The following is a 56,288-nucleotide window of genomic DNA, read 5'->3' on the forward strand; positions in this document are numbered from 1 at the left end:
CGCCTTTACACGTCGCAGAACCGCGCAAGGACGAACAAAAAGAGAGGGATCTCTCAACGATAACCGAGACAATGTAGTGCCGTTATTTGGAAGTGGAAAACCGTCCGATCCCAAAAAAATACATTGACTGCAATTTAACAGCTACGGTGAGAACAAATGAGACAAAATATTCAGCTTCAACCCGAATATCACTCTGCTTTTTTAGACAGTGCGCTGGCGGAGTATTTCCGCCATGCAGGCGATCGTTTTGCTGAAGAGTCCGCTATTTTTTCTACTGCAGTACGCTGTGTTCTGGCCTCCGAAGGTCATCTTTCCAATAAAGCGATCATCCTCTGGCTCATTCAGACGCTGGAATCCACCAACGACGTGGTTCAGGCGGATGTGATTCGTAAGACGCTGGAAATCGTGGTGGGTTACACCATGGACGATCTCTGAGTTCCTGCCCGCCGCGCCCCCTAACGTGTCATCGTCAAAACTGACGATCGGCCTGACGATGACACGCGCCCTCCCCCATAACACCCTGTAATTCACGCAAAGCCAACCTGGCACGCTTTCTGCTTATCTCCGCATACGGGACTGGTTTTTCCAGTCAACTTTGCTTCATTTCTTAACAGGTCTGTTATTGATGAAAAAGATCGCCAGCGTCTGCCCGTACTGCGGTGCAGGCTGTAAATTGAACCTTGTCGTTGAAAATAACCGTATCATCCGTGCCGAAGCGGCAGAGGGGGTCACAAACCAGGGCACCTTATGTCTGAAAGGGTTTTACGGCTGGGACTTCCTCAACGACACCCGTCTTCTCACCCCCCGCCTTACCCAGCCCATGATCCGCTACCGCAAAGGCGAAGCCTTCACCCCCGTTACCTGGGAAGAGGCGATCCGCTACACCGCCCACAGGCTCAGCAGCATTAAAGCGCAGCACGGGCCGCGGTCGATCATGACCACCGGCTCCTCTCGCGGCACCGGCAATGAAACCAACTATGTGATGCAAAAGTTTGCCCGCGCGGTGCTGAACACCAACAACGTGGACTGCTGCGCGCGCGTCTGTCATGGCCCGTCCGTGGCGGGTTTACAGGAAACGCTCGGCAACGGCGCGATGAGCAACTCCATTAACGATATTGAAAACTCAAAATGCCTGCTGGTCTTTGGCTATAACTGCGCGGACTCCCACCCTATCGTTGCCCGCCGCGTGCTGAAAGCGCGTGAAAACGGCGCAAAAATTATCGTCTGCGATCCGCGCCGTATTGAAACGGCGCGTATTGCCGACCAACATCTTCAGCTGAAAAACGGCAGCAACATGGCGCTGGTGAACGCCTTTGGCTATGTGCTGCTGGAAGAGGAGCTGTACGACAAAAGCTACGTGGCGCGCTTTACGGAAGGGCTTGAGGCCTACCGGCAAACGGTAAAAGACTATGCGCCTGAGAAGGTCGAACATCTTACCGGCATCCCCGCCCGTGATGTCCGCCAGGCGATGCGCACGTTCGCGGCGGCTCCTTCCGCTACCGTGATGTGGGGAATGGGCGTGACCCAGTTTGGTCAGGCCGTTGATGTGGTCAAAGGGCTTTCCAGCCTGGCGCTGCTGACCGGGAATCTCGGTCGCCCCGCCGTCGGCGTCGGGCCGGTGCGCGGTCAGAACAACGTCCAGGGTGCCTGCGATATGGGCGTCCTGCCGAATATGTTCCCCGGCTATCAGGATGTGACCGACCCGGCGGTCCGGCAGAAGTTCGCCGATGCCTGGGGAATTGATGTCAATAAAATGGACGATCGCGTCGGGACGCGCATTACCGAAGTGCCGCATCTTGCGCTGGAAGGCAAGGTCAAAGCCTATTACATCATGGGAGAAGATCCGCTCCAGACGGAAGCCGATCTCGGCCTGGTGCGCAGCGGTTTTGAAGCGCTCGATTTTGTTGTGGTTCAGGACATCTTTATGACCAAAACGGCAGAGGTGGCGGACGTTCTGCTTCCGGCTACCTCATGGGGTGAACACGGCGGCGTCTTTACCTGTGCCGATCGCGGCTTCCAGCGTTTTGGCAAAGCCATTGAAGCCAGCGGCAACGTGAAGCGCGACTGGGAGATCATCAGCCTGCTCGCCACCGAGATGGGCTACCCGATGCATTATGACTCCAACCAGCAGATCTGGGACGAGATGCGCGAGCTGTGCCCGCTCTTCTACGGCGTGACGTATGAAAAAATGGGCGAGATGGGTCACGTTCAATGGCCGTGCCCGACGCTGGATCATCCCGGTACGCCGTACCTGTACAAAGATAATCAGTTCGATACCCCGAGCGGTAAAGGGCAGCTCTTTGCCGCACCGTGGCGCGCGCCGGCGGAAACTCCGGATGCGGATTTCCCGCTGGTGCTCTGTACGGTCCGCGAGGTGGGCCACTACTCCTGCCGCTCCATGACCGGGAACTGTGCCGCGCTGCAAAGCCTGGCCGACGAGCCGGGCCGGGTGCAAATGAACCCTGCCGATGCGGACAAGCTGGGCATTACCGACGGACAGCTGGTCTGGGTGCGCTCCCGCCGAGGGAAAGTAATTTCCCGCGCCAGCATCAGCGAGCGCATCAACGCCGGAGCCGTTTATATGACCTATCAGTGGTGGATTGGCGCCTGCAACGAGCTAACCCAGGATAACCTCGATCCCATCTCCAAAACCCCGGAAACGAAGTACTGCGCGGTGCAGCTGGAGGCCATTGAGGACCAGCGCTGGGCGGAGGACTATGCCGCGTCGGCGTATCAGTCCATGAAGTCGCGGCTGATAAGTGCGGCGAACGTCTGAGGAAAATGCCGGGTGCCGTAATCGCCACCCGGCAATCGCGTACGGTATCATGCAATAACAAGCAACTCGCTTACCCGTCCCAAAGAGAAGCGCTATAATTAGCCAGGTTTTTTTTAAGGCTGTCGGCAACCATGTCCCTTCCAGAAAAGTCTCAGCGGGGTTCTCCCCACGCGCAAGCGCTTATTTCACACCTGTTACCTGATTGCACAACGCGACATACCGCCCGCGGCGAGCGGCTGGACCTGCAGGTCAATGGTCAGGGCATGTGCTATTTAATTCTTGAAGGAACCATCGCCGTCTACAGAAGAAGCGATAACATGATGCTGTCTACGGCCCGTAGCCCTGCTGTTTTCGGCCTCGCTAACCTCACTGATATCTATTTTAGTGATTATCTTAAGACCGTCAGCCCGTGCCTGATCGGGACGATCACCACAGAAAGGGTGAATGCCATTATTAAAGAGAAGGCGCTTTGGGGACTGCTCTCTCAACAGCTCATGTATGTGTATAGCCGTCTCTATAACAACGTGATGCCGCAGGGCGCGCCGACGGCGTATGAGATGATTCGCCAGCAGTTAATGAAGCTGACGGAGGAAGAGGAGGGTTATCGGCTCAGCGTGACGGCGGAAAAGTATATCAGGGAGAAAACCCACCTCTCCCGCAGCGGCGTGATGCGCATTCTGGCGGATTTGAAAACCGGCGGATTTATCGAAATGGAAGAAGGCAGGCTTATCAAAATCAACAAGCTCCCCGCTAAATACTGAATCTCAGGCACAAAAAAGGCCGCAGTTGCGGCCTTTTCAACATTACTCTCTCAATGGACGTGAACGCCCAACCGCCAGGCAAAATAGATCTCTTCTTTCAGCTCATTCGAAGAGAGCGCCAGCAAATCTGTAAATTCCAGCTCAAGCTGTTTCAGCTTTTTCAGGTACTGCGCCGGGGACAGATTGCTCTTATCGCGACGTAAATATTCAATTGCCAGCTGTGTTGGGGTTATTTCAGTATCCATGATGTCCTCGCTTATGTACAAAACCTGACCAGTATATCACAACCCGCTGGCTAGTTTTTGACCAAAGGCAAAACATCTGAAAACTTTACACAACCGCTGTCGTCAACCTTGAAGAGCAGCACAGGCGATCCTGCTCGTCGAGAATGTCAATCTGCCACACCTGGTGGCGACTACCGGCGTGCAGCGCGCGGCACACGCCGCGCACGCGCCCGCTGCGTACCGAGCGGATATGATTAGCATTCACCTCGAGTCCGACCACCTTCTGCTCCCCTTCGGTACAGAGATACCCCGCCACCGAGCCCAGGGTTTCGGCCAGCACGACGGACGCCCCGCCGTGCAATAAACCAAACGGCTGGTGGGTGCGACGATCGACAGGCATGGTGGCCTCAATGTCATCGTCGCCAATGCGGGTGAACTGGATATCCAGCAGCCCCACCATATTCCCCTCGCCCATAGCGTTCAGCGCCTGCAGGGTCACGGCACGTTTCCAGATCATCCAATTATCTCCAGTAAAGCCTGCAATGGGTGGCGTACGCCGTTACCCTCTACCCGTTTCACCTGGCTGCGGCAGGAGTATCCCGTCGCCAGACAGCGGTTTCGCGGCAAGCGCTGCATCGCCTGATGCCAGGACAGCTCATAAATGCCAAGCGAGTTGGCGTGGTTTTTCACTTCGTGTCCGTACGTGCCGGCCATACCGCAGCAGCCCACGCTAACGCTCTCCAGCTTCGCGCCGAAGCGGGCAAAGACGGACGCCCACTGCGCGGGGGCGCCAGGCAGCGCGGTGACTTCCGTGCAGTGTCCGAACAGATACCACGGCTCACCGCTGACGTCCTGAACCGCTTTGTCTTCCAGGGCCGTCGGCAGCCACTCGTGCACCAGCATGACGTGGAAATCACCGCGCTTATCGCCCAGCGTCTGCCTGTATTCATCGCGGTAGCACAGCACCAGCGCCGGGTCGACGCCGACCATCGGTATCCCGAGTTGCGCCACGCGGTTTAAGAAGTCAGATGTTTTCTGCGCGGTCTTCGCAAAGCGCGTCAGGAAGCCTTTAATGTGCTGCGCCTTGCCGTTGGGCGAGAACGGCAGCACAACCGGCTGATAGCCCAGCTTTTCCGACAGGCGGATGAAGTCCGCAACCACCTGGGCATCGTAGTAGCTGGTAAACGGATCCTGCACCACCAGCACCACCTTCGCTTTTTGCTCAGGCGTGAGCGCCTCCAGCTGCTCCAGGGTCATGTTCGCCGAACGATGCCCGACGAGCTGGCGCTGCAGAGACGGCACCGACAGCAGCGGCAGATCGACCATGCCGATATGCTTTTCGGAAAGCTTGCGCACCAGCGGCTGGTTGATAAAGAAGTTGAAGGTCTTCGGCGCGCGCGCCATCAGCGGCGCATAGCTCTCTACCGTCGCCACCAGATGGTCGCGCACCGGACGCAGATAGCGCGTGTGGTAAAGCTGCAGGAAGCGCGAGCGGAATTCAGGGACGTCGATTTTAATCGGGCACTGGGTAGAGCAGGCTTTACAGGCCAGACAGCCGGACATCGCCTCTTTCACCTCATGGGAGAAATCATACTCGCCCTTGTTGGCATGCCAGCTGTTGCGGGTGCGCTCAATCAGCGAGCGCAGGCTGGCCCGTTTTTCCGGCAGCTCCTGCTCCAGCTTGAGGGGATCGACGCCACGGTCGGCCAGCAGACGCAGCCACTCGCGCACCAGCGTCGCCCTCCCTTTCGGCGAATGAATGCGGTTGCTGGTGATTTTCATCGACGGGCACATCGGGCTTTTCACGTCAAAGTTAAAGCACAGGCCGTTGCCGTTGCACTCCATCGCGCCGCGCCAGGAGGAGCGCACCGAAATCGGGATCTGTCTGTCGTAGGTGCCGCGCTTGACGGCATCCACCTGCAGCATGGGGGCGTCCACGCCTTCTGGCGGGCAGATTTTACCCGGGTTGAGGCGGTTATGCGGGTCGAAAGCGGCTTTCACCTTGCGCAGCTCCGCATAGAGCTGTTCGCCGAAGAACGCCGGGCTGTATTCTGCGCGGAACCCTTTCCCGTGCTCGCCCCAAAGCAGACCGCCGTATTTAGCGGTTAAGGCCACCACGTCGTCGGAGATCTGCTTCATCAGGATCTCCTGCTGCGGGTCGCACATATCCAGCGCCGGACGCACGTGCAGCACCCCGGCATCGACGTGGCCAAACATGCCGTAGCTCAGGCCGTGGCTGTCCAGCAGGGCGCGAAACTCGACGATATAATCCGCCAGATGCTCAGGCGGCACGCAGGTATCTTCGGCAAAAGGAATGGGCTTAGCGGCCCCTTTCGCATTGCCGAGCAGACCCACGGCTTTTTTACGCATCGCATAGATACGCTCAATCCCGGCCAGATCGTTACAGAGCTGCCAGCCGATCACGCCGCCTTCGCCCTGCGAAATCAGCTCATCCAGTCGCTGGCAGAGCGTGGTGACCTGGCTCTCAATCAGCTCCGCGTCGTCGCCAGCAAATTCCACGATGTTAAGACCGAGCATCTCTTTGTCCGGCACGTCGGTAATGAGATCGCTGACGGAGTGCCAGACAATATCTTCCCGGGCCAGGTTGAGCACTTTGGAGTCGACCGTCTCAACCGACAGCGCTTTCGCCTCCACCATAAACGGCGCATTGCGCAACGCGGAGTCGAAAGAATCATATTTGACGTTCACCAGACGACGCACCTTCGGCAGGCGGGTGATATCCAGCCGCGCCTCGGTGATAAACGCCAGCGTCCCTTCGGAACCGGTGAGCACGCGGGTTAAATCGAACTGGGTCAGGTCGTCGTTGAAGACGTGGCGCAGGTCGTAGCCCGTTAAGAAGCGGTTCAGTTTGGGGAATTTGTCGAGAATAAGCTGGCGGTTGTCGCGGCAGCGCTCCAGCACGGTACGGTAGATGCGTCCGCTGGCGGTGTTATCTTTACCCAGCGTTTCCGCCAGTTCGACCGGCATCGGCTGCGTATCGAGAATATCGCCGCCCAGCAGAACGGCCCGCACGCCCAGCACATGATCGGAGGTTTTGCCGTAGACCAGCGAGCCCTGACCGGAGGCATCCGTGTTGATCATCCCGCCGAGGGTCGCGCGGTTACTGGTGGAAAGTTCCGGGGCAAAAAAGTAGCCGTAAGGCTTGAGGTACTGGTTAAGCTGATCTTTGATAACGCCCGCTTCGACCCGCACCCACCCCTCTTCCGGGTTGATCTCAATGATGCGGTTCATATAGCGCGACATATCAACAATAATGCCCTGGTTCAGCGCCTGACCGTTGGTCCCGGTGCCGCCGCCGCGCGGCGTAAAGACCAGCGAGGCAAAGCGCTCCTGCGTGGCGAGCCGGGCAATCAGCGCCACGTCGGCCGTAGAACGAGGGAAAACGACGGCATCGGGAAGAAGCTGGTAAATACTGTTATCGGTTGCCATCGTCAGCCTGTCGGCATAGTTCGTGGCGGTATCACCTGTAAAACCCTGTTGCTCCAGTGCCTGCAAAAAATTAAGCACCAGCTGAACGACGCCGGGTGCCTGGGAAATCTGTGGGATCATGACTGTCGACCCTAATTAGAGTAATGTGAAATCGTTTGCGTTGTGTCCGGAAAGTTTTATCACATTTTTTTCTTATGTGCTTCGTAGAATTACGGGCAAAATCCGCCTGTCAAAAACCGCTGAGATCATTAATGATTAAAGAGATGCGGTTTTCCGTTCCCGCCAGCCGCGCTGGCGTTCTTTTAAGGAAAGTTTCATTTATGGTCAATCTTCGCCAGCCCAGGGATGTTGCGCAAATTTTGCTGTCGGTGCTGTTCCTGGCCCTCATGATCATTGCGTGTCTGTGGATTGTTCAACCCTTTATTCTTGGCTTCGCCTGGGCCGCGACCGTTGTCGTTGCCACATGGCCTCTGCTGCTGCGCTTGCAGAAGCTGCTGTTCGGCCGCCGCGGGTTAGCGGTGCTGGTCATGACGCTGCTGCTGTTCCTGCTGTTTATTATTCCCATTGCGCTGCTGGTAAACAGTCTCGTCGACTCCAGCGGCCCGGTGATCCGCGCCGTGACCAGCGGCGATCTCACGCTGCCTGATCTCGCCTGGCTGAACAGCATTCCGGTCGTGGGCGCCAAGCTCTACAGCGGCTGGCACAGCCTGCTGGAGATGGGCGGCAGCGCGCTGATGGCAAAAGTGCGCCCATATATTGGCACCACCACCACCTGGTTTGTGGGTCAGGCGGCGCATATTGGCCGCTTTATGATGCACTGTACCCTGATGCTGCTCTTCAGCGCCCTGCTTTACTGGCGCGGTGAGCAGGTGGCTTTGGGCGTTCGTCACTTTGCCACCCGCCTGGCGGGCAAACGCGGTGACGCGGCGGTACTGCTGGCAGCGCAGGCCGTACGCGCGGTGGCGCTGGGCGTGGTGGTCACCGCGCTGGTGCAGGCGGTGCTGGGCGGTATTGGTCTGGCGATTTCCGGCGTACCGTATGCCACGATATTCACCGTTGTCATGCTGATGACCTGTCTTGCACAACTGGGGCCGCTGCTGGTGCTGGTGCCCTGCATTATCTGGCTCTACTGGACGGGAGATACCACGTGGGGAACGGTGCTGCTGGTCTGGAGCTGCGTGGTCGGCACCATGGATAACGTCATTCGCCCGATTCTCATCCGCATGGGCGCAGACCTGCCGCTGATCCTGATCCTCTCCGGGGTGATTGGCGGCTTGATTGCCTTCGGCATGATTGGCCTGTTTATCGGCCCGGTGCTGCTCGCCGTTACCTGGCGTCTGTTCTCCGCCTGGGTGCATGAAATTCCGCCGCCGGGAACCGACCCGGACGTGATTTTGAGCGAACTGGAAGAGCTGGAAGAGAAGAACACGCATTAAGTTTTTGCCGGGTGGCGCTAACGCTTACCCGGCCTACATTCCCCCACCCAATACTTTAACGCTGCTAAAGTATTTATTCGTTGCACACTGGTCAGACCCGCAATTTCTGCACTCAATCTGCTCATAACCTCAAGAAATCTTTATATCTCTTTAACTATTGAGACGAATCCGATCGACGCTAAAAGCGGACATGCCTACTATTAGCACACGGTTATAAATCAACACCTTGATTTATAAGCATGGAAATCCCCTGAGTGAAACAACGAATTGCTGTGTGTAGTCTTTGCCCATCTCCCACGATGGGCTTTTTTTTATCCTGACTACGCGCGCGTAACCTCACAGGCACTGAGCATCCGCCACTCGGCAGGCAGCACCCGCGTTTCCCCGGTCACATTGACCGTCACCACCTGGCGGATATCCGCCGACGATGCGCCAACCTGCAGTTCAAACTCGCCCGGCTCAACGATGCGTTTCCCGTCGCGACGGGTGAAGTTGAACATCTCCACCGGCAGCGTAAAGCTGAGCGTGGCGGTTTCGCCCGGCGAGAGCGTGACGCGCTGGAAGGCCTTCAGCTCCTGAAGCGGCCGCACCTGGGTGGCGACCTTATCCCTGACGTAAACCTGCACCACCTCGCTGCCGCTGCGCTCTCCGGTATTGGTAATATCCACGCTCAGCGTCACCTCGCCGTCGACCGGCACGCTGTTTTCAGCGACGCGGGCAGCATTCCAGCGAAACGTCGTCCAGCCAAGGCCGAAGCCAAACGGATAACGTGAACCGAAGTGGAACGCAAACGGCGTGCCCCCGCTTTTGAGCTTGTGATTGTAGTAATACGGCATGGCCCCGGCGCTTTTCGGCACGCTCACCACCAGACGCCCCTGCGGCTCTGCCCGTCCCGTTAGCACGTCCGCGATCGCCCAGCCCCCTTCCTGCCCCGGTGCCCACGCCACGATCAGCGCGGCCACCTTGTCCTCCAGGCCCTGAAGATTGTAAGGACGCCCGCCGGTCATCACGACAATCACCGGTTTGCCCGTCGCCACCAGCGCCTCCAGCAGCTGTTGCTGCACGCCCGGCAGATTCAGTGAGTCGGTGTCGGAACCTTCCCCCACGGTACCGCTCTGGAACAGCCCGGCGAGATCGCCCATGCAGGCCACCACCACGTCACTCTCCAGCGCGGCATTGACCGCCTCGGGGATAAGGGCGGTGCTTTGCGATACCGGCGACTGCTGCATCGGCTTGCCGCCGCTGTCGCCCGGGAAGACCGGCGCACCCGCCATCCGTTTCTCGATGATGTGACACCCTTTGGCGTAACGGACCTGAGACGCGCCGAGGTAGTGTTCCAGCGCCGCGCGCGGGGTCGTCACCTGCGAGGTCTCCTCAACCATATCGCTGATGATCAGATGCACCGGGAAGCTGTAGCCGCTGAGCAACGCCAGCGGATCGTCTGCCGTCGGTCCCACAAGCGCCACGCGGGGCTTACCATTTAGCGGCAGAATGCCGTTGTTTTCCAGCAGCGTGACCGATTTGGTCGCCACCTCCCGCGCCACCTGGCGGGTCGTCTCATTTTGCAGATCGATGCCGTTTTCATCGGCATACGGGTTCTCAAACAGGCCGAGACGGAATTTTTCGGTCAGCACACGGCCCACAATCTCATCCACTTTCGCCATAGAGATCAGCCCGCGCTCAACGGCGTCTGCCAGATGCCGCGCGCAGTCATCTTTCGGCAGCTCGACGTCCAGCCCGGCGTTGAAGGCCAGCGCGGCGGATTCGGCCGCATCGTGGGAAATGCCGTGATGCTGGTGCAGCAGGCTGACGCCGCCATAGTCCGCCACAATAATGCCGTCGAAGCCCCACTGTTCGCGCAGGACGGTGGTCAGCAGGAAGCTGTCGCTGTGCCCCGGCTGGTTATCGATGTCGTGGTAGGCGGGCATGACCGAACCGGCGTTTGCCAGCTTGACCGCCATTTCAAACGGCAGCAGGAAGGTGTCGTTCAGCTCGCTAAAGCCCAGATGTACCGGCGCATGGTTGCGCGCTCCTTCGCTGAACGAGTGACCGACGTAGTGCTTGAGCGTCGCCAGCAGGTCGCGCTTATCGCCCTGCAAGCCCTTCACGTAGGCGGTTGCCATCACCCCCACCAGCCACGGATCTTCCCCGAAGGTCTCTTCGGTTCGCCCCCAGCGCACGTCGCGGGAAACGTCCAGCACCGGCGCCAGCCCCTGCTGGCAGCCGACGGATCGCGCCTCTTTGCCAATCTGCTGTGCCGCGCGCTGCACCAGCTCCGGATCCCAGGTCGAACCGTAGTTCAGCGACGACGGGAACAGCGTGGCGTCTTTGCACAGCAGCCCCACCAGGCACTCTTCATGGAACAGGGCCGGAATGCCGAGGCGCGTCTCCTCCATCATCATGCGCTGCAGGCGGTTAGCGGCGCGCACGCCGGTTTTCGCGTCAACGATATGGGTACCCAGCGGACGGGTGATCTGCCCGACGCCCAGCTTCAGCCGTTCGCTCAGTGCAGCCTGCTCGCTCACGCCAGCGAATTCGTCGCTCAGATCGCTGCGCTCGCGGTGGTTGCCGTTTTCATCGAGGATCAGCCAGTACGCATGCATCTGGGCGAACTTCTCTTCCGGGGTCATACGCGCCAGTAAATCGGCGACGCGCTCGTGCACGGGACGTCCCGCGTCCTTATAGATAGCTGTCATGTTTTACTCCTGTAGTGCGGAAGGGGTTGCCGGGCTGAGCGGCCCTGCTTCGGGTCTCACCTCACGCTTGCTGGCCAGCTCCCGGGCGATGGAATCCACCAGCCGGCTGTTAAGCTTGTAGATTGAAAGCAGCGCGACCATGCAGAGGAACAGCGCGCAAGGGATAAGGGTGAACAGGGCGTTGATCGTAGAGAGCACGTGCGGCGCCTGGGCTGCCTGTCCCGGGGCGTAATCCACCATGCCAAGCACCCAGCCGACGACCGCCCCACCCAGCGCCAGCCCAAATTTGATGGCAAACAGCGCGGTAGAGAAAACCAGCCCGTCCAGGCGGCGGCCGCTGCGATGCTCTTCGTAGTCGACCACATCGGAGAACATGGTCCACTGCAGCGGCGTGGTGAGGTTTTGCACAAAGCTAAAGACAATGTTGAGGCCAAAAATTAGCCACAACTGCGAAGGCGGCAGGAAGAAAATCAGCGCCCCGAAAATGACGAAGGAAATAATGGTCCACTGATAGGCGCGGACGCGGTCAAATTTCCCCAGCAGCCGTTCAGATAATAGTGCGCCGCTTAAGGAGGCGACCATTCCGGAAACAATAAAGGCAAATACCAGCTCCGGGCGCAACAGCACGTAGTTCACGTAATACATCGTGGCGGAACCGCGCGTTACCACCGCCGTTAACAGCAAAATATTAAACAGGAAAACAATGCGCCACTGGCTGTTTCCGGCCAGCAGTTTTAAATCGGTGAGCATCGAGCCGGAAGTATCACTGCGCGGAGAATAACGCTCGCGGGTCATCAGGAAGCAGCAGAAAAACAGCACAATGCCCAGCAGCCCCATCAGGCTCATGGCGTAGAAATAGCCTTTCTGCACGTTGCCCTGGCCTAACAGTGAGACCAGCGGCAGGGCAATCACCGTCACAATCAACCCGCCGATAAACGACAGGCCAAAGCGCCACGACTGCAGGGAGTGACGCTCGCGCGGATCCAGCGTCAGCGAGCCGGGCATGGCGCAGTAAGGCACGTTAATCGCGGAGTAAATCAGGCTTAAGATCGCGTAGGTCAGGCAGGCATAAACGATTTTCGCCGTCGGCCCCACGTCCGGTACATAGAAAGTAATGAGGCAGCTCACGCCAAACGGAATGGCAAACCACAGCAGCCAGGGACGGAAACGGCCGTGGCGCGTTTGAGTGCGATCCACCAGCGCGCCAATGCACGGGTCGACAAACGCATCGACCACGCGCACCACTAAAAACATGGTGCCCATGATTGCGGCGGGCAGCCCAAAAACGTCCGTATAGAAATAGGCGAGAAATAACGTTGCCGTTTGCCAGACCAGCGCGCTGGCCATATCACCTAAGCCATAACCTATTTTATCTTTGGTACGCAATACAGAGGAGAGTGTCATTGTTATTTGCCTTTTTATCAGGTTAAAACGTATTTCAACCAGTTGCGCATCATCTGAAGGGAAATGCGCATGTAAGGCTCAAGTATTAGCAACGGTTTGCGCGCTAACAATTGTCTAAATTGACAGGCAAATTATGATATTTAGTTTTTTACTTTATTTGTGATGGGGAGCATATTCGGGCGGAAATAAAAAAGGCGAGGAATAATATCCTCGCCTTTTCGGGTCAGCGTGGCGTTACTTGTTCAGTTCCGCCAGGCTCAGCCAGGTTTGCACCACGGTGTCCGGGTTCAGGGACAGGCTATCGATCCCCTCCTCCATGAGCCAGGCGGCAAAGTCTTCATGGTCGGATGGCCCCTGACCACAAATCCCGACGTATTTGCCCTGCTTCTTCGCCGCGCGGATGGACAGGGAGAGCAATGCTTTCACCGCCTCGTTGCGCTCGTCGAACAGCTCGGAAACCACGCCGGAGTCACGGTCCAGACCCAGCGTCAGCTGCGTCATGTCGTTCGAGCCGATAGAGAAGCCGTCGAAGTGCTCCAGGAACTGCTCGGCCAGCAGGGCGTTGGACGGGATTTCGCACATCATGATGATCTTCAGCCCGTTCTCGCCGCGCTTCAGACCCTGACGCGCCAGCTCGTCAACAACCGCTTTCGCCTGATCGACGGTACGCACGAACGGGATCATGATTTCGACGTTGGTCAGCCCCATGTCGTTGCGCACGCGCTTCACCGCCTCACACTCCAGCGCGAAGCAGTCGCGGAAGCTGTCGGACACGTAGCGTCCGGCCCCGCGGAAGCCCAGCATTGGGTTCTCTTCTTCCGGCTCGTAGCGCTCGCCGCCCACCAGGTTGGCGTATTCGTTAGACTTAAAGTCAGACAGGCGCACAATCACGCGTTTCGGATAGAAAGCGGCACCCAGCGTGGCGATCCCTTCGGTCAGACGGCCGACGTAGAACTCTTTCGGCGAGTCGTAGCCTTTCATCATCTCGCGGATTTCGTTCTGCAGCTTCGGCTCCTGGTCGTCAAACTCCAGCAGCGCACGCGGGTGAACGCCGATCATACGGTTGATGATAAATTCCAGACGCGCCAGGCCTACGCCTTCGTTCGGCAGGCAGGCGAAGTCAAACGCGCGGTCCGGGTTACCGACGTTCATCATGATCTTCAGCGGCAGGTCCGGCATGGTATCCACGCTGGAGCTCTTCACGCTGAAGTCGAGAATATCGGCATACACGTAGCCGGTATCACCTTCGGCACAGGAGACGGTCACGTTCTGTCCGTCCTTCATGCGCTCGGTAGCATCACCGCAGCCGACAACCGCAGGAATCCCCAGCTCGCGGGCGATGATCGCCGCGTGACAGGTACGGCCGCCGCGGTTGGTGACGATAGCCGCCGCTTTCTTCATGATCGGTTCCCAGTCCGGGTCGGTCATGTCGGTCACCAGCACGTCGCCGGGCTCAATGCGGTTCATCTCGCTGATGTCGTGGATCACCTTCACCGGACCGGCACCGATGCGGTGACCGATAGCACGGCCTTCCGCCACGATTTTGCCCTGGGCGTGCAGCGTGTAACGCTCCATCACCTGACCGCGTGAGCGAACGGTTTCCGGACGCGCCTGCACGATAAACAGCTTGCCGGTGTTCCCGTCTTTCGCCCATTCGATATCCATCGGACGGCCGTAGTGTTTTTCAATCTGCACCGCCTGCTTCGCCAGCTCCTGCACTTCGGCGTCGGTCAGGGAGAAGCGGTCGCGCTGCTCCTGCGGTACATCTTCAATTTTGACCTGCTTGCCATGCTCCTGGGTCGGGGCATAGATCATGCGGATTTTTTTCGAGCCCATGGTGCGGCGCACCACCGCCGGACGGCCAGCGGCCAGCGTAGGCTTGTGGACGTAGAATTCGTCAGGGTTTACCGCACCCTGCACGACCATCTCACCCAGCCCCCACGCGGAGGTGATGAACACCACCTGGTCGAAGCCGGATTCGGTATCAATGGAGAACATCACGCCGGATGAGCCCACGTCCGAACGCACCATGCGCTGCACGCCAGCAGAGAGCGCCACGCCGCGATGGTCGTAGCCCTGGTGCACGCGATAGGAGATGGCGCGGTCGTTGAACAGGGAAGCAAACACGTGCTTCACCGCCACCAGCACCGCATCGTATCCCTGGACGTTCAGGAAGGTTTCCTGCTGCCCGGCAAACGAGGCATCCGGCATGTCTTCTGCGGTGGCAGAGGAGCGTACGGCAAAGGAGGCCTGCGCATCGTCAGCGGAGAGCTGGTTGTACGCGTCGTGAATGGCTTTTTCCAGTTCCGGCTGGAAAGGTGTGTCGATGATCCACTGGCGGATCTGCGCCCCGGCTTTGGCAAGCTCGGTCACGTCATCAATATCCGTTTTATCCAGCAGGTCGTAAATGCGCTGGTTAACACCGCTCTGGTCTAAAAACAGGTTAAAGGCATCGGCGGTGGTGGCAAACCCGTTCGGTACGGAGACACCCATACCCGACAGGTTTGTAATCATTTCACCCAGGGAGGCATTTTTGCCCCCAACTCTGTCTACATCATTCATGCCGAGTTGGTTATACCAAAGCACCAGCGGTGACGAGCCATTGTTGGACATCGAAACAATCCTTTTGTGATATTTGATCGGAGTAAGAAACACCTGACTACGTATTTATACTGGCATAATTATTTCCGCTAAAAAAACGGTGAATCGTGTAAGCAATTTAAATTTTCAACTTTTCGGATACTTTCCCATCAACGATTAACCCGATGATTCCTCTATATTCAGCCAGAAACCCCAAAAATAAAGTCGCTATTTGAAAAATGAAATCCACTTTTCAGGAAAATCAAAAACAGCGTTTCATTCATAATTAGGATAAGTTCTTTGCTGTGTAAATTACTTTTTTAATTTATGCTTTCAGACAATTACGTCTGATATTCAGGGTGGGTAAAATGGATAGTGCTGTCGATCGTCACGTTTTTTATATTTCTGATGGTACGGCGATCACCGCCGAGGTGCTGGGCCACGCGGTGATGTCGCAGTTTCCCGTATCGATCAACAGCATCACGCTGCCGTTTGTCGAAAATGAGAGCCGCGCCAAAGCGGTGAAGGACCAGATCGACGCCATTTACCAGCAGACCGGCGTCCGCCCGCTGGTGTTCTACTCCATCGTGATCCCCGAGATCCGCGCCATCATTCTGCAGAGTGAAGGCTTCTGCCAGGATATCGTGCAGGCGCTGGTGGCTCCGCTGCAAAGCGAGCTGAAGCTCGACCCAACGCCTATCGCCCACCGTACCCACGGGCTGAACCCCGGCAACCTGACCAAGTACGACGCGCGTATCGCCGCCATTGACTATACCCTCGCGCACGACGACGGCATCTCGCTGCGTAATCTCGACCAGGCGCAGGTGATCCTGCTTGGCGTGTCGCGCTGCGGCAAAACGCCGACCAGCCTCTACCTGGCGATGCAGTTCGGCATTCGCGCCGCCAACTACCCGTTCATCGCTGACGATATGGATAACCTGGTGCTGCCCGCCGCCCTGAAGCCGCTGCAGCACAAGCTGTTCGGGCTGACCATTAATCCGGAGCGCCTTGCCGCCATCCGCGAAGAGCGCCGCGAGAACAGCCGCTACGCCTCCATGCGCCAGTGCCGGATGGAGGTCTCCGAAGTGGAAGCCCTGTACCGCAAAAATCAGATCCCGTGGCTGAACAGCACCAACTACTCTGTGGAAGAAATTGCCACCAAAATTCTCGACATCATGGGGCTTAATCGCCGCATGTACTAATATGCTAGTACATTAGCTCAGATTCAGGTATCATCATCGGCAACCACGGGGCGGTATCGCCCCGAACTTGAAATCAGCAGGGATTGGTTTAAGGTGATGCCCATCACTTCCCGGTAGTCTGCCGATGAAGCAAAAATTTTCTGAGACATTCCATGAATAAAACCGATGAACTGCGCACTGCGCGCATTGACAGCCTGGTCACGCCGGCTGAACTGGCCCAGCGGCATCCTGTTTCCGCGGCCGTTGCGGAACACGTGACGGCCTCCCGCCGCCGCATTGAAAAAATACTTAATGGTGAAGACAAGCGTCTTCTGGTGGTGATTGGTCCCTGCTCCATCCACGATCTGGATGCCGCGATGGATTATGCAAAACGGCTTCAGGGCTTGCGGGATAAGTACCAGCATCGCCTTGAGATTGTGATGCGAACCTACTTTGAAAAACCGCGGACCGTGGTGGGCTGGAAAGGACTGATTTCCGACCCTGACCTCAACGGCAGCTATCGCGTGAACCACGGCATCGAGCTGGCGCGGAAGCTGCTTTTGCAGGTCAACGAGCTGGGCGTGCCGACCGCCACCGAGTTTCTCGATATGGTGACCGGGCAGTTTATCGCCGATCTGATCAGCTGGGGCGCGATTGGCGCACGCACCACCGAGAGCCAAATCCACCGCGAGATGGCCTCCGCCCTCTCCTGTCCGGTCGGCTTTAAAAACGGGACCGATGGCAATACGCGTATTGCGGTTGATGCCATCCGCGCGGCCCGTGCCAGCCACATGTTCCTGTCGCCGGACAAGAGCGGTCACATGACCATCTACCAGACCAGCGGTAACCCGTACGGGCATATCATTATGCGCGGCGGGAAGAAGCCCAATTATCATGCACAAGATATTGCTGCGGCCTGTGAAACGCTGGCGGAATTCGACCTGCCGGAACATCTGGTGGTGGACTTCAGCCACGGCAACTGCCAGAAGCAGCATCGCCGCCAGCTGGACGTCTGCGATGAGATCTGCCAGCAGATCCGCAGCGGTTCAACCGCCGTTGCAGGGATTATGGCGGAGAGCTTTATCAAAGAAGGCATGCAGAAAATCGTTGCTGGCCAGCAGATGGTATACGGCCAGTCGATCACCGACCCGTGCCTGAGCTGGGAAGACAGCGAGCTGCTGCTGGAGAAGCTGGCTGCAGCCGTGGACACGCGCTTTTAACATCCTGCCGGGGGGGCGGCTTCGCCTTACCCGGCCTACGATTCGTGCCGTTGTAGGCCCGGTAAGGCGAAGCCGCCACCGGGCTTTTAATTGCACAATATTGATCCTCTCACCCTTTTTTCACAAAAACGCTTGCCGTAAATTTGCAGTTTATTGATAATGATTATCATTGTTACATTGATTGTTATTTATAAACATTATGTCACGTACGGATAACAGCGCGGCAACGCCAGCAAAAACAGACACAGCACCAGCCCCTACCGAGCGTCGGATTGACAGCAAAACCCTGCTCGGCGATGCGGGGCGGGTCATTATCGAGCATGACGGCCAGCGCTATCTGCTGCGCCAGACCCATGCCGGAAAACTGATCCTCACAAAATAAACCAAAAACTTCGCCAGCCACCCAGGTGATCCCCAGGCAGCCAGCGCTTTCGATTCTTTATGGAGAGTTGCTATGCCACACCTGCCTTCCGCGTCTTTACGCCCGTCACTTCTGGCGCTGGCGATTGTCAGCACCCTGCCGGGCGTCGCGTTTGCTGCCGCAGATGAAATGACCGTCACCGCCACGGGCAACGCCCGCAGCGCCTTTGAAGCCCCCATGATGGTGAGCGTGATTGACGCCAGCGCGCCGGAGAAACAAACCGCCAGCTCGGCGGCCGGCCTGCTGCGTAACGTTCCCGGCCTGACGCTGGACGGCACCGGGCGCACCAACGGGCAGGACGTGAACCTGCGCGGCTACGATCGTCGCGGCGTGCTGGTGCTGGTTGACGGCGTGCGTCAGGGCACCGACACCGGCCACCTGAACAGCACGTTCCTCGATCCGGCGCTGATTAAACGTATCGAAGTGGTTCGCGGCCCGTCGGCCCTGCTGTACGGCAGCGGCGCGCTGGGCGGCGTGATTTCCTATGACACCGTAGATGCAAAAGACCTGCTGGAAACGGGTAAAAACAGCGGTTATCGTGTGTTTGGTACGGGGGCGACAGGCGATCACAGTCTTGGGATGGGGGCCAGCGCCTATGGCCGCACCGACACGCTGGACGGTCTGGTGGCCTGGTCCAGCCGGGATCGCGGTGATATCCGCCAGAGCGACGGAGCAACCGCCCCTAACGACGAGTCCATCAATAACATGCTGGCGAAAGGTAGCTGGAAAATCGACCCGGCCCAGACCCTGAGCGGCGCCCTGCGCTACTACAACAATGATGCTCAGGAACCAAAAAACCCGCAAACCACTGGGGCGGACAGCAGTAACCCGATGACCGATCGCTCCACCATCCAGCGTGACGCGCAGGTGGGCTACCGCATCGCCCCGGAAGGTAACGACTGGCTGAACGCCGACGCGAAGGTCTACTGGTCCGAAGCGCGCATTAATGCCCAGAATATCGACAACAGCGGTGAGTTCCGCAAGCAGACCACCAAAGGCGGCAAGGTGGAAAACCGCACCCGCCTGTTCAGCGACACGTTTGCAGCACATCTGCTGACCTACGGTGGGGAATACTACCGTCAGGAGCAGCATCCGGGCGGCGCGACCACCGGCTTCCCGGAGGCGAAAATCGACTTCAGCTCCGGCTGGCTGCAGGATGAGATCACCCTGCGCGATCTGCCGGTCACCCTGCTGGGCGGTACGCGCTATGACAACTACCGCGGCAGCAGCAATGGCTACGACGACGTGGATGCCGATAAATGGTCCTCCCGCGCCGGGTTGACCGTCAGCCCGACCGACTGGCTGATGCTGTTTGGCTCATACGCGCAGGCGTTCCGCGCGCCCACCATGGGCGAGATGTACAACGACGCCAAACACTTCTCTATTGGCCGCTTCTATACCAACTACTGGGTGCCAAACCCGAACCTGCGCCCGGAAACCAACGAAACGCAGGAGTTTGGGTTCGGTCTGCGCTTTGACGATCTGCTGCTTGCCAACGATGCGCTGGAGTTTAAAGCCAGCTATTTCGATACCAAAGCTAAAGACTATATCTCCACCACCGTCAATTTTGCCGCCGCGACCACCATGTCTTATAACGTTCCGAACGCCAAAATCTGGGGCTGGGACATGATGGCAAAATACTCTGCCGACCTCTTCAACCTCGACCTGGCCTATAACCGCACGCGCGGGAAAGACACCGATACGGGCGAGTACATCTCCAGCATCAACCCGGATACCGTCACCAGCAAGCTGGACATTCCGGTGGCGCAGAGCGGTTTTTCCGTCGGCTGGATTGGCACCTTTGTCGATCGCTCAACGCATATCAGCAGCAGCTACAGCAAGCAGCCGGGCTACGCGGTCAATGACTTCTACGTCAGCTATAAGGGTCAGGAGCAGCTCAAAGGCGTGACCACGACGCTGGTGCTCGGCAACGCCTTTGACAAAGAATACTGGTCACCTCAGGGCATTCCGCAGGACGGCCGTAACGGCAAGATTTTCGTAAGCTATCAGTGGTAATTCCCGTCGGGGCAACTCTTCAGAAGGATAAGAAAATGAATCACTACACGCGCTGGCTTGAGCTGAAAGAAGACAATCCGGGTAAGTACGCGCGCGACATCGCAGGGTTAATGAATATCAGCGAAGCAGAGCTGACCTATGCCCGCGTGGGTCACGACGCCTGGCGACTGCACGGTGAAATCCGCGAGATCCTGGGCGCGCTGGAAGCGGTGGGCGAAACCAAATGTATCTGCCGCAACGACTACGCCGTTCACGACCAGGTCGGAAGCTTCACCAACCAGCACCTGAACGGCCATGCCGGGCTGGTGCTGAACCCGCGCGCGCTGGATCTGCGCCTGTTCCTCAACCAGTGGGCAAGCACGTTTCACATCAGTGAAGCCACCGCCCGTGGCGAGCGGCAGAGCATTCAGTTCTTCGACCACCAGGGCGATGCCCTGCTGAAGGTCTACGCCACGGATAACACCGACGTTTCCGCCTGGGGCGACGTGCTGACTCGCTTTATCATTGCCGATAATCCATCGCTGGCGTTGAAGAAGCCCGATGTGCCTGCTCACGCGGAAAATGCGCAAGCCGACCTCGTGGACAACGAGTGGCGCGCCATGACCGACGTGCACCAGTTCTTCAGCCTGCTGAAACGCCATAACCTCAGCCGCCAGCAGGCGTTTCGCCTGGTGGGGGACGATCTGGCCTGTCGGGTAGAGAACAGCGCGCTGGCGCAACTGCTGGAGACGGCGCGCCGGGACGGCAATGAAATCATGGTCTTCGTCGGCAACCGCGGCTGCGTACAGATTTTCACCGGCGTGGTGGAAAAGCTGGCGCCGATGAAAGGCTGGCTGAACATCTTCAACTCAACCTTTACCCTGCACCTGCTTGAAGACGCCATTGCGGAGACGTGGGTCACGCGCAAACCAACCGCTGACGGGCATGTCACCAGCCTGGAGCTGTTTGCCGCCGACGGGACGCAAATCGCCCAGCTGTACGGCCAGCGCACCGAAGGCGAGCCGGAGCAAAGCCAGTGGCGCAGCCAGATAGACGCCCTGACGGCGAAAGGGCTGGCCGCATGAAACGGTGGCTTGTCCTGGTCAGCGCCCTGCCCCTGCTGGCGTTTGCTGCGCCGCAGGAGAAAATCGTCACGCTCGGCGGCGACGTCACCGAGATTGTCTACGCCCTCGGCGCGTCGTCTTCCCTGGTGGCCCGCGACAGCGCCAGCCAGTGGCCGCAGGCGGCGAACGTGCTGCCGGACGTGGGCTATCTGCGCCAGCTCAACGCGGAAGGGATCTTGTCCATGCGCCCCACGCTGGTGCTGGCCAGCGCTCAGGCGCAGCCGTCTCTGGCGCTAAAGCAGGTTGAGCAAAGCCACGTCCGGGTTATCGCGGTTCCAGCCGCTAACGATTTGAGCGTCATCGACGAAAAAGTGCGGATCGTGGCGGAAGCGACGCATCGCGAGGCCGAGGGGGAAGCCCTGCGCGGCAAGCTGCGTCAGGCGCTGTCAACCCTGCCCACATCGCCACTCAACAAACGGGTGCTGTTTATTCTCAACCACGGCGGGATGACCGCGATGGCTGCCGGACAACAGACCGGCGCGGACGCGGCCATTCGCGCGGCGGGGCTGCAGAATGCGATGCAGGGGTTCACCCGCTATCAGCCGCTGTCTCAGGAAGGAACGATTGCCAGCCGGCCCGATCTGGTGGTGATTTCGCAGGACGGCATCAACGCCCTGGGCGGGGAAGCGAATCTGTGGACGCTGCCCGGGCTGGCGCAAACCCCGGCAGGACGTAATAAGCAGGTGCTGGCGATTGATGATATGGCGCTGCTGGGCTTTAGCGTGCGAACGCCGGAAGCCATCCGGCAGCTGCGTACCAAAGCGGAGCAACTGCCCTGATGTCCCGGCGAGTCGCCCTGTCATTGTGGATGCTGGCCGCGCTGCTGGTCGTCACGACGCTGACGGCCAGCGGTATTGGCGCGCTGCGCCTGCCGGTCAGCCTGCTGTGGAATGGCACCGACGAGGCCCTGCGTCAGATCTGGCTGACGATCCGCCTGCCACGCGTGCTGCTGGCGCTGGCGATCGGCGGTTCGCTGGCGCTCGCGGGCTGCGTGATGCAGGGGCTGTTCCGCAACCCGCTGGCGGACCCGGGCCTGCTCGGCATCAGCAGCGGCGCGGCACTTGCCGTCGCGCTGTGGGTGGTGCTTCCGCTCTCGCTGCCTGCACTGGTGATGCTGTATGCCCCGATGCTGGCGGCGTTTCTCGGCGCGCTGGCCGCCACCTTCGTGATTTTCCTGCTCAGCCGTCAGCGTGACGCTTCCCTGTCGCGCCTGCTGCTGGTGGGCATTGCCATCAACGCCCTGTGCGGTGCGGCCGTCGGCGTGCTGTCATGGCTCAGCAATGATGCCCAGCTTCGCCAGCTTTCACTCTGGGGAATGGGCAGCCTCGGCCAGGCCCAGTGGTCGACGCTGCTGGTCGTCGCGTCGCTGATGATCCCCACCGTGCTGGTTATCTGGCGCCTGGCAGGGCCCCTCAACCTGCTGCAGCTGGGCGATGAAGAGGCGCACTATCTCGGCGTGGAGGTGGCCGCCGTGCAGCGGATCCTGCTGCTGTGCAGCGCCCTGCTGGTGGCTGCCGCCGTTGCGATCAGCGGCGTGATCGGTTTTGTTGGCCTGGTGGTGCCGCACCTGGTGCGCATGTGGCTGGGAGCCGACCATCGGGCCACGCTCCCCGGCTCGGTGCTGGCCGGTGCGCTGCTCCTGCTGATGGCCGACACGCTGGCGCGCAGCGTGGTCGCTCCGGCGGAAATGCCGGTTGGCTTATTGACCAGCCTTCTCGGCGCGCCGTGGTTCCTGTGGCTGATCTTTCGTCGTGGAGGTGCGCATGGCTGAACGCTATTGTGCTGAAAACCTTGTTTTTCGCGCCGGGCAACGCACGCTGATTAACGACGTGTCGCTGACCTTATCTCAGGGCGAGCTGGTGGCGTTGATTGGCCCCAACGGCGCCGGGAAATCGACGCTGTTGCGACTGCTTACCGGCTATCTTAAACCTGCTGGGGGACGGTGCAGCCTGGCGGGCACACCGCTTGCGGCCTGGAAACCGGAAAGGCTCTCCCGCTACCGGGCGGTGATGCGCCAGAGCACGCAGCTCGGATTTGACTGGCCGGTTGAGGCGGTGGTCGGTATGGGGCGTGCGCCCTGGACCCGCACGCCAGAAGCGTCGGTGATCGAGGAGGTGATGGCCATCACCGGCTGTTTACCGCTGGCGGGCAGGCAGTTTGCCGCGCTCTCCGGCGGCGAGCAGCAGCGCGTTCAGCTCGCCCGCGCGCTGGCTCAGCTCTGGTGCGACGGTGCGCCGCGCGGTTGGCTGTTTCTTGATGAACCGACGTCCGCGCTGGATCTCTATCACCAGCAGCATCTGCTGCGCCTGCTGAAATCCCTGACCAGCCGGGGACATCTGCACGTGTGCGCGGTGCTGCACGACCTCAACCTGGCAGCGCTGTGGGCGGATCGCATCCTGCTCCTGCACAGCGGCCGGATCGTGTCCCAGGGAGAACCGGAAACCGTTTTGCAGGCCGATGCGCTGGCGCGCTGGTACGGCGCACAGGTTCACGTCGGCAGGCATCCCGCTCACGCCGTGCCGCAGGTGTTTCTCGCCCCCTGACCGGTCCGGATTCTGACGACGCCGATGCAACTGCAAATCCTGCGCCGGGTCAGGCAACGCCGACTCCGGCCAGACACTAGCTTGAGCAACTGACCTCCAGCCGCTTGCCCCAGTCAGGCGGGCGGCTGACGTAATCATCATCCCGGTCGGCAAACGGCGTGCGCAACGCCACGTGCAGACGGTGTAACTCGTCGTACTCGCCCTGCTCGGCCTGCTCAATCGCCCGCTGCGCCAGCCAGTTGCGCAACACCATCGCCGGGTTCGTAGCGTTCATCTGCGCCTGGCGGGTCGCATCATCCACCTGCTCCTGCTGCAGCCGCGCGCGGTACGATGCAAACCAGTCGTCAAACGCCTGTCTGTCAATAAACTCATCGCGCAGCGGCGAGGCGGCACTGTGCTGCTCCGTCTGGCCCAGCATCCGGAAGGTGCGCGTGTAATCGCTGCCCTCGCGCGCCATCAGGGCAAACAGGCCATTGAGGATGTCGTTATCGCCCTTCTCCTGCGTGACTAGCCCCAGCTTGTTGCGCATCAGCGAGCCATACTCTCGCAGTAAGATCGCCTGATAGCTGTCGAGCGCATCATTGAGGGCATCAACGTCGATGAACGGCGACAGGGTTTGCGCAAGCCGCTGCAGGTTCCACAGGCCCACCGCGGGCTGATTGTCAAAACTGTAGCGCCCCTGATAGTCGGAGTGGTTACAGATGTACCCTGGCTGATAATCATCCAGGAAACCAAACGGGCCGTAGTCAAAGGTCAACCCGAGAAGCGACATGTTGTCCGTATTCATGACGCCATGGGCAAAACCTACCGTTTGCCAGCGAGCAATCAGGGCTGCGGTACGGGCCACCACGTCCCTGAACCAGAGAACGTATTTATCCGCGTCGTCCTGCAAATGCGCCCAGTGGTGACGAATGGCAAAGTCAGCCAGCTGGCGCACCTTGTCCGGCTCGCGGCGATAGTAAAAGTGTTCAAAATGACCGAAGCGCAGATGGCTTTGCGCAATGCGCATCAGCATTGCGCCCTTTTCCACGGTTTCGCGCGCAACCGGCGTGTCGCTGGTCACGATCGACAGCGCACGGGTGGTGGGGATACCGAGGGCATGCATCGCTTCGGAGCCCAGGCATTCGCGAATCGTTGAACGCAGAACCGCACGCCCGTCGCCCATCCGCGAATAGGGCGTCAGGCCCGCACCTTTCAGGTGCCAGTCAACCGTCTCCCCGTTGGGAAGCTGTTGTTCACCGAGCAGGATCCCCCTGCCGTCGCCCAGTTGCCCAGCCCAGACGCCAAACTGATGCCCGCTATAGACCTGAGCAAGGGGTTGCATACCGGCGAGCAGCGTTTCGCCTCCCCAGACGCCAGCGCTCCCTGAACGCTGAAACAGCTCAGGCGGAATGGCCAGCTCTTCTGCCAGCCGATCGTTATGCCAGATAAGGCGTGAATTTTGTAACGGTGTGGGTTTGAGTGCAGTATAAAATCCCGGCAACTCGTCATGCCAGTGAGCAGTAAAAGACAGGGTCATAAGTCCTCCTGCTTTTAGTGTAGAGGGTTTACCCGGACTTAAACACGGGCGAAAGCAAGGGTTATCGCTGCTGAACCAGCGTAGTGACGTGTTCCGCCGAGACGGCAGGCCAGAGCGTTCCCTGCATGGCGCCAAAATTAAAGGGCAACACGCGCTGCAGCAGACCGTGATCGTCAATGCCCGAGACAATCACAGACTGGCAGTGCGGCGTGATTTGCCAGAGGATGGCGCGCATAAATGGCTCAAAAGAGAGCTCTGTAGCACGCTGCTGAATGAAGCCTTTATCGAGAATAACCCGTTTAAATAATCCATCATACACCGCTTTGAGCGATGCAGCGCCTGCACCAAAGTTTGCCAGCACCAATGGGAAATGGATTGCCATTCTCGCCAGCTGAAGATCGTCCTTTCCGTTATTTAAACCTGGATAATTCTCATTAACAGTAAACTCAAGAAACGGATAACGCTCAAGAATTGAAACAGCGTTTCCATTACTTAATAAAAATTCAACTATTGCAGGGGTAATATTGATCCATGCAATTAACTGATGCTGAATAAAAAACAGTTTGCAGGTATCAAGCAATTGCAGTTTTTCGTTAAACAGCGCTAACTCTTCAGCCGCTGAAAGTCGTGGGATAACAAGCTCAGTGGGGATCCGCACATCGCTGTCGACGCCAGTAAAGTTGACCAGAATTTCTAAACCTTTAAGCTCCCCTGCGCTATTACGGGCAGGCAAAAGCAGCAGTTCAGACTGGTAAGCATTATCTAGCGTAATTATCATTGCACTCGCCCCGCATTAAAGATGAGAGAGGACATCCTGGAGCAATTGCCGACACAATTCCACTGTCTTGATTTTAATAAGATTAATTTCATTAGTTCCGTATTAATTTTCAGATTTCTCCCTGAATCTAAAATAATCTTATCCTGGTTGCAAAATAATAGCCAGTTTTAGATAAAACAGATACATGAGGAATTCGCTAATTTTAGGTAAATTTAACTTTAATCATCTTATTTGAGAAAAAACGGCATGTTATTCGCTACCATGCCGTCATAAGAGAGGTATACGACGAAGATTATATACGTCGTGCCTGCCAGAAATTTTTACGCCAGTAAACATTATCAAGAGAAGAGCGCATCACGCCGCGGCTCGTCGAGGCGTGAATGAACTGGTTGTCAGTATCATAAATGCCCACATGAAGTCCGCTTTCCCCCGATCCGGTTTTGAAGAAAACCAGGTCCCCGGGCAGGAGGTCGTCTTTATCAATTTCCGTGCCGATTTCTGCCTGTTTACGCGTTTCACGCGGCAGCTGTAAATCAAACTTGTCGCGAAACGTCATCAGAACGAAGCCTGAGCAATCTACACCGCCACGGCTCATGCCGCCGTAGCGATAAGGCGTGCCGCGCCAGTTGCTCAGCTGATCGTTGAGGCTGGCAATGACGGTGATCGAATCTGAAAGCCGTGGGTTAGGCGGCGGTGCACGATGGCTACTGCATCCCGCAAGAAAAAGTGCGGCCATCAGGAGAAACCAGAATCGCATTTTCAGACGAATCCTCTGCTTTTTTTGTTCTTTTCGTAATTTAGCGTGCAATTGTGCTCGCAGGCAAGAAACGCTTACTCCTGCCCGGTCGAAATCAGCATCTTATGGCCCTCAATATCCAGCCTGCGGAACGACATGTTGTACGCGCGGGCAAGATTGGGCGGCGTAAGAACCTGATCACGCGTACCGCTGGCGATCATCTTCCCCTGCGACAGCAGCCACACCCGGTGGGCATGACGCAAGGTGTGGTTGAGGTCATGACTGCTCATCACCACGGCGATGCCTTTTCGGCTGAGCGCACTTAGCAGGGTATCCAGGGCCGCCTGCTGCGCCACATCCAGACCGCTCATCGGTTCATCGAGAAGCAGCATCCGCCCATGAGGATTACCGGCCGGGTGGATCTGAACAATAACAGCCGCCAGACGCACCCGCTGCCATTCGCCGCCGGATAGCTGGCTGACATGCCGGGAGAGTTTATCCTCCAGCCCCAGCGCCGCGGCCACGTCCGTCAGCAGTGCCGTAGAATGTTTGTCGTGCAAATGCAGCATCAGATAGTGCCAGACCGGCATCGCAAAGGGGGGCACCTGCTGCTGCACGAGATAGCTGCGCCGATGCGCCAGCGAGACCGGCGACCACTCGGCCAGCGTATGCTCCAGCAACATTATCTGCCCTTCTCCGGCAGTCATGCCTGCCATCCGTGCCAGCAGCGTGCTCTTTCCTGCGCCGTTTGGCCCGACAAGATGCAGGATTTCTCCCGCATTGACGGCGCCGGTTATCGGCTCCAGACGTCCCTTCTCGGCAACGTCCGTGAGCTGCATCAGCAGCGACATTATTTCGCCAGCGCCAGCTTGATCGATTCCATGACGATCGGATCTTCAGGGGTCATATCCGGTGAAAAACGCTGTACGACCTGGCCGTCGCGACCTATCAGGAATTTTTCAAAGTTCCACAGTATATCGTCCGGATAAAGCGGCGCGCGGCCTTTGCTGGCCATGCGTTCATAAAAACCGCTGCCTTCCGGCGCGACGGCTTTCGGTGCGGCAGCGATCAGCTTCGCATACAGCGGATGGCGGTCTTCACCGTTGACATCGATTTTGCTGAACAGCGGGAACGTTACGCCGTAGGTAGTGCTGCAGAAGGTTTTAATTTCCTCTTCGCTGCCCGGCTCCTGCCCCAGGAACTGGTTGCAGGGGAAGCCCAGCACGGTAAAACCGTCTTTCTCCCAGGCCTTCTGAATGTTTTCCAGCTGCTCGTACTGCGGCGTCAGGCCGCATTTGGATGCCACGTTGACAATCAGCAACACATTGCCTTTGTAGCCTTCCAGCGTGGTTTTATCGCCATCAATGGTGGTCACTTCAGTATTCAGGATATCTGACTGCATAGCATTTCCTCAGGTTGTCGATTTAACGTCCAGCTTTTAATAGTAGCCAGATAAAGACCGGCGCGCCCAGCGTGGCGGTCACCACGCCAATGGGCAGCTCTGCGGCCGTCAGGGCAAGCCTGGCGATGATGTCGGCCACCAGCAGCGTGACGGCCCCGGCAACCGCCGAGGCCGGAAGCAAGGTTCGATGGTCCGTGATTCCGCACAGTCGGAGCATATGCGGAATCACCAGACCGATAAAGCCAATCGCGCCCGCCAGAGCCACGCTGACGCCGACCAGCCAGCCAATGGCGATGACCAGCACATTACGCCAGAACCAAATCGGCATGCCCAGCTGGCGGGCTGAGGTTTCACCCAGCGCGAGCATATTCAACGGCTGCGCCTGCAGGGCAGCCCACACGATGACCGGCACCAGCAGCGCCATCAGCCAGCCCTGCTGCCAGTCGACGCCGCCAAAGCCGCCCATCATCCAGTACATGAGCTGCCGAAGGTCAAAAGAGGTCGAGAAGTAGACCGCCCAGGTCATCAGCGCGCTACAGATGATCCCCAGCGCCACGCCGGCAAGCAGCAGACGGCTGGTCGATAAGTGCCGTCTGGCAAAACGAAGAAGGATGAGCGTTATCAGTAATGCGCCAAGGATCGCGCTCAGGCTAATGCTCCAGCCGGAGAGTTCTCCTCCGCCCAGCATCACCGCTGCAATCAGCCCCACGCCCGCACCGTTAGACACGCCGAGCAGCCCGGGCTCCGCCAGAGGATTCTCAAACAACGCCTGCATAATGGTGCCGCACAGCGCCAGCGCGGCCCCCACCAGCATCACCGCGACGGTACGCGGCAGACGAATTTGCCAGACGAAGAGCTGTCCGTCAGGTCCCCACCAGCTTTCGGGCCCTATCCACCGGTCACCGGCGCAGAGGCTAACGCCTGCGGCGGCAATGAGCAGCAGCACCAGAAAAAGCAGGTGACGCCGATCGGAACGGTGCTGGAGATGGACATAATCAAGCATGTTTACGGTTTTCGTAGCGAGAGATGTAATTGATTTTACGGCGGGTTTGCCTGAGAGCGCAAAGAAAAAAGGCCGCGTGGGCGGCCTTTTTAGTTAGTTCATATTACTCTGCTTTGGGCGTTGCGTTTTCGACACGGCTTTTTAACTTCTGGCCGGGTCTGAAGGTCACCACGCGGCGGGCTGTAATGGGAATATCTTCCCCCGTCTTCGGGTTGCGGCCCGGACGTTGGTTTTTGTCTCGCAAATCAAAATTGCCAAAGCCGGAGAGTTTTACCTGCTCACCATTTTCCAGAGCACGACGGATCTCTTCGAAAAACAGCTCTACCAGCTCTTTGGCATCCCGTTTGCTAAGCCCAAGCTTATCAAACAGATATTCTGACATTTCAGCTTTTGTAAGCGCCATAGGTTCAATCCCTCAATGATGCCTGGAATCGCTCTTTTAATGCCTCTACACATTTGGCGACGGTAGCGGCAATCTCCTCTTCTTCGAGTGTACGGCTGGTATCCTGAAGGATCAGGCTGATAGCCAGGCTCTTAAAGCCCTCTGCTACGCCCTTGCCGCGGTACACGTCAAATAAGTTTACGCCAACTACCTGATTTACGCCAACTTTCTTACATTCGGCCAAAATATCTGCTGCGGGCACATTTTCCGCGACCACAACCGCGATATCACGGCGGTTTGCCGGGAAGCGGGAGACGTCCTGAGCCTGAGGAATCACGCGGTCTGCCACCAGGTTCCATTCCAGCTCAAACACGATGGTACGGCCATTCAGGTCCAGTTTACGCTCCAGCTCAGGGTGAACAACCCCAATAAAACCAATGCGTTTGCCGTCTAAATAGAGGGCGGCGCTCTGGCCTGGATGCAGGGCCGGAATGGCTTCTGCGCGGAATTCAATTTCAGATAATTTACCGGTCAGATCCAGAATCGCTTCCAGATCGCCCTTCATATCGTAGAAATCAACCGTGCCTTTTGCCAGGTCCCAGTGCTCTTCATAACGGTTACCGCTGATGGCGCCAGCCAGCATGAGATCCTGACGGATGCCTAAATTTGCCTGATTATCCGGTACAAAGCGCAAACCGCTTTCGAAAATTCGCACGCGGTTTTGCTGGCGATTCTGGTTGTAAACGATAGTGCCCAGCAGGCCCGTCCACAGGGACAGACGCATCGCGGACATTTCGCTGGAAATTGGGCTTGGCAGGATCAGCGCTTCCTGACCCGGGTGGATCAGCTGCTGCAGCTTTGGATCAACAAAGCTGTAGGTGATCACTTCCTGATAGCCTTTGTCGTTCAGCATGGTTTTCACACGCTTCAGGGACAGGTCGGCTTCACGGTGGGTGCCCATCACCAGACCTGCCTGCACAGGCTCGTCAGGGATGTTGTTGTAGCCATAAACACGGGCCACTTCTTCCACCAGATCTTCTTCAATTTCCATGTCGAAACGCCATGACGGCGCAACGGCTTTCCACTCGTCCTGACCTTCGGTTACGTCGCAACCCAGACGCTTCAGAATATCGGTCACCTGCGCGTCGGCAACGTGGTGCCCAATCAGGCGATCCAGCTTACTGCGACGCAGGGTGATGGTCGCACGCTTCGGCAGCGTGGCTTCGTTGGTGACGTCGATAACCGGGCCCGCTTCGCCGCCGCAGATGTCGATCAGCAGGCGAGTCGCACGCTCCATCGCTTTGTATTGCAGCGCAGGATCCACGCCGCGCTCGTAGCGGTGGGACGCATCGGTGTGCAGTCCGTGACGGCGTGCGCGACCAGTGATGGAAAGCGGGCTGAAGAACGCGCACTCCAGCAGGACGTTTTGCGTTTCGTCGTTGACGCCTGAATGCTCGCCTCCGAAGATACCGCCCATTGCCAGCGCTTTGCTGTGGTCAGCAATCACCAGGGTGTCGGCGTTCAGTTTCGCTTCGGTGCCGTCCAGAAGAACCAGGGTTTCGCCCTCTTTCGCCATGCGCACCACAATACCGCCTTCGATACGATCTTTATCGAAGGCGTGCATTGGCTGGCCCAGTTCCAGCAGAACGTAGTTAGTCACGTCAACCACGGCATCGATAGAGCGGATACCGCAGCGGCGCAGCTTCTCTTTCATCCACAGCGGGGTTGGCGCTTTCACATTGATGCCTTTCACCACGCGACCGAGGTAGCGCGGGCAGGCATCCGCAGCGTCAACCTGGATAGGCAGCACGTCACTGATGGTCGCTTCAACCGGGGCGATCTCCGGCGCGTTCAGCTCGGTCTGGTTCAGCACGGCAACGTCGCGCGCCACGCCGATGATCCCTAAGCAGTCAGCGCGGTTTGGCGTGACGCTGATTTCTATGGTGTTGTCATCAAGCTTCAGGTATTCGCGGATGTCAGTGCCGATTGGCGCATCCAGCGGCAGCTCAATGATGCCGTTGTGATCGTCGGAAATACCCAGCTCGGAGAAGGAACACAGCATGCCTTCAGACGGCTCGCCGCGCAGCTTAGCCGCTTTGATTTTGAAATCGCCCGGCAGTACCGCACCGACGGTCGCCACGGCCACTTTCAGCCCCTGGCGGCAGTTTGGCGCACCGCAGACGATATCCAGCAGACGGTCGCCGCCTACGTTTACTTTTGTTACGCGCAGTTTGTCCGCGTTAGGGTGCTGGCCGCACTCTACCACTTCGCCGACGACCACGCCGTTGAATGCCCCTGAAACCGGCTCAACGCCGTCCACTTCCAGACCTGCCATGGTGATCTGGTTAGAAAGCGCGTCGCTGTCCAGCGTGGTGTTCACCCACTCGCGTAACCACAGTTCACTGAATTTCATTGTTCTGTCCTGCCCTTATTTAAACTGTTTGAGGAAACGCAGATCGTTTTCGAAGAATGCACGTAAGTCGGTGACGCCATAGCGCAGCATGGTCAGACGCTCCATGCCCATACCGAAGGCGAAGCCGGAGTAAACTTCCGGATCGATACCCACGTTGCGCAGGACGTTTGGATGCACCATGCCGCAGCCCAGCACTTCCAGCCATTTGCCGTTTTTGCCCATCACGTCAACTTCCGCAGACGGTTCGGTGAACGGGAAGTAGGACGGACGGAAACGAACCTGCAGATCTTCCTCAAAGAAGTTGTTCAGGAAATCGTGCAGCGTGCCTTTCAGGTTGGTGAAGCTGATGTTTTTATCAACAATCAGACCTTCCATCTGGTGGAACATTGGGGTGTGGGTCTGATCGTAGTCGTTACGATAGACACGGCCCGGCGCGATAATACGGATTGGCGGCGCCTGATCCTTCATGGTACGGATCTGAACGCCGGAGGTCTGGGTACGCAGCAGACGCGTCGCGTCGAACCAGAAAGTGTCGTGGTCAGCGCGTGCCGGATGATGGCCAGGAATGTTCAGAGCATCGAAGTTGTGATAATCATCTTCGATTTCCGGGCCAGTCGCCACGGTAAAGCCGAGCTCACCGAAGAAACTTTCAATGCGATCGATGGTGCGGGTAACCGGGTGCAGACCGCCGTTCTCGATGCGGCGACCCGGCAGAGAAACGTCGATCGTCTCTGCGGCCAGACGCGCATTCAGCACCGCGCTTTCCAGCTCGGCTTTGCGTGCGTTCAGCGCCTGCTGTACCTGCTCTTTGGCTTCGTTAATCACCGCCCCCGCTGCCGGGCGCTCTTCTGGCGGCAGCTCACGCAGGGTTGTCATTTGAAGGGTCAGGTGCCCTTTCTTCCCAAGATATTCGACGCGGACATTGTCTAACGCGGCAACATCTGAGGCCTGATTAATGGCGGCTGTTGCACTGGCAACCAGCTCTGCGAGATGTGACATGATTTTCCTCATTATGTCGGTGCAGACACCGATTTGGTGGAGTTATTCTCTCAAATTCAGGCACAAAAAAAGCCTCCATCGGGAGGCTTATCTGGCGCTGTTTTTCGTTTCATCTTTCACGCGCTAGCCTCCTGAGGTCAGGTGCTAAAGTAAAAGAAGAAGCGGAAAATAGCAGCATTCATGCTTGCGTTACCTTGTTGGGTAAAAACCGTTGAGACCTTATTGAAAAGCCTGCACGGGTAAATGTCAATCTTCTTACAGGGTTATATGAAAAGAGGGAGCCAGGCCCCCTCTCTCAACTGGCTTATGCCAGTGCTGCTTTCGCTTTTTCGACCAGAGCGGTGAACGCTACTTTGTCGAATACTGCGATGTCAGCCAGGATCTTACGGTCGATTTCAACAGAGGCTTTTTTCAGGCCGTTGATGAATTTGCTGTAAGAAATACCGTTCTGACGTGCTGCTGCGTTGATACGCGCAATCCACAGTTGACGGAACTGACGCTTACGCTGACGACGGTCACGGTAAGCGTACTGACCTGCTTTGATAACAGCCTGGAAGGCAACGCGGTATACGCGTGAACGCGCACCGTAGTAGCCTTTAGCTTGTTTCAAAATTTTCTTGTGACGTGCACGTGCAATTACACCCCGTTTTACGCGAGCCATGTGTGCTCTCCTGTATCTATTCTAAGTTAAAAAAGTTAAACGAAACGACTTATGCGTACGGCAGGCACGCGATGACTAGGCCCAGATCGCCTTTAGAAACCATGGCTTTTGGACGCAGGTGACGTTTACGCTTGGTAGCTTTCTTAGTCAGAATGTGACGCAGGTTAGCGTGCTTGTGCTTAAAACCACCTTTACCGGTTTTTTTGAAGCGCTTAGCAGCACCGCGTACGGTCTTAATTTTTGGCATTTTAATAACTTCCACTTCGCATTGTTAAATAAACGAAACATAGGCGAACAAAACCTATGAAACCCGAAGGCTCCACAGATTTTGCTGCTTGAAGGCCTTACTGTTTCTTCTTAGGAGCGAGCACCATGATCATCTGGCGGCCTTCGATCTTCGTAGGGAAGGATTCGACTACTGCCAGTTCACTCAGATCGTCACGGACGCGGTTAAGCACTTCCATACCAATCTGTTGGTGGGCCATCTCACGACCGCGGAAACGCAGTGTGATCTTGGCCTTATCGCCATCTTCCAGAAAGCGAATCAGGCTGCGGAGTTTTACCTGATAATCGCCATCGTCGGTACCAGGACGGAATTTAATTTCCTTAACCTGGATAACTTTTTGCTTCTTCTTCTGTTCCTTAGAAGACTTACTCTTTTCATAAAGGAACTTGCCGTAGTCCATGATACGACAAACTGGCGGTTCGGCGTTAGGGCTGATTTCAACTAAATCTACTCCAGCTTCTTCAGCCTTTTCGATTGCTTCTCTCAGACTCACAATCCCCAGCTGCTCGCCTTCCAGACCTGTTAAGCGAACTTCCTGGGCGCGAATCTCGCCATTGATACGATTCGGACGTGCCGTTTGAACTCGTTTTCCGCCTTTAATACCTTATTCCTCCAGTTGTTGAAGACTGCGGCTGCGAATCTCTTGTTGCAGCTTCTCAATCACTTCACTTACGTCCAGGCTGCCCAGGTCTTTACCACGGCGGGTGCGAACGGCAACTTTGCCTGCTTCCACCTCTTTATCACCACAGACCAACATATACGGGACACGACGTAAAGTGTGCTCGCGGATTTTAAAGCCAATCTTCTCATTTCTCAAGTCTGCTTTTACGCGAATGCCCGCATTTTGTAGTTTCTGCGTCAATTCTTTAACGTAATCTGCCTGAGAATCGGTAATGTTCATCACCACCACCTGCACCGGCGCAAGCCAGGTTGGGAAGAAGCCGGCGAACTCTTCGGTCAGGATGCCGATGAAGCGCTCCAGAGAACCGAGAATGGCGCGGTGAATCATTACCGGCACCTGACGCTCGTTGTCTTCGCCAACATAAGAGGCGCTTAAACGCTGCGGCAGGGAGAAGTCCAGCTGTACAGTACCGCACTGCCATGCGCGATCGAGGCAGTCATACAGGGTAAATTCAATTTTCGGACCGTAGAATGCGCCCTCGCCCAGCTGGTATTCGAACGGAATGCCGTTCTCTTCCAGCGCCACGGCGAGATCCGCTTCTGCGCGATCCCAGGTCTCATCGCTACCGATACGTTTTTCCGGACGCGTTGAGAGTTTGACCACGATCTTCTCGAAGCCAAAGGTGCTGTACATATCGTAGACCATACGAATACAGGCGTTAACTTCATCACGGACCTGATCTTCGGTACAGAAGATATGCGCATCATCCTGCGTAAAGCCACGCACGCGCATCAGACCGTGCAGCGCACCTGATGGCTCGTTACGGTGGCAGCTACCGAACTCCGCCATACGCAGCGGCAGGTCGCGGTAGGATTTCAGACCCTGATTGAAGATCTGAACGTGGCCCGGGCAGTTCATTGGCTTGATGCAGTATTCACGGTTCTCAGAGGAGGTGGTGAACATCGCATCCTTGTAGTTGTCCCAGTGGCCGGTTTTTTCCCACAGCACACGGTCCATCATGAACGGGCCTTTCACTTCCTGATACTGGTACTCTTTCAGCTTGGAGCGTACGAAGGTTTCCAGTTCACGGAAGATGGTCCAGCCGTCGTTATGCCAGAACACCATACCCGGCGCTTCTTCCTGCATGTGGTACAGGTCAAGCTGCTTGCCGATTTTACGGTGGTCACGCTTCGCGGCCTCTTCCAGGCGCAGCAGGTAAGCGTTCAGGGCTTTTTTATCGGCCCATGCGGTACCATAGATACGCTGCAACATCTTGTTGTTGCTGTCGCCGCGCCAGTAGGCGCCTGCGATCTTCATCAGCTTAAAGTGATGACAGAAGCGCATGTTCGGCACGTGCGGTCCACGGCACATGTCGACGTATTCTTCGTGATGGTACAAGCCAGGCTTGTCATCATGCGAAATGTTTTCGTCAAGAATCGAGACTTTATAGCTCTCGCCGCGCTTCACGAAGGTTTCACGCGCTTCGTGCCAGCTGACTTTCTTCTTGATGACGTCATAGTTCGTTTCGGCGAGCTCGTGCATACGTTTTTCGAGCGCGTCGATATCTTCCTGAGTCAGGGTATGGTCAAGGTCAACGTCGTAGTAGAAACCATTATCGATAACCGGACCGATCGCCATTTTGGTGTTTGGCCACAGCTGTTTGATGGCATGGCCCAACAGGTGCGCGCAGGAGTGACGAATGATCTCCAGACCTTCTTCATCTTTTGCGGTGATGATGGCCAGTGTTGCATCGTTTTCGATCAGATCGGAGGCATCCACCAGCTCACCGTTGACACGGCCGGCGATGGTCGCTTTCGCGAGACCAGGACCGATGTCCAGGGCAACATCCATTGGGCTAACAGCGCGGTCGAAATGGCGTTGGCTGCCATCAGGAAGAGTAATTACAGGCATTTTATATCCTTATTTGCAGTGATGCCCCACACATAAGAGCATATACAAAGAAAATAATCGTGATTTGACAATAGATTACGACACCATCTGACCAACAATCGTCAAATTGGTTCGTCATCATTCACCTGCCGGAAAATCAGACAACGCCGGATATACGGCAAGCCTTGCAATGTTAACACTAACAAAAGGGAGATTGCACCCTCTGCTGGCAGATTGATGTGCTGGCACTTTCGCATGAATTTGCAGGTTGCATATTCCCGGCGCTCGCAATTTAGAAATGCAGAGCTACTCTTGAACAGGTCTTTAAACCCAAAGGTGCATACCATGAACGTATCCAGTAGAACGGTTGTGATATTGAACATCCTTTCCGCCACAGGTTTATTGTTGATTCTCGCCGAACGATTCCACTGGTTCTGAACCGCCCCCTATGCTGGCATAACCCAATCGTTCCTGCGAAGGGGCATATTCAGGCCCTGTTTGGTAGACTGTGGATATCAACGAACAAGGATTAGGTTATGCCAACAAAACGATTTGCCGTAAAACACTGGAAAATGGTGCTGGTGCTGATTGCCATATGCGGCGCAATGCTGTTACTCCGTTGGGCAGCGATGATTTGGGGTTAGGGGCGAGTAGAGCTCATCAGAAGGGACGTCACAAGATCAGAGAGAATAAACGGGCCGACATTATCATCGGCCCGTTTTTATTACATTCTATAACCCAGTGAAACCGTGGTTCTGCGGTCGGTATGATCCGGTGCAGACTCTGGTGGTGAAGAGTTCCAGGTCACGTTGTAGGCGACTTTCAGACCAAAGTGTTCGTTGATGGCCACGTTGAGCGCCGTCTCAGAGTTCAGCGTCGTGTCGTCGGCACCAAATACAGAAACACCCTGTGTAAATTTGGTGTTATCAGTCATCTGCCAGGCATAGGTACCAGAAGCGTAACCGAGCGGTTGAGTTTTGGTATCGCCATTGGTGTACTCGTCATAACGCACACCGGGACCGAATTCAAAACGGAGGCTGTGTACCGGACCGTTCAGGAACTGACGACCATAACCCGCGGTGAACACGTCACGCTGGCGATAACCATTGTAACGGTCGGTTAACCAGCTTGCCTGACCAAACAGGTAGTCATAGTCGGTCATGTTGTAACGGCTACGTCCGCCTACCGCATATTTCTCGGAAGAGCGTTCGTCATTAGCGGACGTATTGCTGGCATTACCCCACAGAGACCAGGCGGTGGTATTACCGTACCAGGTGAGCGTACTGTCCGCCGTCAGAGAAGAGCTTTTGGTGTTACCGGATTGTGCCAGGTACCCCGCGTTCAGGTTGCCTTCAAACGGTTTTTTCGCGGTGGAGGGATCGTCCATGACAGTAAAAACGGAATCATCGGCGGTCGCGTTCATAGCCGCAAACACGCCACCCGCCAGCATCAGTGCAGCGGGCACTGTCTTTAAAAGCTTCATTTTATTAAGGAGTCCGTACAACAAAAAAAGAGACCACACGGTCCCGGAATCTTTCTTGAGGATCAATGACAAGGCGTCCAGAGAAAGGTAACAAATTATAAAAAGCCGCAAATAACATAGCAATGTTTTCTTATTTCATTTTTTGAATAAGAACGATCCCAAAAAGCGTTTTATTTTATATGTCTCCGGCCTCACTTTTATTCACTATTCATATTTAAAATCATACTGTTATTTACATTGCCTTCCTGACAAATGGTGCCAGACTAAAAGGAACCCATGCTAAAAGGAGGTAATGATGGTACCTATCTACACCCTGACGCTCTCCCCTTCCCTTGATTCCGCCACCCTGACGCCGCAGATTTATCCGGAAGGTAAATTGCGCTGTAGCGCCCCGGTCTTTGAGCCCGGCGGTGGCGGTATCAACGTGGCGCGCGCCATTACCCACCTCGGCGGCAAAGCCACGGCCATTTTCCCCGCAGGCGGTGCTACCGGTGAACACCTGGTCTCCCTGCTTGCAGATGAACAGGTGGCCGTAGAGACCGTCGAGGCGAAAGACTGGACGCGGCAAAACCTGCATGTTCACGTGGAATCCAGCGGCGAGCAGTACCGGTTTGTCATGCCGGGCGCGAAACTCACCGATGACGAGTTTCGTCAGCTTGAAGAGAAAGTGCTGACGATAGAAAGCGGCGCGCTGCTGGTGGTCAGCGGCAGCCTGCCGCCCGGCGTCAGCACGGAAAAATTAACCGCGCTGATTCAGGCGGCGCAGCAACGCGGTATCCGCTGCATCGTCGACAGCAGCGGCGAGGCCCTGCAAGCGGCCTTAGTGCCGGGCAATCTTGAGCTGGTCAAACCCAACCAGAAAGAGTTAAGCGCGCTGGTCAACCGAGACTTGACGCAGCCTGACGATGTGCGCACCGCCGCGCAGGAGCTGGTACGCAGCGGCAAAGCGCGACGCGTGGTGGTTTCCCTCGGTCCGCAGGGGGCACTGGCCGTCGATGAAACGTCGTCCGTTCAGGTTGTTCCACCGCCGATGAAGAGCCAGAGCACGGTTGGCGCGGGTGACAGCATGGTGGGTGCGATGACGCTTAAACTTGCGCAGGGTGCGTCACTGCTGGAGATGACGCGCTACGGCGTGGCGGCGGGTAGCGCCGCCACCATCAACCAGGGCACGCGCCTCTGTTCGCTGGCCGATACGCAAAAAATCGTCGATTACCTGTCCCGAAATTAACGTCTGTTCCCCTTCATCTGCATGAAGGGGAACGTCATCCCCGAGTCGCCAAACGCAAACTATCGACTATGCTAAGAAAACTTCCATGATAACAATGAGGTGAATTATGAGCAGTGGTGACATCACTCGTTATGTCGTAACCGTCAACCTTCATGAGGCATCGCTTACCGAGCTAAATGAGCTCAACAATGCCTTCACCCGGGCTAATTTTCTCCTCACCCTGACGGATGACGAAGGCAATATTCATGATTTAGGCACTCTGACATTTGGCCTGATCGGCGCGCTTAATAAAGAAGAGGTCCATGCGCTGGCCGCCAGCCTGGTGGAAAGTGTGACCGACAAGCCAGCCGAAATTGACGTCGACACCTGGGAAAGCTGGCAGAAAAAAGAACAATAAGTGCCCTGTATGAAATTAAACCGCTCAGGTGTGCGTTAGTTCGTATTTTTTTACCGCAATAATGCGCTAACTTTATGATCTGGCAGACAACATGGGAGAGTCAACATGTGGCAGGCTATCAGTCATCTTTTAAGTGAGCAGCTGGGTGAAGGTGAAATTGAACTGCGTAACGAACTGCCAGGCGGAGAGATCCACGCCGCGTGGCATTTACGCTACGCAGGGCGCGATCTCTTCGTAAAATGCGATGAACGCGAGCTGCTTCCGATATTTACCGCCGAAGCCGATCAGCTGGAGCTGTTGTCGCGCAGTAAAACGGTGACGGTCCCGCAGGTTCTGGCCGTCGGTAGCGACCGCGATTACAGTTTTCTGGTCATGGAATATCTCCCCGCCCGTCCGCTGGATGCCCATAACGCTTTCATTCTTGGCCAGCAGCTAGCGCGCCTCCATCAGTGGAGCGACCAGCCGCAGTTTGGCCTTGATTTTGACAACGATCTCTCCACCACGCCACAGCCCAATGCCTGGCAGCGTCGCTGGTCGACGTTTTTTGCCGAGCAGCGCATTGGCTGGCAGCTTGAGCTTGCCGCCGAGAAAGGGCTGGAGTTTGGCAATATTGATGCCATCGTCGAGCACGTGCAGCAGCGCCTGGCCTCCCACCAGCCTCAGGCGTCTCTGCTCCACGGTGATTTGTGGTCCGATAACTGCGCGCTGGGGCCCAACGGCCCCTATATCTTCGACCCGGCCTGCTACTGGGGCGACCGTGAGTGCGATCTTGCCATGCTGCCGCTGCATCCTGAACAACCGCCGCAGATATACGACGGGTATCAGTCGGTTTCGCCCCTGCCGCCCGGCTTCCTCGATCGTCAACCGGTGTATCAGCTTTATACGCTGATGAACCGCGCCATACTTTTTGGTGGGGAACACCTGGTTAACGCCCAGCGGGCGCTTGAGCGCATGCTTGCCGCCTGAGACGCGAACGGGTGGCTTTGCCGCCACCCGTATCGGTTACAGAAAACCGAGCAGTGAGAAGAAGAAGTATCCTGCCACAATGATAGTCACGGGAAGGATATAGAGCGGGAAGATTTGCAGGAAAATGGTGTGGCGCGGCACAACAATGCGGGATTCAATCTGCTCCCGGCTCATGCCTTCCGGGCCTTTGGCCTGCTCCAGAATGAGCTGGTCCTCGACGCCCTCGCGTAAGAAGCGCGTCTGACGGCTCATTCGCGCGCCAGAGGCCTGCAGCGCCAGCGCAACAAAGATCAGGGCGTAGATCACCCAAAAGCCGATATTCAGCTGATGCTGAAAATCCGGGGTCGGTGAGTTAAACCAGAAGACATTCAAGAATGGCGTATTAAAACGCATCATCTCAATCATCACATGCGCAAAATCAAGCATAACCGCATTGATACCCGGCTGTTTTTCGCTGTGATCGTACATAAATTTGAGTACAGAAATCAGCGTAGAAATGACGGCAGGAATAAAAATCACCCAGCCAGCAATACGTTTTAAGACCGCAATGCGTCCAGCTTGTTGATACGTCATCAGTTCCTCTTCATAAAGACGCGTTATTTGTGCCTAAGTCTACCTGCTGGTCATCAATTTCGCCCGCTCTTTAAAAGCAATATGCTAAATTGCAGAGTGTGCTTAGCACTTATCGTCTGTCGAACACCCTGGATAAGGAGACGTTGTGATGTCGACACCGCGCCAAATTCTTGCCGCAATTTTTGACATGGATGGATTACTGATCGATTCCGAACCGTTGTGGGATCGCGCCGAACTGGAGGTCATGGCCAGCCTGGGCGTGGACATCAGCCGCCGTAATGACCTTCCCGATACGCTGGGCCTGCGCATCGATATGGTGGTTGACCTGTGGTATGCCCAACAGCCGTGGGCTGGACCGGGTCGTGATGAAGTGACCGCGCGCATTATCAGCCGCGCCATTTCGCTGGTAGAAGAGAGCAAGCCGTTGCTGCCCGGCGTACGTGAGGCCGTCGCGCTGTGTAAAGCCCAGGGACTCAAGGTCGGCCTGGCCTCGGCGTCACCGCTGCATATGCTGGAAAAAGTGCTCATCATGTTTGAACTGCGCGACAGTTTCGACGCGCTGGCGTCCGCTGAGAAATTGCCTTACAGCAAGCCGCACCCGCAGGTCTATCTGGACTGTGCCGCTAAGCTCGGCGTGGATCCCCTCAACTGCGTTGCGCTGGAAGATTCCGTTAACGGCATGATAGCGTCTAAAGCCGCGCGGATGCGCTCCATTGTGGTGCCTGCGGAAGAAGGCCGCCACGATCCCCGGTTTGCCCTTGCCGATGTGAAGCTGATTTCACTGGCAGAACTCACGGCGCATCACCTGCGGGGCGGTTAAGACCCTCCTGCAGTTTGTGACAAACAGTTACACCGTCACCTCTTCCGCCTACTGTATAAAAACCCTATACTGTATGAATTGACAGTTTTATGGGTTTTATCATGACGGCGGAAGGCCACCTGCTTTTTTCTATCGCGTGCGCAGTATTTGCCAAAAACGCTGAACTCACCCCCGTGCTGGCACAGGGGGACTGGTGGCATATCGTCCCTTCCGCCGTATTGACCTGTCTGCTGCCCGACATTGACCATCCCAAGTCCTTCCTCGGACAGCGCCTGAAGTGGGTGTCGAAACCCATCGCTCGCGCGTTCGGCCACCGGGGGTTTACGCACAGCCTGCTGGCCGTGTTTGGCCTGCTGACGCTTTTCTATTTAAAAGTGCCCGAAAGCTGGATCGTCCCCGGTGATGCCATCCAGGGGATGGTGCTGGGCTATCTGAGCCATATTCTGGCCGATATGCTGACGCCTGCGGGCGTACCGCTGCTGTGGCCCTGCCGCTGGCGCTTCCGTTTTCCCATCCTCGCACCGCAGAAAGGGAACCAGCTTGAGCGCGTCTTGTGCATGGCGCTGTTTGCTTACGCCGTCTGGATGCCGCAAACGTTGCCCGAAAACAGTGCAGTCCGCTGGTCTTCCCAGATGATTAATTCGCTGCAATTTCAGTTCAATCGCTTTATTCATCACCAGATTGAACAGTAAACCAACAAAACTATCCCATTTGTCATAACCCATTCCATTTGGATATAAGCGCGACATCACACTTCTGCTAACCTTCCGCCAACAGGATCGGTAAAAACCGACCCGATAATAAATCAGGAGAACGGGGATGAATTTTCCACTCATCGCGAACGTCGTTGTGTTCGTTGTATTGCTATTGCTTCTCGCGCAGGCGCGCCATAAACAGTGGAGCCTGGCGAAAAAGGTGCTGGTTGGTCTGGCCATGGGTGTCGTATTTGGTCTGGCATTACAGGCTATTTATGGCTCCGATAATCCAGTACTGAAAGATTCCATTCAGTGGTTCAACATTGTCGGTAACGGCTATGTTCAGCTGCTGCAGATGATCGTTATGCCGCTGGTGTTCGCCTCTATTCTGAGCGCCGTTGCCCGCCTGCATAACGCGACCCAGTTGGGAAAAATCAGTTTCCTGACCATTGGTACGCTACTGTTCACCACGCTGATTGCCGCGCTGGTGGGTGTGCTGGTCACTAACCTGTTTGGCCTGACCGCAGAAGGTCTGGTTCAGGGTACCGCTGAAACGGCGCGTCTGACCGCGATTCAGACCAACTACGTCGGTAAAGTGGCTGACCTGACCGTGCCGCAGATGGTGCTCTCCTTCATTCCGAAGAACCCGTTTGCTGACCTGACCGGTGCGAGCCCAACCTCCATCATCAGCGTGGTTATTTTCGCCGCGTTCCTGGGCGTGGCGGCGCTGAAGCTGCTGAAAGACGATGCGCCAAAAGGCGAACGCGTGCTGACCGCGATTGATACCCTGCAAAGCTGGGTGATGAAGCTGGTTCGTCTGGTCATGCAGCTCACCCCTTACGGCGTGCTGGCGCTGATGACCAAAGTGGTTGCCGGCTCTAACCTGCAGGACATCATTAAGCTGGGCAGCTTCGTTGTCGCCTCTTACCTGGGCCTTGGCATTATGTTCGTGGTACACGGCATCCTGCTGGGCGTGAACGGCGTCAGCCCGCTGAAATACTTCCGTAAGGTCTGGCCGGTACTGACCTTTGCCTTCACCAGCCGTTCCAGCGCCGCGTCTATTCCGCTGAACGTTGAAGCTCAGACTCGTCGTCTGGGCGTGCCTGAATCCATCGCCAGCTTCTCTGCCTCCTTTGGTGCCACCATTGGTCAGAACGGCTGTGCGGGTCTGTACCCGGCGATGCTGGCGGTAATGGTTGCTCCTACAGTCGGCATTAACCCGCTGGATCCGGTCTGGATCGCCACGCTGGTCGGGATTGTCACCGTAAGCTCCGCAGGCGTTGCGGGCGTTGGCGGCGGTGCTACCTTCGCCGCGCTGATTGTGCTGCCTGCGCTGGGCCTGCCCGTGACGCTGGTTGCCCTGCTGATCTCCGTTGAGCCGTTGATCGACATGGGCCGTACCGCGCTGAACGTCAGCGGCTCCATGACCGCCGGTACGCTGACCAGCCAGTGGCTGAAGCAGACCGACAAAGCGATTCTGGAAAGTGAAGACGACGCCGAACTGGCGCATCGTTAATCGCTGTAGATATAAAAAAACCGCCAACAGGCGGTTTTTTTATGGCTGTTATTCTTCAACCTCTTCATCCTGGCGGATCTGCATCGCCCACCGCTGTGCGGACTCCGGCACCGTAAAGGTGGGAGAGCGACGGAAATGTTCGCCGATCAGCACAAAGGCCACGTATTTCCCCCGTAACTGCCACACATCGCGAAAACCCTCCACTTTCAGGGCATGGTCTGGCGGCGCGGGCTCAACGCGGGGCACATAGCTAATAACCTGGCGGTTTTGTTGACGAAGAGGTTTCATAAGCAACGGATTCACTAAAGCAAATTCTTGAAGCAGGAAAATTCTATGATAGCCGATCCTGCTGCCTTCCGTCGCGCTCCGAGTGGGTGAGATGGCTCCTTTCGTTAATGATGGCATGTGAAAACTCTTAGTTCGCGAGCCATTTCACGACATTGTTCTATCCTTAATAGGGTTTTTAGCAATGGATAAAGGAGAAGCGTGCAATGTCGAACAAAGATAAAACACATCAATCACCGATTCATGGCACTGAAGAATCTCAACCGGGCATGGACTCTCTCGCCCCTTCTGACGGCTCTCACCGCCCCTCCCCGGGCCCTTCCGCACCAGGCGAACAGCCTACCGCACCGGGAAGCATGAAATCCCCGGATACGGGAAACGATAAGCTGAAATCGCTTGAGCCACACCGTAAAGGCGGCGAAGGTTTTGCGCTCACCACCAATCAGGGCGTGCGCATTGCTGACGATCAGAACTCACTTCGCGCAGGCTCGCGCGGGCCAACCCTGCTGGAAGACTTCATTCTGCGGGAAAAAATCACCCATTTTGACCACGAGCGGATACCGGAACGCATCGTCCACGCACGCGGTTCCGCTGCGCACGGCTACTTTCAGCCCTACAAGAGCCTGAAGGCGATCACCAAAGCGGATTTCCTCTCCGACCCGGACAAGATAACGCCGGTGTTTGTGCGTTTCTCCACCGTACAGGGCGGTGCGGGCTCGGCGGATACGGTGCGTGATATCCGCGGCTTTGCCACAAAGTTTTATACCGAAGAGGGTATTTTCGATCTGGTCGGCAATAACACGCCGGTGTTTTTCATTCAGGACGCGCATAAATTTCCTGACTTTGTCCATGCGGTAAAACCGGAGCCCCACTGGGCCATACCGCAGGGACAAAGTGCGCACGACACCTTCTGGGACTATGTCTCCCTGCAGCCTGAAACCTTACACAACGTGATGTGGGCGATGTCAGACCGCGGGATCCCCCGCAGCTACCGCACCATGGAGGGGTTTGGCATCCATACCTTCCGGATGATCAACGCCGAGGGGAAAGCCACGTTTGTCCGTTTCCACTGGAAGCCGGTGGCGGGTAAAGCCTCGCTCGTGTGGGACGAGGCGCAGAAGCTGACCGGGCGCGATCCGGACTTCCATCGCCGCGAGCTCTGGGAATCCATTGAAGCGGGCGACTTCCCGGAATACGAGCTGGGCCTGCAGCTCATCCCGGAAGAGGACGAATTTAAGTTCGATTTCGACCTTCTGGACCCGACGAAGCTGATCCCGGAAGAGCTGGTACCGGTGCAGCTGGTGGGTAAAATGGTGCTCAACCGCAACCCGGATAACTTCTTTGCCGAAAACGAGCAGGCCGCGTTCCACCCGGGGCATATCGTGCCGGGGCTGGACTTCACCAACGATCCGCTCCTGCAGGGACGCCTGTTCTCCTATACCGATACGCAGATTAGCCGTCTGGGCGGGCCGAACTTCCACGAAATTCCGATTAACCGCCCAACCTGCCCGTACCACAACTTCCAGCGCGACGGGATGCACCGTCAGGATATTGATACCAACCCGGCGAACTATGAGCCGAACTCCATCAACGATAACTGGCCGCGTGAAACGCCTCCCGGACCGAAACGCGGTGGATTCGAATCCTATCAGGAGCGTATCGATGGCAATAAAATTCGCGAGCGCAGCCCCTCGTTCGGCGAGTATTACGCCCACCCTCGCCTGTTCTGGAACAGCCAGACGCCGATTGAGCAACAGCACATCATCGGCGGCTTCAGCTTTGAGCTGAGTAAAGTGGTGCGCACCTACATCCGCGAGCGCGTGGTCGATCAGCTGGCGCATATTGATGTTCAGCTTGCCCAGAGCGTCGCGGACAACCTGGGCATTACGCTGACCGACGAGCAGCGTAACCTCGCTCCGCCGAAAGAGGTTAACGGCGTGAAGAAAGATCCGTCGCTTAGCCTGTATGCGGTGCCGGGCGGCTCGATTAAAGGCCGCGTGGTTGCCATTCTGCTGAACGACAAAACCCGCGCCAGCGACGTGCTGGGGATCATGCAGGCGCTAAAAACCCAGGGCGTGCATGCCAAACTGCTCTATTCCCGCATGGGTGAACTGACGGCCGACGATGGTTCTGTGCTGCCGGTCGCGGCGACCTTTGCCGGTGCGCCATCGCTCACCGTCGATGCGGTGATTGTGCCGGGCGGAGATCTTGCCAGTCTGCTGACCAACGGCGACGCCGTCTATTATCTGCTGGAAGCCTATAAGCACCTGAAACCGATCGCGCTGTCCGGCGATGCGCGACAGTTTAAAGCGCAGCTGAAGGTGGCCGATCAGGGTGAGGACGGCATTGTCGAGGGCGATAACGTTGACGATGCCTTCATGACGAAGCTGTTTGATTTGCTCGCCGCGCACCGCGTCTGGTCGCGAAGCAGCAAGGTCGATCAGATTCCGGCGTAAAAAAAGCCCGGTGGCGGCTTCGCCTTACCGGGCCTACAAGAGTTAGCAGGTCGTTCGTAGGCCGGGTAAGGCGAAGCCGCCACCCGGCAACTCTTACAGCTCCCTGAATGTCCCCAACCGATATCCGCGCTCGGCAATCGCGTATTTCAGCGAGGCCGACGTCAGCACGTCCAGCTCCGCCAGCCGCGGCCAACAGTAGGCACTTTTACGCACGGTGTTATCGACAAAGGCAGGATGCGCCATCACTTCTACCGACGTTTCACCGCGGGCAGCGGAATCATCCAGCACCTTCAGGAACAGCGCTTCGCTGATCTCTTCTCCGTAAAACGCGCTGCTGAACCCCTCAGTGGACGTAACAGCGCAGTCCGGCAATCCGTGCACATTGCGATCCACGCGCATCGCCACGCCTTTGCGCTGTGCAAACCCGGCGACAAGCGGGAAAATCGCCGGGATCATATGCACGTGGTGATGGCTGTCGATGTGCGTCGGCGCCTGACCAAACACATCAACGAAGCGGTTGAACTGACAGTCCAGCTCGCGGGCAATCTCTTCAAGCGGCAGAGCACCCTGCTCCGCCCGTTCCCAAATCCATTTACCCAGCTGGCCGTCGCGCGTCAGGCCCGGCATTGGCGAAAGCGGCATCCCGAGCGTCAGCACAAAATGCATGCCGACGCCCAGCTCTGGCACCTCGCGGCTCAGCTGCGCCGCGTGTTCAACCGCCTCAGCGTTAACCAGCGCCGTTGTAGAGGTCACAACCCCCCGGCGACAGGCTTCAATAATGCCGTAGTTCTGGCCTTTCGAGAGGCCAAAATCATCAGCATTAACGATCAGCAGGTTTTCCATTGTGCGTCCTCTTATTACTGTTGGAACTTCAGCTTCTCGATCGTGGCGGCAAAGTTCGGCAACCACTTTTCATGCGCCAGGATCATCTCGCTGGCCAGCTGCTCCGCGTCGCGGTCAGAATGCACCAGCGGGCTGAGGTTCAGGGCCAGCAGCACGTCATTGAGCTCACCGCTCAGCGCCGCGTTGCTTGCCGCCACTTCAAAGCCTTTGATGGTGTGGATCAGCCCCATGACCTTGTCATCGAAGTGGGTGATGCGTGGATGCGGTTTAGCGCCCTCGCGCCCCAGGATGCAGGTCATTTCGACGGCCCAGTCAGCCGGAATATTGTCGACATGGCCGTGGTGCGGCACGTTGACATAGTGCTCCGCCTGCTTGTCGTTGTAGATGGCGTTGATCACTTCACACGCCGCATCGGAGTAATAGGCCCCGCCGCGCTGCTCCAGCTCTTTCGGTTTGACGTTCAGGTTCGGGTCTTTATACAAATCGAACAGCTGCTTTTCGACCTTCTGAACGATCTGCGCGCGCGCGCCGCCCTTATAATACTCGCCCATTTCGATGGCCAGCATCTCTTTCTGCTTGAAGTAGTAAAGCAGGTACGAGCAAGGCAGCAGATTCAGCGAGCGGATCAGCCCTTCGCTGAACGGCAGGTCAAAGATGTTTTTCACCGATGCCGCCGTCAGACGACCGGAGGCTACGCCGTCGAGGAGCTCGGCAAAGCGCGATTCCCCGTTCACGATGACATCTTTAATAAACACCATGTGGTTCAGGCCGAACAGATCGATGGAGAGATCGTCGTTGTCGGTCAGCGCCAGCACGTCGCGGATGAACATCTTCATGCCGATCGGAATATTACAGACGCCGATAAAGCGTTTGAAGTTCGTATGACGATAGACCGCCTCGGTCACCATACCGGCCGGGTTGGTGAAGTTAATGACCCACGCGTTCGGGCAGATCTCCTGCACGTCTTTGACGATGTCGAAAATCACCGGGATAGTGCGCAGTCCTTTAAACAGGCCGCCCGCGCCGTTGGTCTCCTGCCCCAGATACCCGTGGCTCAGGGGAATACGCTCGTCCAGCTCACGCGCTTTCAGCTGGCCGACGCGCAGCTGGGTGATGACGAAATCCGCATCTTTCAGCGCCAGACGACGATCGAGGGTTTTATGCACGGTCAGAGGCACGCCCGCTTTTTCCACCATGCGCTTGCACAGGTCGAAAATAATATTCAGCTTCTCCTGACCTTCCTCAACGTCCACCAGCCATAATTCGCTGACCGGTAATTCATGATAACGTTTCAGGAAACCTTCGAGTAATTCCGGGGTATAGCTGCTGCCGCCACCAATGGTTACGACTTTTAATTTCTTCTGCATAATATCTCCCTTAGCGTATCAGGTTAATCGCCTGCAAGGTATAGCGTGCTCTTCCCGCTATTTGGGCAAGCCATTAAAGCAATATTCGTGGCGGGTAATCCGCCGACAGTTAATTAATTACCGTCAAATTTTTCCGGTAACTGTTCGGTGTGAATGACGTCAATTTCTTAAAGGTTTTAATAAACAGGCTGGGGCTGCTGTATCCTGACTCGTATGCAATATCGGTGACAGAATAGTTGGTAATTTCCAGCTGTTTTTTAGCAAAATTAATGCGGATTTCATTAATAATTTGCACGGGCGTTTTACGGTAATAACGCTGCGTCGCGCGGGTCAGATATTCCTGGGATTTGCCCGACAGGGAGACCATATTTTCCAGCGCATTTTCGCTGAACTGGCTTTTATCGTGCATCAGCTCAACGGTGCTGCGCAGCCATTGCGGAATATCATCCGTCACCTGCTGCTCTTCACGATGATGGCGTAGCCGGTTCATCACGTAGAAGGTCACCGTTTCAATAAACTCATCAAATTCATTGTCGCGGAAGTTAAGCGAGGCGATAACCGTTTCAATCCAGGTCATGAACTCGTTTTTGACGCGATAAACCTGAGAGGCCACAAAGCAGAACGGCACCAGCGGCAGATAGTGCTTCTCGAAGAAACGTCTGCTGACGCCCACATTCAGAATGCGGGTGGCACCAAATTCGTAAAAGCTCTGGTGATAAGATCCCATCGGCAGGAAGACAAAATCCCCTCGTTCAAGCAGAACGCGCTTACCGTTGATCTCCTGGTAGTAGCGGCCGGTCAGAACAATCGTGAACTCGTAGTAGTCATGCTGATGCAGACCGCTGGCGCTCTCCGTTTTGTTGTAGATAACCACGTGAAAATTTTTGCCATTAAACAGCTGCTGTTCAAGTGCGGTTTTAATTTCCATCGTGCTGACCTCCTGCTACTCAGTCTGACTTACTGCATCTTCTCGTGAAGCTCAATGAGCTCCGCCACCAGCTCGCGTGCCAGCATCGAGGTCATCAGGTGATCCTGCGCGTGGACCAGCACCAGGCTGACCTTCATCTTCCCTTCGCCCTGATCGCTTTCAATCAGCTTCGTCTGTACCAGGTGCGCTTCGTTCAGCGCCGTGCGGGACTGTTCCATCATGGTTTTCGCCGCGGCAAAATCCCCCTGCTTGGCCTGCTTCAGCGCGGCGTAGGCCAGGCTGCGGGCCTGCCCGGAGTTGATGATAAGCCCCATCACCACTTCTTCGAGATCGTTCTCGACGGCGTCGTCTGCGACAATATTATCCAAATCTAACATCTTTAAGCTCCTTGTGGCTGGCGCGGGTCTCCCCGCGCCGTCAATCTTAGAATTTCAGTGAGAGGGCGATATCCTCTTCGCTCTCTTCTTCATCAATGATGGTGGCGGCTTTGTTCGCAATCGCCACGAACGGCATGTACAGCAGGGTGGCAATTCCGAGGTTAAATATCGCCAGCAGGAAGGCTGCGACGCTGCCGTTGGTGTTGAAGAAGGCGCCCAGACCCGCTGGCATGGTCCACGGTACAATGTTGGTGACCGGTGGAATGATGCCCATGTAATACGCCGTCAGGGTGATAGCGGCCAGCAGCGGCTGAACCAGGATGAACGGAATGAACATGACCGGGTTCATGATGATTGGCAGACCGAACAGAATCGGTTCGTTAATCTGGAAGATGCCTGATGGCAGCGCCAGCTTCGCGACCTGACGGTAGTCTGCGCGACGAGAGACAATAAAGACCGCGATGATCAGACCCAAGGTTGCCCCGGTACCGCCCAGGAAGATATAGGAGTCAAGCATCGGCTTCGCCCACACATGGAAAGTTTTACCCGCTGCCAGCGCCGCATCAACGGAGCCGTACTGCTGATAAAGTGCAACGTTTTCCAGTGCCCACGGGGTCATAATTCCGCTGTCCAGCGCGGCCAGTGCCAGTGAACCATGCACGCCAAAGAACCACAGCAGAGAGGTGAAAATCACGTACGCCCAACCGACCACGCCACCCATCGACGCCAGCGGCGTAGAGATAGAGTCCATGATGATCTGGTGGAAGTTTGTGCCCCAGTGGGAGAGCGCCCAGGCGATAATCCCCATGATAGAGAGAATAATGAAGCCTGGAATCAACGCGGAAAATGAACGGGAAACGGAGGCCGGTACGCTATCCGGCAGGCGGATCACCCAGTTGCGACGGATAATAAAGGTGAACATCTCTGCCACCACCAGGCCGATAACAATACCGGAGATGATGTTAGCCCCACCCAGCCAGTTGGCGCCCACAGCATAGGCTTCACCGACGCTGTACGGGGTCACTGTCATAAAGGCGGCGACGGATAATAACCCGGCAGCCAGTGGGTCCACCTTACGCTCTTCTGCCAGCGCCATCCCAATAAAGAAAGGCGCCATCAGCGACATAATCCCCAACGTACCGTTATAGACGTTGCCGCCGATGGCTTTAAAACCATTAAGGGTTTCAATTGTGGAAGCGTCTAACCGAATTCCTAATGAATAAAAGAAGGAACCTTCACCAAAGCTCAGAAAAACGTTGTTAATTAAAACGAACATGGCCCCGGCCAGCGTCAACGGCATTAATTTAATAAAGCCGTTTTTGATGGCATTAACGTGAGGCTGCTTTCCTATTTTAACAGCAAAAGGAAGGAGTACCTTTTCAAGTGAAGCGATGACTTTACTCATAGGAAAATACCCTTAAATGCCGTAACGCATGTTACGGCGTATTGTGTGTGAAATAACTCTTTGACGGGAAAAATAAAAATTAATTAGCAGCTTTTTTAATCGCTGCCACAGCAGCTTTAAGAACACCTAAACCATCAATCTTGCCGTACAGCCCCGAGTCGATCACTTCGACCGGTTTATTGGGTAACAGTCGTTGAATTTCGGGCAACATATAGGCAATTTGCGGTCCCAGTAAAACAACATCGGCTGTCTGACCTTTTTCGCCCGCCAGCGTTTCCGGGAACGCTTCGATCACCACAGGGACTTCATACTTTTCAGCCTGCGCACGCATCTTTGACACCAGAAGCGAGGTTGACATGCCCGCTGAGCAGAACAGGTAGATATGTTTCTTTTCCATCGTAATTTCCCTCTTGTATGACTACCTGCCGTCGCGTTCTCACTCGACTCGCTGTCCCGGCAGACAGGTAGTTTGCGTACTGTTGTTTATCGTTGGAGTGAGTATACGCAATGGTACAGACAGGGGATAATTCTGAACAGACTCAAATTGTCTCTCATTGACCTGGCTTGTTGACTACCCTCACATTTCGGGCAAATAATTCGCGAAAAGAAATAAGATTTTCCGATGCATAAAAAAACCGGCCTCAGGGCCGGTTTGTTAACATCCTCAGGCAAGCAAGGTGACTACGCCTTAGGTGCCTGCGGGTCAGTGTCGTATTCAGCACAGGTCTGATAGCCGGAGTTGATCACATGACCGGTATCATCCAGGGCGACAAAGTAGGTTTCTGCCTTACCATCACGTTGACCCAGGATATAGGTCTGGCAGGTCCCTTTCGCATGAATCATGGTGACTTCAGAAGAAGGTTTACCGGCAATCGAAGCGACCTGAGAACGGGTCATCCCCTTTTTAACGTCTTTTACTACGGGCTGCGTAAACTGATCCTTGGTGCGATCGTAAGCCGTACACCCTGCCAGCATAGTCAGTACCGCCGCTGCGCTAAGAATTCCTGCTACGTTCTTGTTCATATTCCGTCCTCTTGTTTATCAGCGTGTTATCTAAGCATGGGATAAAAAGTACTATTGTTCAACTTTGTGCGTTACGCCAGACGAATTTCGGAAAATTCTAATAAAACAACGATAACCTGCTAAAACGGCGTAAATTAGCGCACTCGAAACTGTGATCCTTGTCGTTTTACGTCCAAAGGGTTAGTTTTAACAGTTAACACATTCTGTTTATGGAGAGCGTGATGACTCTGCAACAAGAGATTATCCAGGCGCTGGGCGCGAAGCCTGCGGTAGATGCAAATGAAGAGATCCGCCGCAGCGTGGATTTTTTAAAAGCGTATTTAAAGAAGAACTCTTTCCTGAAATCTCTGGTGCTGGGCATCAGCGGCGGCCAGGATTCAACGCTGACCGGTAAGCTCTGCCAGATGGCAATTTCAGAGCTGCGCGAGGAGACGGGCGATGAGACGCTGCAGTTTATCGCTGTGCGCCTTCCTTACGGCGTACAGGCAGACGAGCAGGATTGCCAGGATGCCATTGCCTTCATTCAGCCTGACCGCGTGCTGACCGTGAATATTAAAGGCTCGGTGCTGGCAAGCGAGCAGGCGTTACGCGAGGCGGGCATTGAGTTAAGCGATTTCGTTCGCGGCAATGAAAAGGCACGCGAGCGTATGAAAGCGCAGTACAGCATCGCCGGGATGACCAAAGGCGTCGTGGTCGGCACCGACCATGCGGCCGAAGCGATCACCGGCTTCTTCACCAAGTACGGCGACGGCGGCACCGACATTAACCCGATCTTCCGCCTGAACAAGCGTCAGGGCAAGCAGCTGCTTGCCGCGCTGGGCTGTCCTGAGCATCTGTATAAGAAAGCGCCGACGGCCGATCTGGAGGACGATCGCCCTTCCCTGCCGGATGAAGCGGCTCTTGGCGTCACCTACGACAACATTGATGATTATCTGGAAGGCAAAAAGCTGGATGAGAGTACCGCGAAGATCATCGAAGGCTGGTATCTGAAAACCGAGCACAAGCGTCGCCCACCGATAACGGTGTTTGACGACTTCTGGAAATAAACGCAAAACGGTAACCCCGTTTTGTAGGCCGGGTAAGGCGTCGCCGCCACCCGGCTCTTTTTTAACCAAACCCTCTCTGCTACACTGTATGCCTGAACAGTATATGGAGCAGTATGTGAGCAGGCGTCAATCCGCCCCGCGTCTTGAGTTTGAAGCGGCGGCTATCTACGAATACCCCGAGCACCTTCGCCCCTGGCTTGAGGCACTGCCTAAACAGCCGGGCGTGTACATCTTTCACGGCGAAAGCGACACGCTGCCGCTTTACATCGGCAAGAGCGTTAACATTCGCAGTCGGGTGTTATCCCATCTGCGTACCCCGGACGAGGCCGCCATGCTGCGCCAGTCGCGACGCATTACCTGGTTCCAGACGGCGGGAGAAATGGGCGCGCTGTTGCTGGAAGCGCGTTTGATTAAAGAGCAGCAGCCGCTGTTCAACAAGCGCCTGCGCCGCAACCATCAGCTCTGCTCCCTGCAGATCAACGAAGGCAAGCCGCAGGTCGTCTACGCGCGGGACGTCGATTTTTCTCATGCCCCGAATCTCTATGGGCTGTTCGCTAATAAAAGAGCCGCACTTCAGGCGCTGCAGACGCTGGCGGACGAACTCCAGCTTTGCTACAGCCTTTTGGGCCTTGAGGCGACCACGCGCGGACGCGCCTGTTTCCGATCCGCGCTGAAGCGCTGTGCCGGTGCCTGCTGTGGGAAAGAGAGCGTTGAGGCGCACCACGCCCGGCTCCTCGCCGGTCTGGCGGCCATCAGCGTGAAGTGCTGGCCCTGGGAAAGCGCCGTTGCGCTAAAAGAAGTGGGTGACGCGATGACCCAATATCACATCGTCAATAACTGGCTCTGGCTGGGCGCTGTCGACGATATCAACGACGCGGCAACCCTGCTGCGCACGCCCGCCGGATTTGACCACGATGGCTACAAAATTCTCTGTAAACCTGTCCTGGCCGGTAAGTTTGAGATCATTGAGCTCAATGGCCTGGCAGCCACGTGATTTCGCTGAACAATAAGGTACCCTGAGCCTCCAGCAGACGCAGCGTATGGGTACCCTCCTCCCAGCTGGCGCCCTGATCGGCCGTCAGCAATTTATCACCCAGCTGCCACGCCCCGCTTAACACAAACACCACGCCCCCGCGTGTGCCAAAGGTGGTAAAGGTACGGTCAGCCACGCGCACCTTCGCCCGGCAGCAGTCGCGACGGGTCATGATGTTGAAGTCCATCGCCATCCGCCCATCGGACAGCAGCGCTTTCACCGGCAGGTCGCCGGCAAAGCTATAGGGCTGATGGTGCTTCAGGGTATGGAAGAACGCCTGACCGGCATCCAGCGTCACCTCCCCGCCTTCCAGCAAGGTAATCACCCGATCGACGCCGGGGAAAGAGGAGAATTCGCCGTTGCTGGCGATAGTCGCGATACTGGCACGCCAGTGAAAATCACGCGTCGCGGGAGGGAAACAACAAATCTCACGCGTTTCACCCGCACCATTGCGCCAGAGGCTGACCGGCATCTTACGGATATCAAAGAACTCCATCACCACTCCTGAATGGCACAACCCGTGCCAGGGCAAGGATATTGCTATCGTTGCTGTCTTGTTTGTTATCGTTAGGTATTCACAACACAGTATCGGCAGCAGAGCGGGCAGGCCTTAGCGGAACGTTAATAAAAATTCTAACGCCATGACTCTACAAACATTCTCTGATGCGACTACAGGAGCATACCGCGCTGGCGGCGGCAGACAAGAGGGCAGGAAAGAAAAACCGCCGGTCCTGTCCACAGCGATTGCGCTTTTGTGGACAGGATCCCGGCGGTCTTAAGAGAGTGAACCGATTATTCGGTTGGTGCTGGCATTTTACCTTCCATCGCCGGACGTTCTGTCAGACGCTTCTCAAAATTCGCATTAAATTGTTTTTTCTGTTCCGGGGTCAGAATGTTGTAGATCTTGTTCTGGGTTTCCAGGTGAGCCAGCATACGGGCTTTGTGCTGCTCGGCCATTTTGTCGATCTGCGCTTCGGCTTTCGCCTTGTCGAAGCTGTCGCTGGCGATGATGTCATGCATGGCACGACGCTCTTCCAGCGGCGGACGCTTCATCTGCTCACGTTCGCTCTTCCGGATATCGCGGATCTGCTGTTTCTGCGCATCCGTCAGGTTGAGATCCTTAAACATCATCATCTCGTTGTGCATACCCGGGCCTTTATGATGCATCATCATTTTGCCTTCAGCAGGCGCGGCAGCGGTGGTGGTCGCAGTATCTGCGGCGAACGCCATGCTGGTAGCGCCCAGAGCCAGGGTAGAAGCAACAAACAGTGCAGTAAACTTACGCATAATTTATTTCCTTTCTTTCAGTTATTCTTCGGCGCTATGCCGTGTTGACGAGATTAAC

56 protein-coding genes, 1 other RNA gene and 1 other annotated feature (1 of these 58 running past the window's edge) are annotated in these 56,288 nt (G+C 56.5%); of the genes, 25 read left to right on the forward strand and 32 right to left on the reverse strand.

Features of this window, described 5'->3' with window-relative positions:
* From ACVCAM_RS09850 to ACVCAM_RS09865, 4 genes are all read left to right on the forward strand, one after another.
* Positions 1–127, forward strand: partial view of a hypothetical protein gene (locus tag ACVCAM_RS09850; RefSeq protein WP_021241105.1) — the final stretch only. It extends 194 nt beyond the left edge of the window; only the last 127 of its 321 coding nucleotides appear in the window; its start codon lies off the left edge, out of view; it ends in the stop codon at positions 125–127.
* A 29-nt stretch (positions 128–156) separates the two neighbouring features.
* On the forward strand, positions 157–435 hold the full coding sequence (locus ACVCAM_RS09855; protein WP_008500635.1) for a biofilm/acid-resistance regulator YmgB/AriR: 279 nt from the start codon (positions 157–159) through the stop codon (positions 433–435).
* 190 nt (positions 436–625) lie between these two features.
* Positions 626–2,776 carry a formate dehydrogenase subunit alpha gene (gene fdhF, locus ACVCAM_RS09860; protein WP_008500636.1) on the forward strand — a complete coding sequence of 717 codons (2,151 nt, stop codon included), beginning with the start codon at positions 626–628 and terminating at the stop codon, positions 2,774–2,776.
* A gap of 131 nt (positions 2,777–2,907) precedes the next feature.
* Positions 2,908–3,537, forward strand: coding sequence for a helix-turn-helix domain-containing protein (locus ACVCAM_RS09865; RefSeq protein ID WP_025911639.1), 630 nt, complete (start codon positions 2,908–2,910; stop codon positions 3,535–3,537).
* A 50-nt stretch (positions 3,538–3,587) separates the two neighbouring features.
* On the opposite strand, the gene ACVCAM_RS09870 is transcribed toward ACVCAM_RS09865, so the two are convergent.
* The 3 genes from ACVCAM_RS09870 to ydiJ all read right to left on the reverse strand — a co-directional run bounded on the left by ACVCAM_RS09870 (position 3,588) and on the right by ydiJ (position 7,331).
* Positions 3,588–3,782 (reverse strand): YdiH family protein, encoded by a 195-nt coding sequence (locus ACVCAM_RS09870; RefSeq protein ID WP_003857766.1) that lies wholly within the window; start codon positions 3,780–3,782, stop codon positions 3,588–3,590.
* Between the two features lie 85 nt (positions 3,783–3,867).
* Positions 3,868–4,278, reverse strand: coding sequence for a 1,4-dihydroxy-2-naphthoyl-CoA hydrolase (gene menI / locus ACVCAM_RS09875; RefSeq protein WP_021241102.1), 411 nt, complete (start codon positions 4,276–4,278; stop codon positions 3,868–3,870).
* Entirely contained in the window at positions 4,275–7,331 is a 3,057-nt protein-coding gene (ydiJ, locus tag ACVCAM_RS09880; RefSeq protein WP_025911642.1) for a D-2-hydroxyglutarate dehydrogenase YdiJ, read from the reverse strand. Before ydiJ ends, menI begins: the two co-directional genes overlap by 4 nt.
* 200 nt (positions 7,332–7,531) lie before the next feature.
* Here ydiJ and ydiK point away from each other — a divergent pair, with 200 nt between their 5' ends.
* Together ydiK and rprA are read left to right on the forward strand one after the other, a co-directional pair.
* Positions 7,532–8,647 carry an AI-2E family transporter YdiK gene (gene ydiK / locus ACVCAM_RS09885; RefSeq protein ID WP_021241100.1) on the forward strand — a complete coding sequence of 372 codons (1,116 nt, stop codon included), beginning with the start codon at positions 7,532–7,534 and terminating at the stop codon, positions 8,645–8,647.
* Positions 8,648–8,854: 207 nt separating this feature from the next.
* Positions 8,855–8,962: antisense sRNA RprA (rprA, locus tag ACVCAM_RS09890), an RNA gene on the forward strand.
* A 5-nt stretch (positions 8,963–8,967) separates the two neighbouring features.
* Here the strand turns inward: rprA and ACVCAM_RS09895 are convergent.
* The 3 genes from ACVCAM_RS09895 to ppsA form a co-directional block, all read right to left on the reverse strand.
* On the reverse strand, positions 8,968–11,343 hold the full coding sequence (locus ACVCAM_RS09895) for a glycoside hydrolase family 3 N-terminal domain-containing protein (protein WP_407223273.1): 2,376 nt from the start codon (positions 11,341–11,343) through the stop codon (positions 8,968–8,970).
* A gap of 3 nt (positions 11,344–11,346) precedes the next feature.
* Positions 11,347–12,747, reverse strand: coding sequence for an MFS transporter (locus ACVCAM_RS09900; protein WP_407223272.1), 1,401 nt, complete (start codon positions 12,745–12,747; stop codon positions 11,347–11,349).
* Positions 12,748–12,981: 234 nt separating this feature from the next.
* Positions 12,982–15,360, reverse strand: a complete 2,379-nt coding sequence (ppsA, locus tag ACVCAM_RS09905) for a phosphoenolpyruvate synthase (RefSeq protein ID WP_008500643.1) — start codon at positions 15,358–15,360, stop codon at positions 12,982–12,984.
* A 335-nt stretch (positions 15,361–15,695) separates the two neighbouring features.
* Between ppsA and ppsR the strand changes: the two genes are divergently transcribed.
* The 8 genes from ppsR (at position 15,696) to ACVCAM_RS09945 (ending at position 23,811) form a co-directional block, all read left to right on the forward strand.
* Positions 15,696–16,529, forward strand: coding sequence for a posphoenolpyruvate synthetase regulatory kinase/phosphorylase PpsR (gene ppsR / locus ACVCAM_RS09910; protein WP_008500644.1), 834 nt, complete (start codon positions 15,696–15,698; stop codon positions 16,527–16,529).
* 152 nt (positions 16,530–16,681) lie between these two features.
* Positions 16,682–17,728 carry a 3-deoxy-7-phosphoheptulonate synthase AroH gene (gene aroH / locus ACVCAM_RS09915; protein WP_193148396.1) on the forward strand — a complete coding sequence of 349 codons (1,047 nt, stop codon included), beginning with the start codon at positions 16,682–16,684 and terminating at the stop codon, positions 17,726–17,728.
* A 199-nt stretch (positions 17,729–17,927) separates the two neighbouring features.
* Positions 17,928–18,110, forward strand: a complete 183-nt coding sequence (gene hemP / locus ACVCAM_RS09920; RefSeq protein ID WP_021241095.1) for a hemin uptake protein HemP — start codon at positions 17,928–17,930, stop codon at positions 18,108–18,110.
* Between the two features lie 72 nt (positions 18,111–18,182).
* Positions 18,183–20,165, forward strand: a complete 1,983-nt coding sequence (locus tag ACVCAM_RS09925; RefSeq protein ID WP_447093580.1) for a TonB-dependent hemoglobin/transferrin/lactoferrin family receptor — start codon at positions 18,183–18,185, stop codon at positions 20,163–20,165.
* A 35-nt stretch (positions 20,166–20,200) separates the two neighbouring features.
* Entirely contained in the window at positions 20,201–21,229 is a 1,029-nt protein-coding gene (locus ACVCAM_RS09930; RefSeq protein WP_447093581.1) for a hemin-degrading factor, read from the forward strand.
* The gene (locus tag ACVCAM_RS09935) at positions 21,226–22,047 is read left to right on the forward strand and encodes a heme/hemin ABC transporter substrate-binding protein (protein WP_407223268.1); all 822 of its coding nucleotides are present in this window, start codon (positions 21,226–21,228) and stop codon (positions 22,045–22,047) included. Before ACVCAM_RS09930 ends, ACVCAM_RS09935 begins: the two co-directional genes overlap by 4 nt.
* The gene (locus ACVCAM_RS09940) at positions 22,047–23,039 is read left to right on the forward strand and encodes a FecCD family ABC transporter permease (RefSeq protein WP_025911657.1); all 993 of its coding nucleotides are present in this window, start codon (positions 22,047–22,049) and stop codon (positions 23,037–23,039) included. Before ACVCAM_RS09935 ends, ACVCAM_RS09940 begins: the two co-directional genes overlap by 1 nt.
* A complete protein-coding gene (locus tag ACVCAM_RS09945; protein WP_025911659.1) occupies positions 23,032–23,811 on the forward strand; it encodes a heme ABC transporter ATP-binding protein in 780 nt (259 codons plus the stop codon). The genes ACVCAM_RS09940 and ACVCAM_RS09945 overlap by 8 nt, the downstream gene beginning before the upstream one ends.
* Positions 23,812–23,887: 76 nt before the next feature.
* On the opposite strand, the gene selO is transcribed toward ACVCAM_RS09945, so the two are convergent.
* The 14 genes from selO to thrS form a co-directional block, all read right to left on the reverse strand.
* Entirely contained in the window at positions 23,888–25,330 is a 1,443-nt protein-coding gene (selO, locus tag ACVCAM_RS09950; protein ID WP_025911661.1) for a protein adenylyltransferase SelO, read from the reverse strand.
* 61 nt (positions 25,331–25,391) lie between these two features.
* Positions 25,392–26,108, reverse strand: a complete 717-nt coding sequence (locus ACVCAM_RS09955; RefSeq protein ID WP_025911663.1) for an EAL domain-containing protein — start codon at positions 26,106–26,108, stop codon at positions 25,392–25,394.
* 292 nt (positions 26,109–26,400) lie between these two features.
* Positions 26,401–26,865 carry an NlpC/P60 family protein gene (locus ACVCAM_RS09960; RefSeq protein ID WP_008500650.1) on the reverse strand — a complete coding sequence of 155 codons (465 nt, stop codon included), beginning with the start codon at positions 26,863–26,865 and terminating at the stop codon, positions 26,401–26,403.
* A 74-nt stretch (positions 26,866–26,939) separates the two neighbouring features.
* Entirely contained in the window at positions 26,940–27,695 is a 756-nt protein-coding gene (gene btuD, locus ACVCAM_RS09965) for a vitamin B12 ABC transporter ATP-binding protein BtuD (protein WP_008500651.1), read from the reverse strand.
* Positions 27,695–28,246, reverse strand: coding sequence for a glutathione peroxidase (locus tag ACVCAM_RS09970; RefSeq protein WP_021241087.1), 552 nt, complete (start codon positions 28,244–28,246; stop codon positions 27,695–27,697). The genes btuD and ACVCAM_RS09970 overlap by 1 nt, the downstream gene beginning before the upstream one ends.
* 22 nt (positions 28,247–28,268) lie before the next feature.
* On the reverse strand, positions 28,269–29,249 hold the full coding sequence (gene btuC / locus ACVCAM_RS09975) for a vitamin B12 ABC transporter permease BtuC (protein ID WP_025911666.1): 981 nt from the start codon (positions 29,247–29,249) through the stop codon (positions 28,269–28,271).
* A gap of 103 nt (positions 29,250–29,352) precedes the next feature.
* Positions 29,353–29,652 carry an integration host factor subunit alpha gene (gene ihfA, locus ACVCAM_RS09980; RefSeq protein WP_003857805.1) on the reverse strand — a complete coding sequence of 100 codons (300 nt, stop codon included), beginning with the start codon at positions 29,650–29,652 and terminating at the stop codon, positions 29,353–29,355.
* 4 nt (positions 29,653–29,656) lie between these two features.
* The gene (gene pheT, locus ACVCAM_RS09985; protein ID WP_008500654.1) at positions 29,657–32,044 is read right to left on the reverse strand and encodes a phenylalanine--tRNA ligase subunit beta; all 2,388 of its coding nucleotides are present in this window, start codon (positions 32,042–32,044) and stop codon (positions 29,657–29,659) included.
* 15 nt (positions 32,045–32,059) lie between these two features.
* A complete protein-coding gene (gene pheS / locus ACVCAM_RS09990) occupies positions 32,060–33,043 on the reverse strand; it encodes a phenylalanine--tRNA ligase subunit alpha (protein WP_021241084.1) in 984 nt (327 codons plus the stop codon).
* Positions 33,044–33,105: 62 nt separating this feature from the next.
* Positions 33,106–33,230, reverse strand: a sequence feature (Phe leader region).
* Positions 33,181–33,225 carry a pheST operon leader peptide PheM gene (pheM, locus tag ACVCAM_RS09995; protein WP_001386830.1) on the reverse strand — a complete coding sequence of 15 codons (45 nt, stop codon included), beginning with the start codon at positions 33,223–33,225 and terminating at the stop codon, positions 33,181–33,183. (Overlaps the previous feature by 45 nt.)
* Positions 33,231–33,347: 117 nt before the next feature.
* On the reverse strand, positions 33,348–33,704 hold the full coding sequence (gene rplT, locus ACVCAM_RS10000) for a 50S ribosomal protein L20 (RefSeq protein WP_000124850.1): 357 nt from the start codon (positions 33,702–33,704) through the stop codon (positions 33,348–33,350).
* A gap of 49 nt (positions 33,705–33,753) precedes the next feature.
* A complete protein-coding gene (rpmI, locus tag ACVCAM_RS10005) occupies positions 33,754–33,951 on the reverse strand; it encodes a 50S ribosomal protein L35 (protein WP_001124225.1) in 198 nt (65 codons plus the stop codon).
* Between the two features lie 97 nt (positions 33,952–34,048).
* Positions 34,049–34,591, reverse strand: a complete 543-nt coding sequence (gene infC / locus ACVCAM_RS10010; protein ID WP_023616141.1) for a translation initiation factor IF-3 — start codon at positions 34,589–34,591, stop codon at positions 34,049–34,051.
* Between the two features lie 3 nt (positions 34,592–34,594).
* A complete protein-coding gene (gene thrS, locus ACVCAM_RS10015) occupies positions 34,595–36,523 on the reverse strand; it encodes a threonine--tRNA ligase (protein ID WP_008500657.1) in 1,929 nt (642 codons plus the stop codon).
* Between the two features lie 324 nt (positions 36,524–36,847).
* On the opposite strand from thrS, the gene yncL reads away from it, so the two are divergent.
* Positions 36,848–36,940 carry a stress response membrane protein YncL gene (gene yncL / locus ACVCAM_RS10020; RefSeq protein WP_021241082.1) on the forward strand — a complete coding sequence of 31 codons (93 nt, stop codon included), beginning with the start codon at positions 36,848–36,850 and terminating at the stop codon, positions 36,938–36,940.
* Between the two features lie 98 nt (positions 36,941–37,038).
* A complete protein-coding gene (yniD, locus tag ACVCAM_RS10025) occupies positions 37,039–37,146 on the forward strand; it encodes a small membrane protein YniD (RefSeq protein WP_008500658.1) in 108 nt (35 codons plus the stop codon).
* A gap of 80 nt (positions 37,147–37,226) precedes the next feature.
* On the opposite strand, the gene ACVCAM_RS10030 is transcribed toward yniD, so the two are convergent.
* Positions 37,227–37,985 (reverse strand): DUF481 domain-containing protein, encoded by a 759-nt coding sequence (locus ACVCAM_RS10030; RefSeq protein ID WP_021241081.1) that lies wholly within the window; start codon positions 37,983–37,985, stop codon positions 37,227–37,229.
* A gap of 295 nt (positions 37,986–38,280) precedes the next feature.
* Here ACVCAM_RS10030 and pfkB point away from each other — a divergent pair, with 295 nt between their 5' ends.
* The 3 genes from pfkB to ACVCAM_RS10045 all read left to right on the forward strand — a co-directional run bounded on the left by pfkB (position 38,281) and on the right by ACVCAM_RS10045 (position 40,576).
* Positions 38,281–39,213, forward strand: a complete 933-nt coding sequence (gene pfkB / locus ACVCAM_RS10035; RefSeq protein WP_008500660.1) for a 6-phosphofructokinase II — start codon at positions 38,281–38,283, stop codon at positions 39,211–39,213.
* 106 nt (positions 39,214–39,319) lie between these two features.
* A complete protein-coding gene (ghoS, locus tag ACVCAM_RS10040; RefSeq protein WP_021241079.1) occupies positions 39,320–39,610 on the forward strand; it encodes a type V toxin-antitoxin system endoribonuclease antitoxin GhoS in 291 nt (96 codons plus the stop codon).
* Between the two features lie 105 nt (positions 39,611–39,715).
* Entirely contained in the window at positions 39,716–40,576 is an 861-nt protein-coding gene (locus ACVCAM_RS10045; protein ID WP_008500662.1) for a fructosamine kinase family protein, read from the forward strand.
* A 36-nt stretch (positions 40,577–40,612) separates the two neighbouring features.
* Here the strand turns inward: ACVCAM_RS10045 and ACVCAM_RS10050 are convergent, their stop codons facing one another.
* On the reverse strand, positions 40,613–41,149 hold the full coding sequence (locus tag ACVCAM_RS10050) for a YniB family protein (RefSeq protein ID WP_025911676.1): 537 nt from the start codon (positions 41,147–41,149) through the stop codon (positions 40,613–40,615).
* A 148-nt stretch (positions 41,150–41,297) separates the two neighbouring features.
* Between ACVCAM_RS10050 and hxpB the strand changes: the two genes are divergently transcribed.
* The 3 genes from hxpB to tcyP all read left to right on the forward strand — a co-directional run bounded on the left by hxpB (position 41,298) and on the right by tcyP (position 44,180).
* The gene (gene hxpB / locus ACVCAM_RS10055) at positions 41,298–41,969 is read left to right on the forward strand and encodes a hexitol phosphatase HxpB (RefSeq protein ID WP_447093582.1); all 672 of its coding nucleotides are present in this window, start codon (positions 41,298–41,300) and stop codon (positions 41,967–41,969) included.
* 101 nt (positions 41,970–42,070) lie between these two features.
* The gene (locus ACVCAM_RS10060) at positions 42,071–42,661 is read left to right on the forward strand and encodes a metal-dependent hydrolase (protein WP_032644865.1); all 591 of its coding nucleotides are present in this window, start codon (positions 42,071–42,073) and stop codon (positions 42,659–42,661) included.
* Positions 42,662–42,788: 127 nt separating this feature from the next.
* A complete protein-coding gene (tcyP, locus tag ACVCAM_RS10065; RefSeq protein WP_008500667.1) occupies positions 42,789–44,180 on the forward strand; it encodes a cystine/sulfocysteine:cation symporter in 1,392 nt (463 codons plus the stop codon).
* Positions 44,181–44,228: 48 nt separating this feature from the next.
* Here tcyP and cedA read toward each other — a convergent pair whose 3' ends face one another.
* Positions 44,229–44,504: a cell division activator CedA gene (cedA, locus tag ACVCAM_RS10070; protein ID WP_256378557.1), complete on the reverse strand. Its 276-nt coding sequence runs from the start codon at positions 44,502–44,504 to the stop codon at positions 44,229–44,231.
* A 167-nt stretch (positions 44,505–44,671) separates the two neighbouring features.
* Here cedA and katE point away from each other — a divergent pair, with 167 nt between their 5' ends.
* Positions 44,672–46,921 carry a catalase HPII gene (gene katE / locus ACVCAM_RS10075; RefSeq protein ID WP_025911682.1) on the forward strand — a complete coding sequence of 750 codons (2,250 nt, stop codon included), beginning with the start codon at positions 44,672–44,674 and terminating at the stop codon, positions 46,919–46,921.
* Between the two features lie 93 nt (positions 46,922–47,014).
* Here katE and chbG read toward each other — a convergent pair whose 3' ends face one another.
* The 7 genes from chbG to osmE form a co-directional block, all read right to left on the reverse strand.
* Positions 47,015–47,764 carry a chitin disaccharide deacetylase gene (gene chbG, locus ACVCAM_RS10080; RefSeq protein WP_025911684.1) on the reverse strand — a complete coding sequence of 250 codons (750 nt, stop codon included), beginning with the start codon at positions 47,762–47,764 and terminating at the stop codon, positions 47,015–47,017.
* 14 nt (positions 47,765–47,778) lie between these two features.
* Positions 47,779–49,131: a 6-phospho-beta-glucosidase gene (locus tag ACVCAM_RS10085; protein WP_407223267.1), complete on the reverse strand. Its 1,353-nt coding sequence runs from the start codon at positions 49,129–49,131 to the stop codon at positions 47,779–47,781.
* A gap of 109 nt (positions 49,132–49,240) precedes the next feature.
* Positions 49,241–50,059, reverse strand: coding sequence for a transcriptional regulator ChbR (gene chbR / locus ACVCAM_RS10090; RefSeq protein WP_008500673.1), 819 nt, complete (start codon positions 50,057–50,059; stop codon positions 49,241–49,243).
* Between the two features lie 29 nt (positions 50,060–50,088).
* Positions 50,089–50,436, reverse strand: coding sequence for a PTS N,N'-diacetylchitobiose transporter subunit IIA (gene chbA / locus ACVCAM_RS10095; protein ID WP_008500674.1), 348 nt, complete (start codon positions 50,434–50,436; stop codon positions 50,089–50,091).
* 46 nt (positions 50,437–50,482) lie between these two features.
* Positions 50,483–51,841, reverse strand: a complete 1,359-nt coding sequence (gene chbC, locus ACVCAM_RS10100) for a PTS N,N'-diacetylchitobiose transporter subunit IIC (RefSeq protein ID WP_447093583.1) — start codon at positions 51,839–51,841, stop codon at positions 50,483–50,485.
* A 79-nt stretch (positions 51,842–51,920) separates the two neighbouring features.
* Positions 51,921–52,238 carry a PTS N,N'-diacetylchitobiose transporter subunit IIB gene (chbB, locus tag ACVCAM_RS10105; RefSeq protein WP_008500676.1) on the reverse strand — a complete coding sequence of 106 codons (318 nt, stop codon included), beginning with the start codon at positions 52,236–52,238 and terminating at the stop codon, positions 51,921–51,923.
* Positions 52,239–52,522: 284 nt separating this feature from the next.
* On the reverse strand, positions 52,523–52,864 hold the full coding sequence (gene osmE, locus ACVCAM_RS10110; protein WP_447093584.1) for an osmotically-inducible lipoprotein OsmE: 342 nt from the start codon (positions 52,862–52,864) through the stop codon (positions 52,523–52,525).
* A gap of 221 nt (positions 52,865–53,085) precedes the next feature.
* Between osmE and nadE the strand changes: the two genes are divergently transcribed.
* Positions 53,086–53,910, forward strand: a complete 825-nt coding sequence (gene nadE, locus ACVCAM_RS10115; protein WP_021241071.1) for an ammonia-dependent NAD(+) synthetase — start codon at positions 53,086–53,088, stop codon at positions 53,908–53,910.
* A gap of 103 nt (positions 53,911–54,013) precedes the next feature.
* The gene (gene cho, locus ACVCAM_RS10120; RefSeq protein WP_447093588.1) at positions 54,014–54,904 is read left to right on the forward strand and encodes an excinuclease Cho; all 891 of its coding nucleotides are present in this window, start codon (positions 54,014–54,016) and stop codon (positions 54,902–54,904) included.
* Here the strand turns inward: cho and ves are convergent.
* Complete coding sequence (gene ves, locus ACVCAM_RS10125; protein ID WP_021241069.1) at positions 54,882–55,439, reverse strand: environmental stress-induced protein Ves; 558 nt, start codon at positions 55,437–55,439, stop codon at positions 54,882–54,884. The two genes, cho and ves, sit on opposite strands and share 23 nt — an antisense overlap.
* A gap of 296 nt (positions 55,440–55,735) precedes the next feature.
* Entirely contained in the window at positions 55,736–56,230 is a 495-nt protein-coding gene (gene spy / locus ACVCAM_RS10130; protein ID WP_023292681.1) for an ATP-independent periplasmic protein-refolding chaperone Spy, read from the reverse strand.
* Positions 56,231–56,288: the final 58 nt, after the last annotated feature.

The sequence above is a fragment of the Enterobacter sp. CFEC122 genome (assembly GCF_052983755.1).

Excerpts from the sequence above, each read along its gene's own strand:
- ydiJ (WP_025911642.1), bottom strand. The coding sequence starts at position 7,331 with ATGATCCCACAGATTTCCCAGGCACCCGGCGTCGTTCAGCTGGTGCTT.
- yniD (WP_008500658.1), top strand. The coding sequence starts at position 37,039 with ATGCCAACAAAACGATTTGCCGTAAAACACTGGAAAATGGTGCTGGTG.
- ACVCAM_RS10085 (WP_407223267.1), bottom strand. The coding sequence starts at position 49,131 with ATGCAGAAGAAATTAAAAGTCGTAACCATTGGTGGCGGCAGCAGCTAT.
- ves (WP_021241069.1), bottom strand. The coding sequence starts at position 55,439 with ATGGAGTTCTTTGATATCCGTAAGATGCCGGTCAGCCTCTGGCGCAAT.
- menI (WP_021241102.1), bottom strand. The coding sequence starts at position 4,278 with ATGATCTGGAAACGTGCCGTGACCCTGCAGGCGCTGAACGCTATGGGC.
- nadE (WP_021241071.1), top strand. The coding sequence starts at position 53,086 with ATGACTCTGCAACAAGAGATTATCCAGGCGCTGGGCGCGAAGCCTGCG.
- chbG (WP_025911684.1), bottom strand. The coding sequence starts at position 47,764 with ATGGAAAACCTGCTGATCGTTAATGCTGATGATTTTGGCCTCTCGAAA.
- yncL (WP_021241082.1), top strand. The coding sequence starts at position 36,848 with ATGAACGTATCCAGTAGAACGGTTGTGATATTGAACATCCTTTCCGCC.
- hemP (WP_021241095.1), top strand. The coding sequence starts at position 17,928 with ATGTCACGTACGGATAACAGCGCGGCAACGCCAGCAAAAACAGACACA.
- aroH (WP_193148396.1), top strand. The coding sequence starts at position 16,682 with ATGAATAAAACCGATGAACTGCGCACTGCGCGCATTGACAGCCTGGTC.
- pheT (WP_008500654.1), bottom strand. The coding sequence starts at position 32,044 with ATGAAATTCAGTGAACTGTGGTTACGCGAGTGGGTGAACACCACGCTG.
- ACVCAM_RS09865 (WP_025911639.1), top strand. The coding sequence starts at position 2,908 with ATGTCCCTTCCAGAAAAGTCTCAGCGGGGTTCTCCCCACGCGCAAGCG.
- ppsA (WP_008500643.1), bottom strand. The coding sequence starts at position 15,360 with ATGTCCAACAATGGCTCGTCACCGCTGGTGCTTTGGTATAACCAACTC.
- ihfA (WP_003857805.1), bottom strand. The coding sequence starts at position 29,652 with ATGGCGCTTACAAAAGCTGAAATGTCAGAATATCTGTTTGATAAGCTT.
- katE (WP_025911682.1), top strand. The coding sequence starts at position 44,672 with ATGTCGAACAAAGATAAAACACATCAATCACCGATTCATGGCACTGAA.
- btuD (WP_008500651.1), bottom strand. The coding sequence starts at position 27,695 with ATGTCGCTGCTGATGCAGCTCACGGACGTTGCCGAGAAGGGACGTCTG.
- tcyP (WP_008500667.1), top strand. The coding sequence starts at position 42,789 with ATGAATTTTCCACTCATCGCGAACGTCGTTGTGTTCGTTGTATTGCTA.
- selO (WP_025911661.1), bottom strand. The coding sequence starts at position 25,330 with ATGACCCTGTCTTTTACTGCTCACTGGCATGACGAGTTGCCGGGATTT.
- ACVCAM_RS09870 (WP_003857766.1), bottom strand. The coding sequence starts at position 3,782 with ATGGATACTGAAATAACCCCAACACAGCTGGCAATTGAATATTTACGT.
- ACVCAM_RS09925 (WP_447093580.1), top strand. The coding sequence starts at position 18,183 with ATGCCACACCTGCCTTCCGCGTCTTTACGCCCGTCACTTCTGGCGCTG.
- spy (WP_023292681.1), bottom strand. The coding sequence starts at position 56,230 with ATGCGTAAGTTTACTGCACTGTTTGTTGCTTCTACCCTGGCTCTGGGC.
- rpmI (WP_001124225.1), bottom strand. The coding sequence starts at position 33,951 with ATGCCAAAAATTAAGACCGTACGCGGTGCTGCTAAGCGCTTCAAAAAA.
- cho (WP_447093588.1), top strand. The coding sequence starts at position 54,014 with ATGGAGCAGTATGTGAGCAGGCGTCAATCCGCCCCGCGTCTTGAGTTT.
- ACVCAM_RS09930 (WP_447093581.1), top strand. The coding sequence starts at position 20,201 with ATGAATCACTACACGCGCTGGCTTGAGCTGAAAGAAGACAATCCGGGT.
- btuC (WP_025911666.1), bottom strand. The coding sequence starts at position 29,249 with ATGCTTGATTATGTCCATCTCCAGCACCGTTCCGATCGGCGTCACCTG.
- ppsR (WP_008500644.1), top strand. The coding sequence starts at position 15,696 with ATGGATAGTGCTGTCGATCGTCACGTTTTTTATATTTCTGATGGTACG.
- ACVCAM_RS10060 (WP_032644865.1), top strand. The coding sequence starts at position 42,071 with ATGACGGCGGAAGGCCACCTGCTTTTTTCTATCGCGTGCGCAGTATTT.
- chbB (WP_008500676.1), bottom strand. The coding sequence starts at position 52,238 with ATGGAAAAGAAACATATCTACCTGTTCTGCTCAGCGGGCATGTCAACC.
- chbC (WP_447093583.1), bottom strand. The coding sequence starts at position 51,841 with ATGAGTAAAGTCATCGCTTCACTTGAAAAGGTACTCCTTCCTTTTGCT.
- ACVCAM_RS09955 (WP_025911663.1), bottom strand. The coding sequence starts at position 26,108 with ATGATAATTACGCTAGATAATGCTTACCAGTCTGAACTGCTGCTTTTG.
- pfkB (WP_008500660.1), top strand. The coding sequence starts at position 38,281 with ATGGTACCTATCTACACCCTGACGCTCTCCCCTTCCCTTGATTCCGCC.
- rplT (WP_000124850.1), bottom strand. The coding sequence starts at position 33,704 with ATGGCTCGCGTAAAACGGGGTGTAATTGCACGTGCACGTCACAAGAAA.
- chbA (WP_008500674.1), bottom strand. The coding sequence starts at position 50,436 with ATGTTAGATTTGGATAATATTGTCGCAGACGACGCCGTCGAGAACGAT.
- ACVCAM_RS09935 (WP_407223268.1), top strand. The coding sequence starts at position 21,226 with ATGAAACGGTGGCTTGTCCTGGTCAGCGCCCTGCCCCTGCTGGCGTTT.
- ACVCAM_RS09970 (WP_021241087.1), bottom strand. The coding sequence starts at position 28,246 with ATGCAGTCAGATATCCTGAATACTGAAGTGACCACCATTGATGGCGAT.
- pheS (WP_021241084.1), bottom strand. The coding sequence starts at position 33,043 with ATGTCACATCTCGCAGAGCTGGTTGCCAGTGCAACAGCCGCCATTAAT.
- ydiK (WP_021241100.1), top strand. The coding sequence starts at position 7,532 with ATGGTCAATCTTCGCCAGCCCAGGGATGTTGCGCAAATTTTGCTGTCG.
- ACVCAM_RS09855 (WP_008500635.1), top strand. The coding sequence starts at position 157 with ATGAGACAAAATATTCAGCTTCAACCCGAATATCACTCTGCTTTTTTA.
- ACVCAM_RS09900 (WP_407223272.1), bottom strand. The coding sequence starts at position 12,747 with ATGACACTCTCCTCTGTATTGCGTACCAAAGATAAAATAGGTTATGGC.
- ACVCAM_RS09895 (WP_407223273.1), bottom strand. The coding sequence starts at position 11,343 with ATGACAGCTATCTATAAGGACGCGGGACGTCCCGTGCACGAGCGCGTC.
- ACVCAM_RS09940 (WP_025911657.1), top strand. The coding sequence starts at position 22,047 with ATGTCCCGGCGAGTCGCCCTGTCATTGTGGATGCTGGCCGCGCTGCTG.
- chbR (WP_008500673.1), bottom strand. The coding sequence starts at position 50,059 with ATGGAAATTAAAACCGCACTTGAACAGCAGCTGTTTAATGGCAAAAAT.
- ACVCAM_RS09945 (WP_025911659.1), top strand. The coding sequence starts at position 23,032 with ATGGCTGAACGCTATTGTGCTGAAAACCTTGTTTTTCGCGCCGGGCAA.
- ACVCAM_RS10030 (WP_021241081.1), bottom strand. The coding sequence starts at position 37,985 with ATGAAGCTTTTAAAGACAGTGCCCGCTGCACTGATGCTGGCGGGTGGC.
- ACVCAM_RS09960 (WP_008500650.1), bottom strand. The coding sequence starts at position 26,865 with ATGCGATTCTGGTTTCTCCTGATGGCCGCACTTTTTCTTGCGGGATGC.
- fdhF (WP_008500636.1), top strand. The coding sequence starts at position 626 with ATGAAAAAGATCGCCAGCGTCTGCCCGTACTGCGGTGCAGGCTGTAAA.
- ACVCAM_RS10050 (WP_025911676.1), bottom strand. The coding sequence starts at position 41,149 with ATGACGTATCAACAAGCTGGACGCATTGCGGTCTTAAAACGTATTGCT.
- ghoS (WP_021241079.1), top strand. The coding sequence starts at position 39,320 with ATGAGCAGTGGTGACATCACTCGTTATGTCGTAACCGTCAACCTTCAT.
- thrS (WP_008500657.1), bottom strand. The coding sequence starts at position 36,523 with ATGCCTGTAATTACTCTTCCTGATGGCAGCCAACGCCATTTCGACCGC.
- osmE (WP_447093584.1), bottom strand. The coding sequence starts at position 52,864 with ATGAACAAGAACGTAGCAGGAATTCTTAGCGCAGCGGCGGTACTGACT.
- ACVCAM_RS10045 (WP_008500662.1), top strand. The coding sequence starts at position 39,716 with ATGTGGCAGGCTATCAGTCATCTTTTAAGTGAGCAGCTGGGTGAAGGT.
- hxpB (WP_447093582.1), top strand. The coding sequence starts at position 41,298 with ATGTCGACACCGCGCCAAATTCTTGCCGCAATTTTTGACATGGATGGA.